Origin of the sequence: Roseburia sp. AF15-21 (genome assembly GCF_003479505.1) — a bacterium.
GTDB lineage: Bacteria > Bacillota > Clostridia > Lachnospirales > Lachnospiraceae > Roseburia_C > Roseburia_C amylophila.
The window spans coordinates 57,672-115,342 of record NZ_QUHG01000008.1 but is presented as its reverse complement, the minus strand read 5'-3'; the positions used below and the strand labels follow the sequence as shown (position 1 = coordinate 115,342).

Annotated in this window: 44 protein-coding genes and 1 other RNA gene (2 of these 45 cut by a window edge); 2 read left to right on the top strand and 43 right to left on the bottom strand. The window is 42.5% G+C overall.

Translation table 11 applies throughout. From position 1 onward, the window contains the following. From DWW33_RS11645 to DWW33_RS11460, 37 genes are all read right to left on the bottom strand, one after another. Window positions 1-634, bottom strand: partial view of a YfhO family protein gene (locus tag DWW33_RS11645; protein ID WP_117947412.1) — the start only. 1,850 nt of this gene lie to the left of the window's left edge; 634 of the gene's 2,484 nt are visible here — the first part of the coding sequence; it begins with the start codon at window positions 632-634; the stop codon falls past the left edge of the window. A gap of 2 nt (window positions 635-636) precedes the next feature. Next, window positions 637-2,535, bottom strand: a complete 1,899-nt coding sequence (locus tag DWW33_RS11640; RefSeq protein WP_243006669.1) for an LTA synthase family protein — start codon at window positions 2,533-2,535, stop codon at window positions 637-639. An 83-nt stretch (window positions 2,536-2,618) separates the two neighbouring features. Next, window positions 2,619-3,176 carry an elongation factor P gene (efp, locus tag DWW33_RS11635; protein WP_022244047.1) on the bottom strand — a complete coding sequence of 186 codons (558 nt, stop codon included), beginning with the start codon at window positions 3,174-3,176 and terminating at the stop codon, window positions 2,619-2,621. A 158-nt stretch (window positions 3,177-3,334) separates the two neighbouring features. Further along, entirely contained in the window at window positions 3,335-3,775 is a 441-nt protein-coding gene (gene rpiB, locus DWW33_RS11630; protein ID WP_022244046.1) for a ribose 5-phosphate isomerase B, read from the bottom strand. Further along, window positions 3,772-4,284: a YqeG family HAD IIIA-type phosphatase gene (locus tag DWW33_RS11625; protein WP_117947413.1), complete on the bottom strand. Its 513-nt coding sequence runs from the start codon at window positions 4,282-4,284 to the stop codon at window positions 3,772-3,774. Before DWW33_RS11625 ends, rpiB begins: the two co-directional genes overlap by 4 nt. Before the next feature lie 12 nt (window positions 4,285-4,296). Continuing rightward, entirely contained in the window at window positions 4,297-4,836 is a 540-nt protein-coding gene (locus DWW33_RS11620; RefSeq protein WP_022244044.1) for a hydrolase, read from the bottom strand. A gap of 90 nt (window positions 4,837-4,926) precedes the next feature. Beyond that, window positions 4,927-5,589, bottom strand: coding sequence for a J domain-containing protein (locus DWW33_RS11615; RefSeq protein ID WP_022244043.1), 663 nt, complete (start codon window positions 5,587-5,589; stop codon window positions 4,927-4,929). A 28-nt stretch (window positions 5,590-5,617) separates the two neighbouring features. Continuing rightward, a complete protein-coding gene (locus tag DWW33_RS11610) occupies window positions 5,618-6,517 on the bottom strand; it encodes a DUF5685 family protein (protein WP_117841981.1) in 900 nt (299 codons plus the stop codon). Between the two features lie 25 nt (window positions 6,518-6,542). Continuing rightward, complete coding sequence (locus tag DWW33_RS11605; protein WP_022244041.1) at window positions 6,543-6,938, bottom strand: hypothetical protein; 396 nt, start codon at window positions 6,936-6,938, stop codon at window positions 6,543-6,545. Between the two features lie 199 nt (window positions 6,939-7,137). Beyond that, an RNA gene (rnpB, locus tag DWW33_RS11600) (RNase P RNA component class A) lies at window positions 7,138-7,481 on the bottom strand. A gap of 126 nt (window positions 7,482-7,607) precedes the next feature. Next, window positions 7,608-12,353: a DUF5057 domain-containing protein gene (locus DWW33_RS11595; RefSeq protein ID WP_118639579.1), complete on the bottom strand. Its 4,746-nt coding sequence runs from the start codon at window positions 12,351-12,353 to the stop codon at window positions 7,608-7,610. Window positions 12,354-12,383: 30 nt separating this feature from the next. After that, a complete protein-coding gene (locus DWW33_RS11590; protein ID WP_117698084.1) occupies window positions 12,384-14,540 on the bottom strand; it encodes a type II secretion system protein in 2,157 nt (718 codons plus the stop codon). Between the two features lie 27 nt (window positions 14,541-14,567). Continuing rightward, a complete protein-coding gene (locus tag DWW33_RS11585) occupies window positions 14,568-15,158 on the bottom strand; it encodes a pilus assembly FimT family protein (protein ID WP_117947415.1) in 591 nt (196 codons plus the stop codon). A gap of 7 nt (window positions 15,159-15,165) precedes the next feature. Then, complete coding sequence (locus tag DWW33_RS11580) at window positions 15,166-17,382, bottom strand: hypothetical protein (RefSeq protein WP_117947416.1); 2,217 nt, start codon at window positions 17,380-17,382, stop codon at window positions 15,166-15,168. Window positions 17,383-17,394: 12 nt separating this feature from the next. Beyond that, complete coding sequence (locus DWW33_RS11575) at window positions 17,395-18,498, bottom strand: type II secretion system protein (RefSeq protein WP_118639578.1); 1,104 nt, start codon at window positions 18,496-18,498, stop codon at window positions 17,395-17,397. Between the two features lie 55 nt (window positions 18,499-18,553). Continuing rightward, window positions 18,554-19,321 (bottom strand): hypothetical protein, encoded by a 768-nt coding sequence (locus DWW33_RS11570; protein ID WP_118639577.1) that lies wholly within the window; start codon window positions 19,319-19,321, stop codon window positions 18,554-18,556. After that, a complete protein-coding gene (locus tag DWW33_RS11565) occupies window positions 19,314-21,017 on the bottom strand; it encodes a pilus assembly protein PilM (RefSeq protein WP_117841987.1) in 1,704 nt (567 codons plus the stop codon). Before DWW33_RS11565 ends, DWW33_RS11570 begins: the two co-directional genes overlap by 8 nt. 77 nt (window positions 21,018-21,094) lie before the next feature. Further along, the gene (locus DWW33_RS11560; RefSeq protein ID WP_330408291.1) at window positions 21,095-21,853 is read right to left on the bottom strand and encodes a prepilin peptidase; all 759 of its coding nucleotides are present in this window, start codon (window positions 21,851-21,853) and stop codon (window positions 21,095-21,097) included. A gap of 31 nt (window positions 21,854-21,884) precedes the next feature. Then, window positions 21,885-22,355 (bottom strand): type II secretion system protein, encoded by a 471-nt coding sequence (locus DWW33_RS11555; protein WP_118639576.1) that lies wholly within the window; start codon window positions 22,353-22,355, stop codon window positions 21,885-21,887. 77 nt (window positions 22,356-22,432) lie between these two features. Then, complete coding sequence (locus DWW33_RS11550) at window positions 22,433-23,647, bottom strand: type II secretion system F family protein (RefSeq protein ID WP_118639575.1); 1,215 nt, start codon at window positions 23,645-23,647, stop codon at window positions 22,433-22,435. A gap of 118 nt (window positions 23,648-23,765) precedes the next feature. Further along, the gene (locus tag DWW33_RS11545) at window positions 23,766-24,824 is read right to left on the bottom strand and encodes a type IV pilus twitching motility protein PilT (protein WP_117841989.1); all 1,059 of its coding nucleotides are present in this window, start codon (window positions 24,822-24,824) and stop codon (window positions 23,766-23,768) included. A gap of 20 nt (window positions 24,825-24,844) precedes the next feature. Beyond that, entirely contained in the window at window positions 24,845-26,539 is a 1,695-nt protein-coding gene (locus DWW33_RS11540) for a GspE/PulE family protein (protein ID WP_117841990.1), read from the bottom strand. 223 nt (window positions 26,540-26,762) lie between these two features. After that, window positions 26,763-28,457 (bottom strand): nucleoside kinase, encoded by a 1,695-nt coding sequence (locus tag DWW33_RS11535; protein ID WP_118639574.1) that lies wholly within the window; start codon window positions 28,455-28,457, stop codon window positions 26,763-26,765. A gap of 28 nt (window positions 28,458-28,485) precedes the next feature. Next, window positions 28,486-29,271 carry a Nif3-like dinuclear metal center hexameric protein gene (locus DWW33_RS11530; protein WP_118639573.1) on the bottom strand — a complete coding sequence of 262 codons (786 nt, stop codon included), beginning with the start codon at window positions 29,269-29,271 and terminating at the stop codon, window positions 28,486-28,488. Further along, window positions 29,268-30,062, bottom strand: coding sequence for a tRNA (adenine(22)-N(1))-methyltransferase (locus DWW33_RS11525; RefSeq protein ID WP_118639572.1), 795 nt, complete (start codon window positions 30,060-30,062; stop codon window positions 29,268-29,270). The genes DWW33_RS11530 and DWW33_RS11525 overlap by 4 nt, the downstream gene beginning before the upstream one ends. A gap of 3 nt (window positions 30,063-30,065) precedes the next feature. Then, a complete protein-coding gene (gene rpoD / locus DWW33_RS11520) occupies window positions 30,066-31,178 on the bottom strand; it encodes an RNA polymerase sigma factor RpoD (protein WP_117698098.1) in 1,113 nt (370 codons plus the stop codon). A gap of 136 nt (window positions 31,179-31,314) precedes the next feature. Continuing rightward, window positions 31,315-33,096 carry a DNA primase gene (gene dnaG, locus DWW33_RS11515; RefSeq protein WP_118639571.1) on the bottom strand — a complete coding sequence of 594 codons (1,782 nt, stop codon included), beginning with the start codon at window positions 33,094-33,096 and terminating at the stop codon, window positions 31,315-31,317. Window positions 33,097-33,099: 3 nt separating this feature from the next. Continuing rightward, the gene (locus DWW33_RS11510; RefSeq protein ID WP_022244023.1) at window positions 33,100-34,107 is read right to left on the bottom strand and encodes a deoxyguanosinetriphosphate triphosphohydrolase; all 1,008 of its coding nucleotides are present in this window, start codon (window positions 34,105-34,107) and stop codon (window positions 33,100-33,102) included. 159 nt (window positions 34,108-34,266) lie between these two features. Continuing rightward, complete coding sequence (locus tag DWW33_RS11505; RefSeq protein ID WP_118639570.1) at window positions 34,267-35,445, bottom strand: aldo/keto reductase; 1,179 nt, start codon at window positions 35,443-35,445, stop codon at window positions 34,267-34,269. Window positions 35,446-35,902: 457 nt separating this feature from the next. Further along, window positions 35,903-38,041 (bottom strand): beta-propeller domain-containing protein, encoded by a 2,139-nt coding sequence (locus DWW33_RS11495; protein ID WP_118639568.1) that lies wholly within the window; start codon window positions 38,039-38,041, stop codon window positions 35,903-35,905. Between the two features lie 65 nt (window positions 38,042-38,106). Then, window positions 38,107-38,616, bottom strand: a complete 510-nt coding sequence (locus DWW33_RS11490) for an RNA polymerase sigma factor (protein WP_117947426.1) — start codon at window positions 38,614-38,616, stop codon at window positions 38,107-38,109. A 352-nt stretch (window positions 38,617-38,968) separates the two neighbouring features. Further along, window positions 38,969-40,564: a potassium/proton antiporter gene (locus tag DWW33_RS11485; protein ID WP_117947427.1), complete on the bottom strand. Its 1,596-nt coding sequence runs from the start codon at window positions 40,562-40,564 to the stop codon at window positions 38,969-38,971. Window positions 40,565-40,642: 78 nt separating this feature from the next. After that, the gene (locus tag DWW33_RS11480; protein ID WP_117842000.1) at window positions 40,643-41,386 is read right to left on the bottom strand and encodes a DUF6062 family protein; all 744 of its coding nucleotides are present in this window, start codon (window positions 41,384-41,386) and stop codon (window positions 40,643-40,645) included. Between the two features lie 91 nt (window positions 41,387-41,477). Further along, window positions 41,478-42,812, bottom strand: coding sequence for a methyl-accepting chemotaxis protein (locus tag DWW33_RS11475; RefSeq protein WP_118639567.1), 1,335 nt, complete (start codon window positions 42,810-42,812; stop codon window positions 41,478-41,480). Between the two features lie 64 nt (window positions 42,813-42,876). After that, complete coding sequence (locus tag DWW33_RS11470; protein WP_117698062.1) at window positions 42,877-44,184, bottom strand: alpha-amylase family glycosyl hydrolase; 1,308 nt, start codon at window positions 44,182-44,184, stop codon at window positions 42,877-42,879. Between the two features lie 347 nt (window positions 44,185-44,531). Beyond that, on the bottom strand, window positions 44,532-47,165 hold the full coding sequence (locus DWW33_RS11465; protein ID WP_118639566.1) for a heavy metal translocating P-type ATPase: 2,634 nt from the start codon (window positions 47,163-47,165) through the stop codon (window positions 44,532-44,534). A 14-nt stretch (window positions 47,166-47,179) separates the two neighbouring features. Beyond that, on the bottom strand, window positions 47,180-47,494 hold the full coding sequence (locus DWW33_RS11460; protein WP_118173245.1) for a metal-sensing transcriptional repressor: 315 nt from the start codon (window positions 47,492-47,494) through the stop codon (window positions 47,180-47,182). A gap of 457 nt (window positions 47,495-47,951) precedes the next feature. On the opposite strand from DWW33_RS11460, the gene DWW33_RS11455 reads away from it, so the two are divergent. Continuing rightward, window positions 47,952-49,295 carry an MATE family efflux transporter gene (locus DWW33_RS11455; protein ID WP_118639565.1) on the top strand — a complete coding sequence of 448 codons (1,344 nt, stop codon included), beginning with the start codon at window positions 47,952-47,954 and terminating at the stop codon, window positions 49,293-49,295. Between the two features lie 58 nt (window positions 49,296-49,353). Here DWW33_RS11455 and DWW33_RS11450 read toward each other — a convergent pair whose 3' ends face one another. The 3 genes from DWW33_RS11450 to DWW33_RS11440 form a co-directional block, all read right to left on the bottom strand. Then, window positions 49,354-50,049 carry a LiaF transmembrane domain-containing protein gene (locus DWW33_RS11450; RefSeq protein WP_117842005.1) on the bottom strand — a complete coding sequence of 232 codons (696 nt, stop codon included), beginning with the start codon at window positions 50,047-50,049 and terminating at the stop codon, window positions 49,354-49,356. After that, the gene (locus tag DWW33_RS11445) at window positions 50,046-50,507 is read right to left on the bottom strand and encodes a LytTR family DNA-binding domain-containing protein (RefSeq protein WP_117698057.1); all 462 of its coding nucleotides are present in this window, start codon (window positions 50,505-50,507) and stop codon (window positions 50,046-50,048) included. The genes DWW33_RS11450 and DWW33_RS11445 overlap by 4 nt, the downstream gene beginning before the upstream one ends. A 93-nt stretch (window positions 50,508-50,600) precedes the next feature. After that, window positions 50,601-52,157, bottom strand: coding sequence for a phosphate--AMP phosphotransferase (locus DWW33_RS11440; RefSeq protein WP_117947432.1), 1,557 nt, complete (start codon window positions 52,155-52,157; stop codon window positions 50,601-50,603). Window positions 52,158-52,402: 245 nt separating this feature from the next. Between DWW33_RS11440 and DWW33_RS11435 the strand changes: the two genes are divergently transcribed. Continuing rightward, entirely contained in the window at window positions 52,403-53,158 is a 756-nt protein-coding gene (locus tag DWW33_RS11435) for an exodeoxyribonuclease III (RefSeq protein WP_117947433.1), read from the top strand. A gap of 54 nt (window positions 53,159-53,212) precedes the next feature. On the opposite strand, the gene DWW33_RS11430 is transcribed toward DWW33_RS11435, so the two are convergent. From DWW33_RS11430 to DWW33_RS11420, 3 genes are all read right to left on the bottom strand, one after another. Continuing rightward, entirely contained in the window at window positions 53,213-55,873 is a 2,661-nt protein-coding gene (locus tag DWW33_RS11430; RefSeq protein ID WP_117698053.1) for a sensor domain-containing phosphodiesterase, read from the bottom strand. A gap of 5 nt (window positions 55,874-55,878) precedes the next feature. Beyond that, window positions 55,879-57,357 (bottom strand): methyltransferase, encoded by a 1,479-nt coding sequence (locus tag DWW33_RS11425; RefSeq protein WP_118057209.1) that lies wholly within the window; start codon window positions 57,355-57,357, stop codon window positions 55,879-55,881. An 86-nt stretch (window positions 57,358-57,443) separates the two neighbouring features. Continuing rightward, window positions 57,444-57,671 carry the 3' portion of a peptidoglycan recognition protein family protein gene (locus DWW33_RS11420; RefSeq protein WP_117947436.1) on the bottom strand. It continues 561 nt past the right edge of the window, so only the last 228 of its 789 coding nucleotides appear in the window; its start codon lies beyond the right edge, outside the window — the gene reads right to left on this strand; it ends in the stop codon at window positions 57,444-57,446.

Genomic DNA, 57,671 nt, shown 5'->3' with positions numbered 1-57,671 from the left:
GCACCAGATAGATGCAGACCATAATGGAAATATAGTAGTTTGAAAGAATCGAAACCGCCAGTGTTACCACATAAAGCGTCATCTTCTTTCCTTCTACCAGTCTTTCCAGACCCAGCAAAATAAGCGGCAATAACACCACCGTATCCAGCCACATAATATCCCAGTTATAAGCACACATAAACCCGGACAACGCATAGAATACCGCAAATAAAGCAATGCGATATCCATTATCTTTATAATGCCGGTTTAAGTAAAATGCAAAAGTAAGTCCGCTAAGTCCAGTCTTAATTAGAATCAATACCGTCATAAATTCGATTACCAGATTAGACGGACATAATAATAACAGCCAGTTAAAAGGACTGGATAGATAATATGCCATCAGGGATACAAAATCTGTACCAAGCCCCAGATTCCATGTATATAATAACCCGCTTCCGCTCTTTAACTTATTCATGAATTCCGTAAAAAACGGTGCATACTGGTGATACATATCAATATGCAGAAAACACTGATTGCCAAAAGGATAAATCTCATGGCCGATGCAGACTCCCAGTGCAAGAAAAAACGGAATGCAAAAAGCCAGTATTAACGGCATCTTCTTATTGTTTTTGATTCGAAGTAATCTTTCCTTCATTTCTATTTTTCTCCATCCCAGTCAAATAAAAGATAATACTGCAGCGTCTGATAATTAAGCCATGCATCACTGCCTTCTGCTTCCGTATGCTGCGTGGAAATCAATGGCATCTCCTTCTTCTGTTCCAGTAAATAATTCTGATAATCCGACAACGGAACTCCTGCTGCTTCCATCATCTGTGCCCCCAGATAGTTGGCACTGCTCTCCTGATTTACCGCCTCATCAATATCATAATTTGCCCAGATAACATAAGGCACCTTATAACGAAGCTGATTTTCTTTTTCTGTTAAATCAGAGGATGATTTGCCTTCTAAATTCCAGATTGGCTCCACCACCGCATCTGTCGGCTGGTGGTCACCAAAGAATACGATAACCGTAGGTTCGTCCTGTGTCTCAAAATAATCAATCAGCTTTTCCAATGCTGCATCCGATAATTTTACCAGGGTCAGATATTCCGATAACTGGGCAGATACCGTTCCATCTACTGTAATATTTCCCTGAAGATTCTGATAGCCATCGGTATATGGGCTGTGATTCTGCATGGTTACATTAAAGATAAATGCCGGCGTTCTTGCATCTTTTTTTTCATATGTCTCAATAATCTTATCCACACAGGATGAATCATCGATATAGCCCCTCACATAAGTGGAACCATAGAAATCTGCAGAAGAATAAAAGCTGTCAAATCCCAGCAGCGGATATATCTTATCCCGGTTCCAGCCGGACGCATAATATGGATGCATGGCATAGGTCTCATAACCCAAGCTCTTTAGATAAGATGCCATGCTTGGTGTGTCCTTTGTAATATACTGCTGATACGGAATACTACCAGCCGGAAGAAATGCCATGGTATCTCCCGTTAAAAATTCAAATTCCGTATTTGCTGTATTTCCACCCTTCACCGATACATTCAAATATCCGGTCTGGGTATTTTCTGCCCCCTGTTGCAGGCTGTGAATAAACGGCATATAGTCTTCATTTACCGGAAGTGCCTCATCGGACAGAACCCCCAAATCGGAAAAGGCTTCATCCATGATGACAATAACATTCGGAAGCTGGTCTGTTGTTTCTTTCTGATTCGCGAATTCCTTTCCAACATTATTTCTCTGGTCGGATGCCGTCCAGTCAAGACCATCCTCATTTTCTAATAATTCCTTTGCCTTTTCAACAGAATATCCTTCCGGCTTCTCCACCTTAAGATACTGCATATCCATAAGAAACGTCACTGCAAAGCCATTTCGTTCATACATGACTGTAGGCGTAAAAAGGAACGGATAAAGCTGTAATTCACTTACCATTGCATCATCCTGTACCATCCAGCCAATTCCTGCCATACAGGCAACAGAAATCACAGCACTACCTGCGCGGAGCAATATCTTTTTCCGTGAAATATGAATTTTTGCATAACGCTCCGTAAATGCCAGAAAGAACATCAGAAGAATCAACGCAATCTGACGGGACGGCAAAGTATAATCATAGCCTCCGGCAACACTGGCTGCCGTTCCAAGAGACAGCAAATCCCATGGCACCACCGGAGAACCACGGAAGGAAATGACATAATAATTCGCAATGCTCAATGCAATTCCAAGAATTGTTTCCGTACGAAGTGCAATCACTGCACTTCCGGTAATTGCCAGTAGCAGCCACACAAAAGCCTCAAATAAAATGAGATTTAGAATTTGTGCTCTCCATCTGGTTCTTACAAAAGGATTATATGTCATAAATGCAGTAATATAAAAAAGCAGAACCGGATATCCGAATAATATCGCATATTTCAGCCATTTTGGTGCTTCTGCATAATAAATCCTTTTTATGAAATTTTTCTCTTTTCTGCTTTCTTCCTGCATAGCCTGTTTCCTCAACTTTCCATTCTCATTGCCATAACCTGCTGGTACTGCCACTGACAGTTCTTTCCTAATACCCGGCAACAGAAAAAGGAGTTTCAAAACAACTGTTTTGAAACTCCCACATATTTCGCATGAAATTATACTCTGGATAAATACTCACCAGTTCTTGTATCGATTTTAATGACATCATCCTGCTCTACGAATAATGGAACCATTACAGTTGCACCAGTCTCAACAGTTGCAGGTTTTGTTGCACCTGTTGCAGTATCACCCTTGAATCCAGGTTCTGTCTCTGTAATCTGAAGTTCAACAAACAATGGTGGTTCAACAGCAAATACGTTGCCATTGTGAGAACAGATTTTACACATTTCGTTCTCTTTTACAAATTTTAAGGTATCACCGATGGTTGTCTTATCTAAAGCAATCTGCTCATAGTTTTCAACATCCATGAAGTAATACAAATCTCCGTCAGAATATAAATACTGCATATCTTTACGGTCGATACGTGCCTGTGGGCATTTCTCTGTTGGACGGAAAGTTTTCTCAACTACACCGCCACTCTTGATATTCTTTAATTTGGTTCTGACAAATGCAGCACCCTTTCCAGGTTTAACGTGCTGGAATTCAATAATCTGATAAATATTTCCTTCTAATTCGATTGTAATTCCGTTTCTGAAATCTCCTGCTGAAATCATCGATATTCCTCCTAATTTTCGTTGCTAAGCACCATAAGACGCTGCCATCGGCAGGTTCTTACGGGTATTGGAAAAAATTCTCATTCCAAACTTGTCACTCACTCGTTCTATTCTATAATAAAACAAGCCATTTTTCAACCTTTTTTTGTGACTTTACCCTATCTTGATTCAATTTCGTGAATCATGGCAATACGTTTTTCATGTCTGCCACCCTGAAATTCTGCATTCAGGTATGCTTTTACAATATCTTTTGCCTTCTCGATTCCAACAATTCTTGCTCCAAATGCGATGATATTGGCATTGTTATGTTCTTTTACCAGATGCGCAGTTGTTACATCAGAACATACTGCTGCACGGACACCTTTTACCTTATTAGCAGCCAAAGAGATTCCAACCCCGGTACCACAGATTAATACGCCACAGTCTACTTCCCCGGCTGCAACTGCACGTCCTACTTTTTCACCATACTCCGGATAGTCACAGCTCTCGGTAGAATCTGTTCCGTAATTTACAACTTCATGTCCCATTTCCTCTAAATACTTTTTAATTGCGAATTTCATTTCGACTGCACTGTGGTCATTTCCAATTCCGATTTTCATAATTTTTCTTCCTTCTTTCTCTTCCTTGTATAAAAAAATAATACAATTTTCTCCAGATATCGTTTTAAAACAATCTGTATTTCCTCTTTCGGATGTATCGGTTTTACCAGAATCGTACGGATTCCTGCGCGGTTTGCCCCATACACATCAGTAAATATCTGGTCTCCCACAAATAACGTATTCTCCGTGGTGGTTCCCATCTCTTCCATTGCCTTAAGATAATTTTTCGTTGACGGTTTTCCTGCCTTGTAAATATAGGAAACATTTACCGCATCATTGAACATCTTCACCCGTGGTTCCTTGTTATTCGATAACAGCATACAATGATAACCCAGCTCTTTTAAATGAGCAAACAGCTTTTTTGCCCGCTCATCCGCCGGTGCTCCGTGTGGAACAAGTGTATTATCAATATCAAAAATAATGCCCCGGTATCCCTCTTCATAAAGCTTATCAAAGTCAATGACATAGGTAGAATCCAGATATTCATCGGGATAAAATCTTTGCAGCATATCCTGTCTCCTTTATTTAATCAGTGCAGAAATCTGTTTAAATACCGGTCCGCCTGCCTTACGTGTCAATTCAAATAAAATAGCTTCCTTAGATGTAATCAGAATACCTTCCTGTTCTGCTCTCTTTAAACCAAGTTCCTTATCCAGTTCTTTTCTTGAAGATACACAGTCTGCTACGATAACCGGCTGATATCCTGCTGCCTTTAAATCAATGGCTGTCTGAAGTACACAGATATGTGCTTCAATTCCACAAATCAGGACATTTTTACGCTCTTTATCCATTGCTTCATATACCGCTTCTGTTTCATATGCAGAAAATGTGGTCTTGTCATATGCCACATCACTTCCAATTGCTTCACAAATCTCCGGAATATTATTTCCTAATCCCTTGGCATACTGTGTGGTCAATACCATCGGTATTTCCAATAAATTAAGTCCCTTTAATAATGCAGCAGAATTTGCCACAAGTTCCTCTCTTCCTGACATTGCCGGCAAAATCTTCTCCTGATAGTCAATTACAATACATGATGTATTTTCAGCTAAAATTCTCATTTCTAATCTCCATTTCTGTTTTTTTCATCCTACAGTATAGCAGAAGTTTTCATTCTTGCAAATAAAAAAGAACTTCTAAAATATGGTTTTCTAATATGGTCTGAAACAACAACAGTTACATAAAAGATTCAATAACAGCATACTCATGCACCAGCCGCTGCTGCCGGAATATGGCCGTTCATATTCGCCACCTCTGCTCTGATACCATGTTCCACCAAACTCTAACTGCTGCTGCAACTGACGATATTCCATATTACTCGGTTCCATATTGACAGCCTGACTGGCATGCTCCTTTGCCGTTACATTATTACCGCTTCCGGCATTGGCAATTGCACTGTAATAATACCAGCGTGCCGTTCTGTCCGAAATGCCATCTAACACATGCAACGCTTCTTTAAAACAACGATTCCGGATGTAATTTGCAGCCGCCTGCATCTCTACCGATTCACCGGAAGCACTGCTGCCATAACCGCTGTTTCCATATGCACCATTGGTTCTGCCATAGCCAAAACCACCATAACCGTAGGCGCCACCGCCGCCGTAACCGCTTCCATAGCTGTAACCCTGCTGTTTCTGTTTCATAATCTGGTCATAAGCCATCTGTACTTCTTTAAATTTTTCTTCTGCCTGTGCACGGTCAGGATTATTTACATTGGCATCCGGATGATATTTGCGGCTCAGATTCCGGTATGCCCGTTTGATTTCTTCATCTGTTGCTCCCGGAGCTATGCCCAGCACCTTGTATGGGTCCATACTACTTACTCCTTCTTAATTCTTAACTTCACTTTGTTGCACTTTTCCTGTCTGCCTTCTGTTTTTCGGCTTTCTGTTTTTCAAGAAGCCTCTGCTGCTTCCGCTCACGTTTCAGTCTGTTGTACTCATATTTCGTCCAGACTCCGGAATATAATACATTCCGCAGAATGTCTGCATGCATAAGAATTGGCAGACGTTCAAAGGACTTGGCACACTCTGACATCATACTGGTCAGCAACAGCTTCACAAAGGTATCCAGATTCTGCATATCCTCTTTCCGCTGTACCCTGAAAACATTGTATGCATTTTTACGCTTATCTGTTTCAAAATCCTCATAGGCATCCATCAGATAAACAAACTTTCCTAAATAAAATCCAAAATATCTGAGTTCTTCTGCCCATATATCTTCCCGCCATGCAAAAATTTCGCCCAGCATGGTTCCTGTCAGTCCTGATATTTTATCAATATTGGATTCCTGTGCATCCTCTGCCTTACCCAGTTCTTCGATATAGGTTTCTACTGCCTTTACCTGTCTTGGGTATTTTGCCATGATGCGATTATAATCTTTTCCCAGCATTCTGGCAAATGCTTTTTTCGAATAAGAACGATTGTCTCTCCAGTCATCTTCAAAATTCTGGTAGGAAAGAATAATATTCATATCAGCAGCATATTCTGTTGCCTCATTGATTCTGGCTGTCCGTTTTTTCGTCGGATGCAGCGCACATACAAAATCTGTGCTTTTATCCTCCAGCTCATAAAGTCCGGTCAGAAGCACTACCAGAAATGTCATGTCATAGTTTAAAAGCATCTGGCCTTTACGGCCGGAAACCTCCTTTAGTTTCTGACAAAGTCCGCAGTAATAACCCTGGTAAATCTTTTTATTTTCATCTGATAATTCATTACGATTGATATTTACATATCCAAACATACTGCTTCCTCCAAATAGCTACAGCTTAACTTTTCTTTATGAATTCCATTCTGCATTTTGGACAGGTAATGCAGATTTTACCTTTTCCTTTTGGAACACGAACCTTCTGTTTACATCCCGGACAACGATAAAACCGGTAAATCTTACGCTGCTGCCACTGTTTCTTCCATGCATCCTTTTTTACCACCGCACGATATTTTGCATTCAAATACTTCTGATTCTGTGCATACATCTTGGAAATGTTCTTCGAAAACATACGATAATAAGTATACACCAGAAGAACAATTCCAGCTATATAAAATATACCAAGGTGACTAAAAATTGAAACTACCAGTAATATCAGTGCAATTCCAAGATATAATCTTGATAACTGATCTACTCCATATCTTCCTGACATAAATCTCGCTAACTTCTCTTTCAAATATAAGACCTCTCTTCTTTTTATATCTACGCACCTGCCACCGGCAGTTCCTTACGGATGCTTACGCAAAAATATGGTGATATGTATGTTCACATATCACCATACCCTGATATTCATCTTAAGTCCCCTGCTTTTCTGTGTCAACAGAGTTATTGTCTTTTAAGAAACATTTTAGAATTACATTAGATTTGATAGTAAGAAACCAAGCAGGGCTGTAAGCCGGGTTATGTTGAAAATGGTCATCTATCTAGGACGGCTGTTGCCAACCGCCTCAAGCAACCTACCTTAAGCTGGCGGGCCACGTCAATGCTTAAATCTGGTCTTGCTTCGAATGGGGTTTACAGAGCCATCTCTGTTACCAGAGATGCGGTAGTCTCTTACACTGCCTTTCCACCCTTACCAGTTACCTGGCGGTACATTTCTGTTGCACTTTCCTTGGAGTTGCCTCCACCGGACGTTATCCGGCATCCTGCCCTGCGAAGCCCGGACTTTCCTCGTCTGTATGTCTTTCGACAATGCAGCCGCGACCATTCACCCTACTTGGTTCTTCATGGTTTTATTATATGGTAACGTTACCAGTTTTTCAACCTTTTTTTGATTTTACGAATTGCTTTTCCGGTCTTATACGATTTCGTTTCCATTTTTCCAATAAAATTTTTTTCTTTTGTTCTAATCCAAATCAAACAGCGTTGTTCCTAATATTTTCATAGATGCACTGCTCTGTGGAATGCCCTGGGCATTTTCACCCAGACCATAGCTGTCTCCATAATAGTCAAAGGTACTGACTGCATGAACTGCAATCCGCATATTACCATTGGTAATTGCCTCCTGTACTTTTGTATCCGTCAGATTATGAACTGTGACTTTATACACTTCCCCGCTCTTTAAGCCTCTCAGTCTTCCGGCAGAATCTGTCGTAACCGTATCTCCGTTTACTGCTTCTGTTGTGATATACACCTGATTTTCTGCTGCCTGTACCGGAATTGCAATACTGCTGCCATTCTTATCTACCATGGAATAATCCACACTGATTTCCTTATCCGATGTGACGAGATTCGAATCTGTTACGGTGTAATAAAAACTTACTTCATTTTCCAGTGCCTTATTTCCGATGGCATTATCAGTATGTACATAAACAGCTTCCTTTTCTGCTGAAGTACGGCTTCCATTCTCTAAAAGCTTTACTACCGGATCTTTGATTCTTGTCTTGTACGCTGCAACAATGGTATTAAAGAATAACTGCTTCTCATTCACGTTACTTATTGTACTGTGTCCCACACCGGAATAGGTAATATTTCCAATGTTGTAAATATAATAATTGTTCCGCACATCATTCGGGGAACTGGTATAAATCGCCGAACCATCACCGGATGCACCCAGACAGTACCACACTACAATATCACTGTTTTCATCTCCATCCATATCCTCATCCATATTCAGCTGATAATACTGGTAATGGGTATTAGCTATCGTAATCTGACTGCCAATCTCATATGGATAATGGGTAATCTGTCCATCATTTACCTGGGTTGCATACATGCTGGCATTGTTTTTCAGGTTTCCAAGAGAAACATCATTTCTTTGTGTTGGTAACGGAAGTGTACGCCACATCATGTACTGGTTATAAGCATACTTTGCTTCCGTTGTACACTGCCACGGAGCATTATAATAATAATGGAAATTGATTGCTCCATAAGTATAACCCTGTGTCTGTCCATAGGACTGCTTCTGATTCGTTCCCGGTACATACGCAATATCTTTATCACTTCCTAATACTGCAGAAGTCAGTGCCCCGCTGCCATCCGGATTCTCCCGTGTCGTTACACCACCATGTGCCGTATCAATGGTTCCGGTTGTTATCTCATTGCCAGAGGCATCTGTAGTAGTACTGATGTCTAAAAGCTGTCCTTCCTTTAATAGAAGGGAACGAAGCTGTGCCGCCTGCGGGTCTTTGGAAGTCCGCTCATTATAAGTAATTCCATAACGGTCCATTCCAAGAACACCACGGAATTTCTGGTTTACCATATAGCCCCAGTGACGTTCCACCTGGTTAAAATCTCCTGCATTACCCTGGTTGCTAAGCCAGCCCGGGTTCCAGCCATTATCGCCATCCGGATTATCCTGACAGTACATCTGCTCGGTTGCCACATTGACAAAGGAAGAGGTATCATGGGTAAACAATACACTTCGTCCGCTGACAATATAATCATCTACTGCTGTCAGTGTGTCAGCATTGGTCATATCCGAATAACTGTCCTGGAAACCAAAGATTAACATCTGATAATCCTTCAGCTGTTCAAAGGATGTATATTTGCCATCGAAATCGCGCATTGGAATGGCTGTAATTTCAAACCGGACTCCCTCTGTATTTTCAAAATTGCTGATAAAATTCCGCACGTCACCATCTGTAGAAAGATTAAAGTAACCGCCCCATTCATTATTATTTCCCATAATCTGAAGCACCTTAACAACCTGTACACTATCATCACCAGCTGGTCTTGATACAATCGTATAACCTGTCTTTGCTGTACGGATATAGGCATTGGTGGTCTGAGTCAGTTCCAGTTTCCAGGTCAGCATACCACGATAGTCACCTGGAATGTCTTTCTCAAGATAGTACTCCTGTCCGCTGCTCAACTGATATTCTCCAGCTGCATCCCGGTTGACTTCATTGCCGGAAGCATCAAAAATGATGCAGTCCTTCTGCCGTTCGGAATATGTATCATTTTCGATAAATTTACCATCGGCATTCATATCAAAATAAAGTCCTGCATGATATACCGTAGCCACGCTGGCATCTACGGTACTATCAATCCGGAAGCGGTAACGCAGCGTATAGACTCCGGAATCCTTCTTATCGGTACGGATTTCTACAATTTTATTGCCATAATTGTTATCCGTAGTACGTGCTGTTCCTGTACTTAATGCCATATCACTCTCTTCTGCTCCGGTAGACGGATTGAGCATGGCAAGCTTAACCTTAGGCATATTAATATAGTACCGGAAGCTGCTCTCATCATTTGGCCTGCCTTCGGTATCCAGATAAAAGACATTATCCTGTGCAAGATTTTCCTTTGCGAACTGATATAGAACAGAAGAATTATCTACCACCTTTGCATTGATTTCACCTTCTGTGGTCACAAAATTCTGTGCAAAAAGAACCGGATATTTCGCCCCGAGGAATTCTTCCAGATCACGTTTCTTGCTCTCTGTTATATCATTTCCGCTGGCACGGTATACTCCTACATTTCCTACTGTAACGGTAATTTCCTGACGGTCATTTCTATTCTTTGGATTATCATACTGGAAACCACTGATGGTCTTTGTTGCGGTAACGAGCTTACCTAATCCGCTGTCCCACTCATCCCGGTCACCATATGGGTCTCTTGAGCTGTCCGGATTGCCTCCATAGAGATAATTCGATGTATTATTATCTACATAATCAGTATCTAAAAGTCCACCAAGAATAGCTTTTCTTAAGAATGCATCCCCGGTATGTGCATAGACCAGCCCATTCATCAGTGAATCATTATAAACCGTATTTCCCTCTGCATCACGGTTCATATAATCCCCCTGAAGCTTTACATCAGAATTTCCATTCTCTCCGGCATAACCAAGTCCAAAGTAAACCAGATCGTATTCCATGTTCATGTCTTCGATTTTACCAATAAACTCCGCTGAAGTCATCCGGGTAATACTGATATTGTCAATGGCAACACCTGTCCAGTCTGCCAGCTTCTTTTTGGTAAGAATCCTGTCATCAGCTGCATTTTCATCAAGATACAGTGCACCCATTGCCGGTTCGATATCCAGCACCCGCAGCTCCTCTTTATCACTAAAGGTTCTCTCATACGGATAATTTAAAATATACTGTAAGACCATGTTTTTTGAAAGCGTGGTATCAATCGCATCCGCTGATGTACGGAGGGTATTCTCCTGTTCAATCAATGCCCGCACCGGTGCAAATCCCTCCGCCTCCTGCAGCTCCTGTGGAAAAGCTTCCAGCAGACCGGTAAATACATGCTGACGTACCCCGTCTGCATCTGTCATTTTCATGCAGTAAACATTATTTTCCGCATAATTAGTATCATTGCCGGTGTAATTGCTGTTTAAAGAAGCGGTATCACATAATTCTGCCGCATCCACAGACTGCGGGTCATCCTTTAACTCCTTCTGGATGCTCCACACCACAAGCTTTGCAATATCAGAAGTATTATAATCAGTAAGTGCACTTTCTAAGACAATGGAATCAATAAGAACCGGCGCTTTTCCTAAAATTTTCTTATATATTTTATCCACCTGTGCAAGAAGCTCCGGAGAAGAAAGCTGATATTTCATTCCGGTATCATAACCCTGTCCGCCGATATAAATAAAATCCATACTGGATACATCTACAGAAGCAAGTCCAGACTCTGTCACTGCCGTTACTTCCACCTTTAAATCATCCTTGGACAATGCTCCTAATACATAGTCCCGGAACAGGTTATTATTATAAAGTCCACCGGTATACCAGACAGAACCCATCTCCACCTGACAGGACTGATTTGCACTGTCCTCTTCCGCTGTTCCCGGTACAAATGCAAATGCACCATCCCCTGATGCAGTATATGAATATGGTTTTACAGCATCTAACTGTGCCAGATAATGCCCATGTTCTGAATCTGCTCCAACGTAGTAAAAATCTGAAATATAGTAATAATTACCACCTGTCATAGGATTTTCAACTGCTTCATAATAACCATCTGTTCCATTATCCCGGTACTCATATGGCTGGTTATATGGTGCTTCATCCCTAAGTGGTGTTCTCCGTTCAAATTCTACTGCATAATCCCCAGTTGCATTATAAGAGAAGGAAACTACATTGGGATTATAGTTTCCGTCATAATCCTGCCGGTAAGCATAATGTCCCTCAGCAGTAATTGTCTCATACTGTTCTTCCGGAAATACCAGCTTCTTGTAGTCCTTCTGCTGCTCCTCTGTCGGGAAAAAAGTCTCCTCATAAGCTTCTGCATAAAGTGGTGTCTTAGATGTATCACCGGAAGCTATCTTCCCGTCCTCCAAACGCTGCTTTAAGCTGTTGATATAATTCATTCTCTCCTGCTGCGTATTTTCGATACCATTCTCTGCAAAGTAAGCCAGCATTCCATCTGCTGCTAGGGCTACCGGCTCACTGCCCGCTGCAAGATAGCCCATTTCACTTTCTGCTCCATCCGGCATAATCTCTAAAATCCGATAGGTCTTATCTTCTGTTGCCATCTTCTGTGCAACGATACTTTCCACCCCCGGCAGTACTCCGTTTGCTGAAGTCTCTACCGGCCGGAATGCAGCAACCGCAACTGTTATACCTGCTACTGCTGCTACCGTTGCCTGAATGATTCTCTTTCTGGAATTTTTCAAAGAATTCTTCCGTTTCATATATCCTGTCCTCTTTTACTTCTCAACAAGCTAGTTTGCCTTCAATGTATTAACCAGATCCATTACACTGCTTTTTTCCATAAAGGAGAACTCCCTGTCTCCCCGACTATTTACATGCAAATTTTTTGCTATTACAACACCCCGGCAATAACCCGCCTGACCTTCAAAATAAACATCTCCTTCCGGTGCATAAATCAGCCCGTCAAAAGTAGTAATTCCTTTGAATTTCAAGCTATGTTCTCCCTTTATATAAATCACCGTATCACTATTACAACAAATAAAAGGTGCATCAAGTTCAACATCTTTATCAATAATAATAATTCCCTCTAAATTAAGTATCTTAGAACTTTCATACCTTCCCGGTCCGTCCTGTGTAAATTCATTTACGCCAGACAGCGTACGCTCATTCTCACCTGTATGCTGCTCCGATGGTGTAAGTTTATGCGGCTCGCCGGTATTTGCTATCAACCCATTGATTCCGGAAGTAAGATTCGTAAATTGTAATGTTGAATCTGCTATCATTACCGGTCCCCTGCAATGTACACTTGACCAGAACCAGTTCTCCTGATCTGGAAAATATGTTGTTTCCACAATATATGGGAAATCCAATTCCTCCGCCACATGAATTGTAACAGAATCATAGCCTGTATGCCATTGATTTCCAGCTTTGACTGTAACATAAATTTCACCATCCTCAGCTGTTTCATCAATACTTATTTTTATCTTTTCATCATCTGTTCCAGAGGTCTCAAAAGTATAGGAATCCTTATTTATATTCCCGCCTTCTTTAAATTCATAACTACGTTTTGTTCCAATATCGAACCTCTTTAATGCTGTAGACAAATTCACGGTGTCTCCAGGATGTACCCAATAATCCAAACCATTTGATTTATCAAAATATACAACATCACCTGCTCCAGCTATTTCAGGCGAATCCACCACCTCTATATAAACCATATCTTCATACGGCTGACCATCTACTATACCGCTAATCTTCACTGTATATTCTCCTAAAGGTGTCCCCGGATACTCTGTTTTCACACATCTCGCATTCATCAAATCCAATGATGGATATCCTCCTGCAACTGTTACAGAATCTGCGGGATTCACCGAAAGTAAATCCAATGGATTACTTTCCCAGGTAATAGAACCACTTAATGTTCCATTCACCCTTGCATAGATATACATTGATTTTCCTCTTTGCAGCCAGTATTTCCGAATCTGGCCTAAAGACAGCTTCTTGCCATGTACTACTGTTACTTCCGCCGTTCCTGACTTGGTGGTATCCTGTACCGATGTTGCTGTTACCGTTAAGGTCTTTGCCTTCTCATCCATGCTGATCCACAGCAGTCCATCCGCTGAAATAGTGGTAAGGGAAGACGTATTTCCGGAAAGACTCCAGGTTACCTCCTGGGATGGTGAATTATTACCATAAACAATTGCCTGAAATGCCTTTCTTCCGCCAGGCCGCATCATAACCGTCTGTGGCAGAACCTTAACGCTGAGTACGGATGAAATGACCGGTGCTGCATCCGGTGTATAAGGTTCCCCATTTACTACAATCTGGTTACGCAGATACACTGTAGTATCCGCTCCATAACTTTTCTCTCCACTGGCAAGAGCAACAGACACTGTTACCTGACGCAGTGAAGTTACTTTCGTCAGATCAATGGAAAAATCTGTTACATGCGTTGCCAGATCCTGTTCTTCTATATTTTCAGTTACCGTTCCTGCCGCATCAATAGTCTCCTGCTTATATGTCAGCTTCTCTGTGGATTTTGTCCACAAAACGGTCTCTTTTGTATATCCGGTATCGGTGGTCTTATAAATCTCCAGCCATTTTCTGGTCAGTCCTGCTGCTCCACCCGGATAAAGGCTGTCCTTTAAAATTTCCGTGCCGCTTCCACTCTCTGATACATCTGCATAATAACGAAGTGCACTGTCTGTATCGATAATATAACTATCCATCTGGGATAGGAGAATCTGTGCATCCTCCTGTAAGTCTGCTTCATCGGTTACTTTTCCATATGTTCTTGTGGAGAAAATCAAAAATGTGCCGATTAATCCACCGACAATTGCCACAATCGCAATTCCCACCAGCAGTTCAACCAGCGTAAATCCTTTATTATCATATATCCCGCATTTTCTGATTTCACAATACTTCTTTGAAGCTTTCCTGTGGTCCACTTTGTTTTCCTCCTCCCTGCTTTTTGCTTACTGTATCTCATGTCTGCCGGTGGCAGCACTTATTTTTATCTGCATATCACGGTCTGACAACTTCAAATATATACCAGTATAATAGCTTTCCACACTGTTTACCTTTACGGTCTTAACCGCCCCCGTACTTCTGTCATAGAGAAATTCTGCCGCACTGCTTAAATTACTCTCACTGCCCTGATTGGATAATGTAACATCTGATACTGCTGTCCCGTCTTTTCCTTTATAACTTAGCGTAATCGTCAACGGTTCTTTTCCAAGTGAATACTTTTCCAGCACCTTGTCCTCAGTTACACGGTAAATATTTCCGTCCCGGCAGGATTCCTTTATTATTGCCGCATAATATTCTCCATTCAATTCATAGACAATAAGACCTGCAGTATCACTCTTACTCATAGACTGAACCATAGCTTTATCCAGTGCTGAATCCAGTCTTTCCGCAGCATGACGCAGTTTCCATCCATTCTGTGAGCCGGTAAGCAGAAACGCTCCCACAGAAATAATTGCAAGAATCGCCACGGTAACAATCAGCTCTACCAACGAAAATCCACTATTCTTTTTTCCGCTTATACGATTCCCTTTCTGCATCTTATCTTTACTCCTTTGACCAGTTCTGATAGGTTACAAGCTTCGTTACATCCACGGCATCCTCTCCGGTATATGCCTTTCCAATACTGCCTACATAGTACTGGCTGTTCTTCAATACCTGTGACAGAATATAGGTATCTGACCCCTTCTTATATTCGGCATTCTGGATGACTCTGGCAGCATCCTGCATATCAGATGACACTGTTGAACTGCTGCTTCCCGGCATGCCAAAGGTCACCTGGCCACCACTTAAAATTGTACCGGAGTAATCTGCTGTAACCTTCACATCTCCGGTTGCAATGATAAGCGGTACATTCTTTCCACCCAGAAACGAAGCATCCACCTCCAATGCTGATGCACCTTCATTATCTGTTACGTATGCCACCTGCCGGACTCCATCCCCATCGGTAAATTCAAATTCAACTGCTCCGGATGTGCCAGTAATTTTTTTCAGCCCGTCTACATCCACCAGATTTTCAAACACAGTGGCTGCCTTCTGCTCCGCTGTAAGCCTCTCATAATCCTTTGTCAGTGAAATATTATAAGAAGCATACATATCCTGCCAGCCACTCTGCAGTCCGGCATAATAACCATCCTCGTAAATATCGTCTAATCCATTACTTATGGTTGTCGGCTCAATGGTACGGATTCCTTTTGTATCCCAGACAAGAATACTTCCGTTGGTAATCTTCTCCACAGAGCTGCTCTCCCGGATAGATAATTCTGCGTCATCCACATAAAGAGACAGATACTGCTGCCTTGTGGCTGCATGGTCTGCATCATTGTAGTATGCAAGGTCAAATGCCGCAGCTTCCTTTGCATTCTCGAATTTTAAGAAATAATAAACCAGACCATCTTTATATAATGGTGTGATATCCAAAGCATGATAATTTTTTAACACTTCATAATTAATATATTTTTCCGGAGCTGCTGCAAAATCACTCTTTGCCATAAAATCTTCCGCTACCGTTGTGGGATTGGTAGTATTTATAAGAAAACAGTCTGCCGGTGCAAGATATGCCGTCTGGCTGCTCTTTACAGCCAGGGATTCTCCCATCATGGCATTGCCGCTTCCGATATAGGCATTTCCTGCTAACATCAATGTCTTTAATCCATTCATGCGGATACTAGCCTTGCCACTGTCTGCAATTCCATTGATAATCATGGCACTGCTGTATGCCGCCTTATTGGCATTGACTTCTTCTGTAACTACAGATGCCGCTGCCTTGGCAGTCTCCGGATTACCGTAGCCATAATACTCTCCACGCAAGGTAACATCACCGCTTCCGGTAATCGTCAAATCATCCGATACATATGTACTGCCAGATAAGGACAGGGCTGCGTTGCTGTAAACATTGAGATTATCTGCCCATATCGTAGCTTTGGTATCCGTTGTAAAAGAACCTTGGTTTTCTACCGTAAGTCCGCCTCTGGTAATCAGCGTCTTGCGCAGTCCAAGCATTACACTTCCACTGTTGTCAATGTGGAATCCATTCCGGTCACTGCTGCTCCCGGTATAATAATTGCCTGCGTATACATTGCCATTCATGGTAAGTGTACGGTTTCCATTGTTTACCCAGACACCTTCATCTGCTACCACACAGTAATTCAGCAAATCCGGTACTGATGTTGACTGGATAAAGTTTACCTGTGGATAGCTTAATACAAGATCTGTATCTACAACTGACTCATAAGCATCTGCATCCTTATAAGAAAGCTCCAGATTCATAATCACAAGACCGGACTGTGTTACCACAAAATCTGCATCTTTGCCATCCTGTGTTGTAAGTCTGGCTCCGGTACCGGTTGCTGCTTCATAACGGTGGGACGCACCGATATAATTCTCAAGATAGCCGATATCATAATGGGTATCATCCATGGTCTGCCCGATTTTCTTCTTTAACTCCTTCCGGTACAATTCCCGGAAGGTGCTCTGACGCACAGCATCCTGATAACTGCTGGCAGAATATTGTGACATAACAGAAAGATATGCCGTGGTTGCTGCATCTGCCACATCCTGCTGCAGACCGGTACGTATCTCATCCATTGCCGCTTCTGCATCATAGAAATTATCCGCAGACTTCTTATATACTGACTTCATCTGTATATTCATCAGAGAAAGAGACAGTACTATAACCACCAGTATGCTTACCAGTGCCACTGTTCCAATGACCATGACCAGTGACATTCCTCGATTGTCCCGTGATTTCTTCCATCTGTTCATTGTTTTCCCGCCTTACTTCATTGCCGTTCCTGTTAAGGTAATTGATTTTTCCGAATCTACCGGTTTAACGGTTACTTCTACTGTATAAAGTCTGGCTGCATCTGCCTTTGCAGCCTCGCCCATCTTCTGAAAACCAAAGGCGCTTTTAGCTGTAGCTGCTGTAATACTGCTTCCATTTCGTTCTATACTGCCGATGTCTGTCTTATCATCTACAGAAAGATTTGTATGAATCTGTGTTGCTGCCACTGTTGATGGAGCACTTTCTATAATACTGACTGCAAGTGGTGTATCCTGCGAGCCCTGACGGATAAGATATACATCAACCGGAATATCCTGTCTGTTTTCGATTACCACCTTCTCCTGCGTTCTGTACATATCACCGGCTGTTCGAAGTGCCGGAATATAGCACACATAAAGACTTCTGAGATCTGCTCCGGTCAGCACCGAATCAAATATGGTCAGGGTCTGGGGTGTTCCGATTGTATTTCCGGAAGCATCACTGTATGTTACCGTCTGGGTAACGGTATATCTGCCGTGATTTTCCTTTACTGCAAAGCGGTATTCCGTTCTGCATGCATTCAGCAGTTCTTCCGCCTTCATGCCCAGCGAATCCGCATTTTCATCTATTATGTCAAATCTTGCATTCTTGTCCTCTACATAAACAGCATCCCGGCTGTCATCCATAACAGAAATCTCCGGGATACCCTGTGCATTATATGCTTTTTCATCCGTACCATCCAGATAGGTCTCCTGCGATGGTGTCATTACTGCCTTAACATCATATGCCCTGCCATCAAAGCTGTAATTGCTATACTCAGCCTCATAAACCGGAAGATCCACACCATCTATCGTAACCGTGTCTCCCGATTTCACACCATAGCCTTCAACACCTGCTGCTTTTATTTCTTCCATAATATTTTCAGCCAGCGTAGTCGCATTTAAATTCTGTCTTGCCCTGGCATTGGTCTGGGCAGATGTTACAAATGCTTTCAGTAAAGGAACTGCACACAGTACGAGAATCGCTACTGCAATCAGAATTTCCACCAGTGAAAATCCCCGGTTATTTAAACTACAATTTAATTTATGATTTAATTTTCTGCCATTATAACCGCTCATACCATCTCTGCTCCTTTCTGCTTTTCACATTTTCTTCTATACTGTCCGGCTTTTCTTACCGCCTGGTATCCGTTCCTGTGGTACCTGTTGTTCCTGTGGTACCTGTTGTTCCTGTGGTATCTTCCGTACCTGTGGCATCCGATGGAGCTGCCGGAGTAATCGTTCCCGTTCCAAAGATATTATCTGTTCCTAAGGATACCCCATCAATGGTTAATGGTTCATATGGTTTATCACTTCCGTAGAGATAATACATATTTACCGTCATATTTCCTTTCAGCTTCCCGGTTTCTTCATCCGGCTCGAAGCTTGCTGTATCCACAGACATCTTGAAATTATTCTTCTTTAATCCACGCAGACAGTTCTTAAGCTGTGTATAATCACATTCACAGTCAAGACTTACCACGGTACGATATAACAATTTGCCATCATCTGCCGGATTGCTTCCATCTTCATTCATTTCATAAACCATTTCGTCCGTCTGGAGACCTACGCCGGTAACATGAAAGCCATACTCTTTTTCAAGACTTCTGGCAAACATAATCTTATCCTCCGAACGGATCTCTGATGGAATTGCATCCATTACCTCCTGCATTTCCTGTGTCATGGAATCTGTATATGCCTTATAAGTCTCTTCGTTCTGCTTCATGGTCTGCATAACCTTTACTTCTCCACGCACCTCATCTACCTGGCTCTTTAAATTTTTATTTGCCTTCTGGACATTCAGATATCCAAACTGGTAGATTAAGAAAAATAATACTATGCCGCCTAATACAAATATCAGTTTTAATTCCCTGTCGTTTACTTTCTTATTTTCCTTATTCATTGTCTGCCTCCCCACTTTCGGTACTGCCTTCCATATCCGGATAAATATACTGGTCACCATTCATATAGGTCTCGACATCTTCTTCCGGTGTGGTCTCGGTATCAATGGAATCATCTGCTGTACCATTTACATAGGTACACATCACTGAAAATGTTACCGTAATTTTACCGTTCTCATCTGTGGATTCTGTAATTCCGTTGGTCGTTACACTGCGGAAAGCATCGAAGGTTGCAAGATTCTGCAAAATCTTTGCTGCTTCTTCCTTTGTAGATACTTCAATGTCCATGGAAATTCCCTCTCCATTACTGGTAAGGCTTGTTACCTTTACACCGGATGGGAATTTTTCTTCCATTTCTTCAATGGCATCTGCCAGTGCATCACTGACTGTCTCTGTCTTGCCATTCATTTTTGTCACATCATCATACTGGCTCTTGGTATCCACATATGCATTATAAATATCCTGTATATATTCCAGTTCATCCTTCTGCTTATTCAGAGTATTCAGTTCGTGGGATAATGCAATCCTCTGTACTCCGGATAATGCCAGCAATATCACAGCACATGCCACGCAAAGCAGACCAATCAGCTTTGCCGCAAGCAATTCGCGTTTTTTCTTCTCTTCTATAATCTTTGCAGTCTGTGCCGAACCAAACACAAAGTCTAATGGCTGTATTGCTGCTCCATAGCAGGCTTCATACATGGCATCAAATCTGCCTCCGGATGTACGGAAACCGTTTAAAACATCTTTTTCCTGTAAATGTACCGGAAGATTCAATTCCATGGACATCAGCCTGTCCAGTCCCTTGATATAAGCTCCGTTACCAATCAGGAAACACTCTTTTACTTCTGCCCCATTATTTCTGGACTGATAATAATCTAATACACGCCGGATATTGCCAATCATCGGACGCAGTGCTTCTACCGCTTCTGCCCGCATGGCATTCATGGCATCTTCCGGTGCCGCCTGGTTTGTATCCAGACAGTCTGTCTGCTGTAATATATCCATCGCTGCCGGATACTGTTCCTTCGGGAAAAGACCGGAATCCACTACAACCTTCTCTACTTCTTCAAAGCCATAAAATACTGTTCTTTGTAATACAACCATTCCCTGATTGATAATCGTAATCATGGTTGCATTATTGTCTAATTTTACAGAACAGCAGATATTATTTCCTACCGCTTTATGTATCATCTGGAAAATACTGTTTCCCACATAATCAAGTGCTGTAAGTTCCAGGGAGCAGAAATCTGCCAGCTCTTCATAAGACTGTACCAGATCTCCCGGCACAGCAAATACATATAATTTTCTCTTCTTTACCGTGTCCTGCTGTACCACACCTTCATTCCGGTATACCAGCTGGTACCGGGATAAATCTACCGGGAAGAAATCTGCTGAATTTGTATTCAGGAAATCCTTGATACGGTTTTCTTTTATCATCGGAATCAGCACTTCACGGCTTGCTATCTTACCGGAATTAACTACGAATAAAGTTTTCCGTGTCTTAATCTTATTTGCATCCAGAAGCTTATGTAAGGCTGTGCGGAATTCCTCACTCTTACGCACACCGGCTTCTCCAATTACACCTACCGGAGTCTGAAAGCTAAAGCTTCGATATACTTTCGGATTCTTCACCCGGTAATCCATCTCCAATACATGGGTTACATCAACACCTATTTCTATACTTAATATCTTCATCCTTCACTCACCTTTCGTGATTATAACTGGAAAGCATACCTATGCTTCATACACTTTCCACTTATAATCACTCTTTTCTACATAAAAAGTCCCAGATACCAGTCTATCATCCCATTCCCCCACAGGGCGGCAATAAATATCCCGACCGATAAATATGGACCCAGCGCCAGCATTCTGCCGGCACCACAGACCTTCATCCGGAACAGATGCACCACAGAACCCGCAATACATCCCATCACAAATGCAAGAATAATCAACTTCCATCCGAGAAGCAGCCCGGCAGCCGCCATCAGCTTGATGTCTCCACCACCGATTGCTGCTCCTCTGGTAAGAAGTGATAATAACAGCAAGAACAAGCTTACTGCAAAGAAACCAATCATCAAGGTTCCTCTGTCCCCTTTTCCAAATACGCACCGGATAACCCCCAGTACAAACAGGAACACATTGATTCCAAAAGGAATCTCATAGGTGCGGTAATCTATCACACTAAGTACGATTAACGCAGAAGTCATAAGGCAGTATAAAATACTGTCCCAGCTAAAATCTGTTGCATAAAATACAACTACATAAAGGATTCCATTGAGTGCTTCGACGATAGGGTACTGCTTTGACAGCTTCGAACCACAGTAACGGCATTTTCCTTTTAAGAAAAGATAACTGAACAGCGGCACTAAATCATACCATTTCAACCGGTGCCCGCAGCTCATACAGTGGGAACTCTCCCGGACGATATCTTCTTTCTGCGGTATCCGGTAGATACAGACATTTAAGAAGCTTCCGATGACAATTCCATATATGAAAATAAATACTGTGATGAGTGCAGGCATTGGTGTCATGGTATGTAGTGTCCTTTCTTAGCTCAGCGGATTATTTTTTCCACTTAGTTTTATCCGCTCCTTCAATGGATGGAGAAATCTTGGTATCTTTATCAGCTGCATAAGTTTTTCCTGTAGTAGGAAGCGCTTCTTTTGTCAGATATACGGCAACTTCACCCTTATCGCTACAGCTATAAGCAAATTTGTAGCTAGAATCTACTTTACATACAGGTGCTGCTTTTCCCATTTCTAATGCCTCTGCAACATCTGGTGTTACTTCATACATTTTTCCATTATAACTCATACCTGTCGGTGCTGTTCCCTGGGAATCTGCATACTGAGCTGCTACTGCATTGTAGATATTCTCTGCCTGCTGGATATCTCCGGATACTTTGGAGCTGCTGATGTACTTAACAAACTGAGGAATTAAGATTCCTGCTAAGATTGCCATGATGGCAATAACGATGATTAACTCAACTAATGAAAAGCCTTTGTTGTTCTTTCTGTTTCTAATCTTGTTCATAATGCTATTCTCCTTCTTGTATAAATATAAATATTTTATCTTAAAATTCCGCCCCTATTACGGAACCTTAATTCGTTTTACATGTTGCCGAGCTGGTTGTACATCGAAAGCATCGGTGCATAAATTGCTGCAATCAGAATGACTACGATAATTGCCATAACTACGATAATCATTGGTTCCATTGCCGCCATAACCGTCTGGGTAGTCATCTCAACCTCTTCATCATAATAATCTGCCAGCTTGTCTAACATGCCCTCAATATCACCGGTTTCCTCACCGATAGAAAGCATGTGGATTACCATAGGCGGGAACAGTCCGCCCTTCCGCAGCGGTTCTGATAACGGAACGCCCTTTGCCACTTCCTCTCTTGCCGACTGCAATTGCAGCTGGAAATGACGATTCTTCATCAGTTTGGTAACTGCATCAATTCCATGAATCAACGGAATTCCTGCATACATTAAAGTACTTAATGTACGGGCAAACTGTGAAGAATATGTCTTTATGTTTAACTTACCAAACATTGGAAGCTTCATGGCTATTTTGCCAAAGAACAGCTTTCCGCTCTCTGTCTTGCGCCATTCCCGGATACCAAGCACAATCAGCAGGATTCCTCCCACGAAAAGATACCAGAATTTTGTAATTACATGGCTCATGCTCATCATTGCCCGGGTGATGCCCGGCAGCTGCATGCCTGCCTGCTCAAAGGTTGCTGCATATCCCGGTATTACCTTTACTACCATCAGAATGACGATTAATACTGCCACAATCAGCAGTACCACCGGATAAGCCAGTGATTTTTTCATTAAGCCGGACAGTTTTGCCGTCTTATCAAACTGCACTGCCATACGGCTGAAGGAAAGCTCGATATTACCGGAGGTCTCTCCTGCCGCCACCATATTCACTAGCATTTCCGGGAAAATCTCTCCCTGATGTCCCATAGCTTCGGATAGTGTCTGTCCTTTTTCCACTTCGGTACGTACTTCATGAAGTGCAGCGGAAAGCCTCTTATTTTCCGTCTGTTCCTCTAACATTCCAAGGGCATCAATTACCGTAACCCCGGCTTCTATCATACTGACAAACTGCCGGCAGAACACGCTTAAATCCCTTGGTTTTACTTTCCGCCCAAAGCTTAATTTAATATCCTTTTCCAACATTCCGACTTCCTTTATGGATATTAAAGTAAGTCCGTTTTTCTTAAGCCGGGCTGCTGCCTTGTCCTGATTTTCTGCATCAATGGTTGCCTTCTTCTCTTTTCCCATGGCATCCACTGCTATATATGAATAACTGGGCACCTTCTCATCCCCCTTACAGTATATTTATCGGTTAAATTTCAAATTTGTTAACCATTTTTCTCATTCTACGGTATCCACGGAAGCTGCTGTTAACAGTTCCCTGCAGATGCTCCGCAGTTTAGAATAGCGTTACCTTCTGCTGCATAACTGCCGGCTCCTGTGCGAAGCTTACGGCATCTTCTGCGGATATCTTATTCTGCATATAAAGGTCATAAATGGCATCATCCATTGCCTGCATGCCAAGCTTCTTGCTGGTCTGTATCATAGACTGTATCTGGAAGCTCTTTCCTTCACGTATCAGGTTACGGATTGCCGGAGTGGCAAGCATGACCTCGTAAGCCGCCACACGTCCGCCGCCTTCCTTTGGAAGAAGCTGCTGGGCGATAATTCCTTCAATAACACCTGACAGCTGTATCCTGGTCTGCTGCTGCTGATGCGGTGGAAACACGTCAATGACACGGTCAATGGTTGCTGCTGCACTGTTGGTATGCAGGGTTGAAAATACCAGATGTCCGGTTTCTGCCGCCGTAATCGCAATACTGATTGTTTCCAGGTCACGCATCTCCCCCACCAGAATTACATCCGGGTCTTCACGCAATGCGGCGCGAAGTGCTGACGCATAACTCTTACTGTCATAACCGATTTCCCTCTGCAATACAATTGACTTGCTGTGAGGATGCAAATACTCAATCGGGTCTTCCAGTGTAATAATTGTCTTAGCATATGTTTCAGAAATAATATGTATCAAAGACGCCAGTGTGGTAGATTTACCACTTCCGGTCGGTCCTGTTACCAATACCAGCCCACGCTTGCGGTTGGTCAGGTCAACCACAGATGGTGGAATACCAAGCCGCTTTGCTTCCGGTATCTCAAACGAGAGTATACGGAGTGCTACCGCATAAGTACCTCTCTGACGGAACACATTAAAACGCACCCTGTGAAAGCCTGCGATAGAATACGCAAAATCCAGTTCTCCATTTTCCTTCAGCTCTGCCTTCTGCTCTTCCGTCAACAGCGGTTCTATCATTTCTTCTATTTCAAATGGTTTTATCTTCTCATCTGATGCGGGAACCAGTTCTCCATCAATCCGGAACATCACCGGGCTTCCCGGTGCAAGATGGATATCGGATGCCCCTTTTTCATTTCCTTCCCGCAAAAACATTTCTATTCTGTTCATTGTAAAATCCCCAGTTCTCCTTAATCCTCAGCAGATACTCCCACCAGCTCTGACACAGAAGTAATTCCTTCTAAAACTTTACGTCTGGCTCCCGCTGCAAGAGTTTCCATTCCATTTTCTACTGCCAGATGTTTGATTTCGGCAGTGGAAGCATCTTTTGCTATAGCGTCTTTCATTTCCGTGCTGATTTCCATCATCTCATAGACACCGATTCTGCCCTTATATCCTGTATTGGCACACATCGGGCAGCCCTTTGCTTCAAAAATCATCGTCTCATCCAAATCATCCAGATTCAGAAGCTTGCGTTCGTATTCTGTCGGCTTATGCGGCTGTTTACAGTTCGGACAGAGTCTCCGCACCAGACGCTGGGCAATTACACCAATTACGGAATCCGCAAGGAGGTATCCCTCTACGCCCATATTTAACATTCGGGTAATGGTTCCTGCCGCACTGTTGGTATGCAGGGTACTTACTACCAGATGTCCAGTAATAGAAGCCTGTACCGCAATCTCTGCAGTTTCTTCGTCTCGGATCTCTCCAATCATGATAATATCCGGATCCTGTCGCAGGATTGAACGCAGTGCAGATGCAAAGGTCATATCCGCTTTGGCATTTACCTGTACCTGATTGACGCCGTCCAGATTCGCCTCTACCGGGTCTTCTACTGTGATAATATTAATATCCTCTGTATTCAGTTCAGAAAGTGCTGTGTAAAGCGTCGTTGATTTACCACTTCCGGTTGGTCCTGTTACCAAAAGGATTCCATTCGGATGCTTTAACATACGATCAAAGCTTTCCAGCTCCCCCGGGGTAAATCCAAGTTCCCTCTTATCCTTGGTCAGTGCTTTCTTCTGTGCAAGACGAAGTACACACTTCTCTCCATAAACCGTTGGCAGGATTGATACACGGATATCATATTCCACACGATCTACCACAAGGGTAATTCGTCCATCCTGTGGTTTTCTTTTTTCTGATATATCCATGCCGCCAATAATCTTGATACGTGCTGTAATTGCATTCAGAAGCCGGATGTCGTAGCTCGCCTTCTCATATAACACACCATCAATCCTGTAGCGGATTCTTACACGGCTTTCCAATGCTTCTATATGTATATCACTGGCACGCTGTCTTGCTGCCTGCTCAATCATGGCATTTACCAGAAGGACAATCGGGGAATTTGCAATATCTTCATCATTCTCCTTCTCCTGTTCCCTCTGCTCTTCCTGCCGGCGCTCCAGTGCATATGCCTCAGCCACCTTCCTTGCTTCACTGCTTCCATAGAAACGGTCAAGGGTAAGCATAATATCATGGGTTGTGGCAATTACCGGTGCGACCTGCAGATTAGTAATAATAGAAAAATCATCAATTCCACGCATATCCATCGGGTCGGCCATTGCCACACGGACTTCATTCATATTATTCGGTGAAAAGCCAATTGGTACCATGACATATTTTCTCAGAACTGCCACGTCCACCAGCTTTAGCACATTTTCTTCTATCTGTATTCCACTAAGCGAGACTATTTCCAGTCCAAGCTGGCTTGACAGTGCCTTGGCAATATCCGTCTCATTGGTATAACCCAGCTCTACCAGAACCTCACCCAGCCGCTTTGTAGTCCCCTTTTTCTTCTCTAATGCATCTGAGAGCTGCTCATCTGTAATAATCTGTTCCTCAATCAGCATATCCCCCAGACGTTTCTTCTGTCTGCTTTCCATTCTCTGCCACTCTCCAAATCATTCTTCACATATCATGATGTGACAAAAATCATCATTATTTTATTATAGCCATTCTTTATATGCTTTTCAACAAAATTTCTATTTTTATTCGCTTTTTTTCGTAATTTTTGTCTATTTTTTTGTGTTTTTAAGTAAAATTCAGGGATAGACAAATGTCTCTTTTGTACAAGAAACACGGTCTATCCCTCATATAGCTTCTATATCAGACATTAAAACAGCTTCCACCGATAAACTCACGGATAATCGAATTGTTATTGATATTATCTGCCGGTACCGGAAGGAAATAATCTAAGAACTTCAGCAGCCGCTTCGCTTCAAGATATTCCGGGCAGTCCCGTTCAATTGCAAACAACAATGGCTCTGCATACTGTTTCAGCACAGCAAGCTCATAAATTAAAGCTGAATTAAACATTACATCGGCACCTTCCTGAAATGGGAAGATATTCTTTTCTTCTCCCCGCCTTACCGAATCCCACATGGCAATGGTCTCCCTCGCTGATGTAGCCCTGGTTCTTGCATCCCTTACAATTCTCCGGATCAGTCTGCCATCTGTCGTCGGCAGGCAGTTATGTTCATCAATATCCAGCTGGGTCAGCGCACTGATATAAATACGGAATTTGCTTTCCTGCGGCAGAGAGTAGGAAAGCCTGTCATTCAGTCCATGGATGCCTTCAATAACAAGTACATCTTCCTCTCCAAGCTGCATCATTCTGCCTTTTGCTTCCCGTTTTCCGGTTTTAAAATTAAATACCGGCAGTTCCGTTGCATCTCCATTTAAAAGACTTGTCATATCATTATTAAAACGGTCAATATCCAATGCCTCCAGGCATTCGAAATCCAGTTTTCCATCTGCATCTTTCGGTGTCTTATCCCGGTCTACATAAAAATCATCCAGCGGAACCGGATGCGGTTTCATGCCATGGGCGGCAAGCTGTATGGACAGCCTGTGGGAAAACGTTGTCTTCCCGGAAGAGGACGGACCTGCTATCATAATGAATTTCTTATGATGTCCCTCTTTAATCTGCTCTGCCAGCTGTCCTATTTTCTGTTCCATCAGGGCTTCCTGTATCAGAATTATTTCCTGTATTCTGCCGGCAGAAACTGCATCATTCAAAGCTCCTATGGTTCCTACTCCCATGGTATGTCCCCACTCTGACGCTTCTTCCAGTGTCAGGTACAGTTTATCCGATGGGACAAAAACATCCACCGTCCTGGTATCTTTTCCCGGAAAGAGCAGCATAAAACCTTCTTTATATAATGTCAGGTCAAAATATTTCAGATAACCGGTAGACGGTACCATATATCCATAGAAATAATCTTTGTAATGATCCAGCTCATAAATATTGACTCTTGAGCTTCTCCGGTAGCGGAACAGTCTTTCTTTATCGGTCATTCCCAGTCTCCGGAAGAGTTCTACTGCATCTGCCGTCGGCAGACTGTGCTTTTCAATCGGAAAATCGGCTACTACCAGACGCTGCATCTCCTGCTTTAAATCCCTTAACATCTGTTCATCGACAGCTACCCATTCTGCCTGCTCTGATGTTCCGTTCTTTTCCTCATTCCGCTTCAGTTCGCAATAATATCCCTGGGCAATGGAATGCATGATGCGGACCGTAATCTTTTCTTCCCCATAAAGATTATGCACTGCCTTCTGCATCAGTAGCGCCGTACTTCTCCGGTATGCTTTCCTGCCATCCTTGTCTGCTGTTGTAATAAAGGTAAGATTTCCCGATTCTACCTTCTCACGCAGCTCCCGCAGGCGGTTGTTCACCAGCACCAGGACAATATCATCAGGAAACTGTTTCTGATATTCCTTGGCAAGCTGCTTGTATGTGGTTTCCGGCACATACTCCCTTACATTTCCATGAATATTAATTCTACATTTAATTTCTCCCATAGTAGTCCCCCATTTCTTTGATTACTATTTATACAATATAGGAAAACGGAGATTGTAACTTCTGGCTGTATATATTCAGTTCCGGTAATTTTTCCTTGAAATATTCTGCCATATAGGTTACAAAAATATGCTCCAATCCATAATGTCCTGCATCTAAGATACTTAAGCCTCGGGCTGCTGCGTCGATTCCCGTATGGTGGTCAATATCTCCCGTTATCAACACCTGGGCACCCTTTGCAATCGCTTCATCCACTTCACTCTTTCCGGAGCCGGGGCAAATTGCTGCACGCTGTACCATGCGGCTGGTATCACCAAATACTTTTACCGCTTCTGTCTGAAACCGGCTTCTTACAATCCTGCCGCAATCCTCAAGGCTTATCTGCTGCGGCAGCATTCCTACTTTACCGATACCACAGGATTTTCCCTGCCACTCCCCGGTTACTTCCAATGGTTCTGTCTCCATTAGTTCCATGTAATCTGCTGCAAGGTCCGCCATGACGCAGATATCAAAATTCGTATGCATCGCACAGTAAACCATATCCTGCTGTGCCAGTCCATAAATTCTTCTGCCGATAAAATCACTGGTAAGAACATTTTTGATTCCACCAAAGATTAACGGATGATGCGTCAGTATCATATCAGCCTTAAGTTCTTTTGCTTCCGCAATTACTTCATCGGTTGCATCCACCGCCAGATAGATACTGTTTATCTCTTTCTCCCATCTGCAGACCTGAAATCCCGGATTATCCCATTCACAGGCCATTGCTACAGGAGCAAGTGTCTCTAATATTTCCCGTATCTGTTCACACTTCATATATTTTCTCCCATGATACGCTCTGCTTCTTCTATCATTGCAAGTTTCTCTTCCAGTTCTTTCTGCCGTTCAAAGCGTCTTGTACTGCCATCTTCTTTCTGCTGCAATTCATCCTGTTGCGTTGCAGATTGTTGCAGCAATTCTGGTTTCTGCAATACAGTCTGCTCCGGCATAAGCTTCTGGATTTCAAGTTTCTTTAAGATTTCCGAGAACTGCTGTCTTTGTTTTATTAAATATTGTTTTAATATTTCATTTTTTGTCTGTAATAAATATCCACCATAACGAAAAGCAACATCCGTCAACGGTGCTGCTTTTCCCGGTACACATCTTAACATCACGTAATATTTGCCTTCTTCTTCCACCATATCTTCTTCTTCAATGTGAAAGCCTTCCGCATAAATATAACGGCGTACCTCTTCTATTTCAGACTGTGGCTGTAACACAAGATTATTCATCTTCTTCCAGACTTCCGGATGCTCTGCAAGAATCCGTTTCGTCAACGCTCCACCCATTCCAGCGATTACCACGCCATCGGCTTCGGATGGAGCCAGTGCCGTAAGTCCATCGGACAATCTGGTTTCTATGTAATCTTCTAAATGAACTTCCCGGATATGCTCCTCTGCCCGAAGAAGCGGACCCCGGTTCACATCCATTGCAATGGCATGCCCAATACATTCTGACTGAATCAGATAAATCGGAACATAACCATGGTCACATCCTACATCTGCAAGGCAGGTGGTATTCTGAACCAATGCTGCAACTGCCTGCATTCTTTTTGAAAGTTTATTCATATATTACTCCAGATAGTCCTTTAATTTGCGGCTTCTGCTTGGATGACGCAGTTTACGGAGTGCCTTTGCTTCAATCTGACGGATACGCTCCCTGGTTACATTGAATTCTTTTCCAACTTCTTCCAGTGTACGGGCACGTCCATCTTCCAGACCAAAACGAAGGGTTAATACCTTCTGCTCCCGCTCGGTCAGTGTTCCAAGCACTTCCTCCAACTGCTCTTTTAACAGGGTAAATGCTGCTGCATCAGCAGGTACCGGTACATTATCATCCTGAATGAAGTCTCCTAAATGGGAATCTTCCTCTTCACCAATCGGGGTCTCTAAAGAAACCGGCTCCTGGGAAATCTTTAAGATTTCACGTACACGGTCTACCGGCATATTCATTTCTGCTGCAATCTCTTCCGGGGTCGGTTCACGTCCCAACTCCTGCAGTAACTGTCTGGAAACGCGGATCAGTTTGTTGATTGTCTCAACCATATGAACCGGGATACGGATGGTTCTTGCCTGGTCTGCAATGGCTCTTGTGATTGCCTGACGAATCCACCATGTTGCATAGGTAGAGAACTTATAGCCTTTCCGGTAATCGAATTTCTCAACGGCTTTAATCAGACCTAAGTTACCTTCCTGAATCAGGTCTAAGAATAACATACCACGTCCTACATAACGTTTTGCAATACTTACCACCAGACGAAGGTTGGCTTCTGCCAGACGTTTCTTTGCTTCCTGGTCTCCTAATTCCATTCTCTTTGCCAGCTCGATTTCTTCTTCTGCACTTAAAAGAGGTACTTTACCGATTTCCTTTAAATACATACGGACCGGATCCTCAATGGATACGCCGTCCGGTACCGATAAATCAATCTTTTCTACCTCTACCTCGTCTTCGTCATCTAAGATGATATCGTCATCGATATCGTCATCATCCATGATTCGAAGCACATCAATGTTATTGGTCTCAAGGAAGTCTAAGATTTTCTCAAACTCATCTGCATCCAGTTCCATGTCCTTGAAGAACTCGCTGATTTCCTGATACTCAAGGCTGTTCTTTTTCTTCTTTGCCAGTGCAAGGAGTTCCTGGAGTTTTTCCTGCAATTTTGCTTTTTTCTCCTCAATGCTCATCTTTTCGTCTTTTGCTGCCGGAGCACTTTTTGCAGCTTTTGTTGTCTTTTTTGTAGTCTTTTCCATCTTTTCATCCATTTTCTTGTTCATCCTCTCATGATTCGTCATATAAACGGGACTAAATAGTATTTTGTCCTCAATCTATAGAAATATGCATTTTCTCCATATTCTGCAAGGTTCTCTTATCTGCCACAAGCTGTTGCAAGCCCTGCATATCCGTAGGTTCTAAGTGCGCCGAACGATAGGAGATGCTGTTATCCTTCACCCGCAGAATCGTCTCTTTTAACGCCTTATCCCGCTCTGCAGCAGAATCCACTTCATGGATTCTCGCATGGAAGAGCTCTGCAACTTCCCGCTGTTCCTCTTCTTCTGCAAATAAACTGATAATCTGTGCCGGATTGACAGTTCCCGACTTCTTCTGCTCGTAGAGAAACTCTGCCACCTTACGGAAAATGTCTTCCGTAAAATCTTCCGGTGTAATGATATCTTTGATTTTATCGTACAGATTATCATATTCTATGAGCCAGGTCAAAAGCAATTTCTGGGACTGCTTCATGCCGTCCTCTTTCTTATGCTTCTTCTCATTCAGCCCACTCTTAAGCGGTGTCCGCTCTTTTACAAGTCCTCCCTGGGTGCCCAGCTGGTTTACCAGATTCCGGAGTGCTTCAAAGCTCATATGATATTTATCAGCCACAGCTTCCATATAATTGTTCCGTTCCAGTTCCGTGGTAAAATCAAGCAGTTTCTTTGCCACTTCAGTCTGGAATGCGGTCTTTCCTTCCGGGTCCTTCATATCATATTTCTGCTCTAAAATCCTGATTTCAAACATAAAGCTGTTTTCTGCCGCATCAATCCGCTTCTGATATTCTTCCGCTCCAAGTGCCTTGATGAATTCATCCGGGTCTTTGTACGGCTTCATGTTGATGACTTTGGCTGTCAGCCCTACTTCTTTTAAAATCGGGATTGCACGGAGTGCTGCCTTAATTCCGGCACCGTCGCTGTCGAAGGTAAGATAAACCTCCTTCGTATATCGTTTCAGCAGACTGGCATGTCCACTTGTAAACGCGGTTCCTAAGGATGCCACTGCATTGTCAAAGCCTGCCTGATGCAATGCAATTACATCCATATAGCCTTCACATAAGAGCATCTGCGGTTTCTTGGTCTGCCTTGCAAAGTTCAATGCATACAGATTCCGGCTCTTATCAAAAACTTTGGTTTCCGGCGAGTTTAAGTATTTCGGTTCACCATCCCCCATGACTCGTCCACCAAATCCGATTACTTTATTATGCACATCCATAATCGGAAACATGGCACGATTCCAGAATTTATCATGTCCACCCCGGACTTCGTCAATGGACACAAGACCGGATTCCTTTAAGATTGCATCATCATATCCAAGCTTTCTTAAATAGCGGTACAAATCATCACTGTATTTATCCGAATAGCCAAGCCCAAACTTCTGCATGGTGGCATCCGATAATTCTCTCTTTTTAAAATATTCATACGCCTGTTTTCCGTGTCCACTCCTCAGCAGCATATAATAATATTTGCCAGCTGCCTTGTTAATCTCTAACAGAATCTGGCGTTTGTCTGCTTCTTTCTTTGCCTGGGCACTCATTTCCTGCTTCGGCAGTTCGATTCCGGCACGCTCTGCCAATGCCTCCATCGCTTCCGGGAATGAAAAGTTCTCATACTGCATCAGAAAGGTAAATACATTTCCGCCTGCTCCGCATCCAAAGCAGTAATACATCTGCTTATTCGGTGATACGGAAAAAGAACCGGTCTTTTCATTATGGAAGGGGCACAGTCCAAAATACGTGCTGCCTTTTTTTGTCAACCGTACATATCCGGAAATCACATCTACAATATCATTTCTGGAACGTACTTCTTCTATTAATTCATCTGAATAATATGCCATTCCTTAATTCACCTGCCAAGCTTTCGGTACAAAATATTCTGAGAATTTGGCAATTGCATACTGATCGGTCATTCCTGCGATATAATCACATACTACCCGTTCTTCCTCTTCGCCTTCCGCGATCATATCGGTATACTGTGCCGGCATCGTCATCGGATGTTCCATATAATATGTAAACAGTTTGCTGAGTAATCCTTCTGCCTTTGTCTCTTCTCCTTTGGCAATGGAATTGGTATATACGCTTACAAACATGAACTTCCGTAAATCCTGCATTGCCTGGAAAATTTCATCGGACATAATGATATCCGGCTTATCCATGCTGTTGGTAATAATATCATGAATCAGTGTATCCAGCCGGTCTGCCGAATTCTTTCCCAATACCTTCCGTATCTCAATTGGAATATCTTCTTCCACCATTATCTTTCCACGCACCGCATCATCGATATCATGATGAATATAGGCGATTTTATCGGAGAAACGGACGATTTTGCCTTCCAGTGTATGCGGCATCGTACTGGTCTGATGATTTAAAATGCCATCCCGCACTTCCCAGGTCAGATTCAGTCCCTGTCCGCCTTTTTCCAATTTTTCTACGATACGTACGCTCTGTTTATTATGTTTAAAACCACCGGAGCAAAGTTCATTTAACACCCGCTCTCCGGCATGACCAAATGGCGTATGTCCCAAATCATGCCCTAATGCAATGGCTTCCACCAGATCTTCATTCAGCCGCAGTGCCTTTGCAATGGTTCTGGCATTCTGTGATACCTCTAAGGTATGCGACATACGGGTACGATAATGGTCACCCTTCGGTGTTAAGAACACCTGCGTCTTATTCTTCAGACGGCGGAATGCCTTACAGTGGAGAATACGGTCTCTGTCTCTCTGGTATACGGGACGTATATCACAAGGTGCCTCCGGATAATCCCGTCCTTTGGAATTCTCGCTTAATGCTGCATAAGGGCTTAACATCTCATGCTCCATGCGCTCCATCCGTTCCCGAATTGTCATATCCTTATCTTCTCCCTTCCTGTCACATCACCATTTCATGATGTAAATGCACTGCCATCATCTTTACCATTATGAGGACGTCATTCGACCTCTGCTATTATAATTCTGTGTCCACCTTCAAATTTCCTTTATTTTTTACAAAATTTCATAATATTTTTTCTAATACTTTCCAATGCGCTTCGAAATCGCCCTTGCTACCTTATAAACCGGATTCTCCATCTTCTTTGCCACCTGTTTTAATTCCTGCCGGATGGCAATGGACTGCGGGCAGTGTTTCTCACATTTTCCGCACTGACGGCATTTTGAAGCATTGGTCGGATTTGTCTTTAAAGTGGTACACATAATATATGCCTTCATACCGGAATAAAAGCTGTCGGTATAGCGTGTATTATATGCTGCAAAACAGGTCGGAATATCTACTCCATGAGGGCATGGCATACAGTAGCCGCAGCCGGTACATGGCACTTTCATATGCTGATTAATTGACTTCTTCACTTTTTCAAAAATTTCCAGTTCTTCTTCTGTCAGTGCATTTGCTGTGGCATCTGATGCTATCCGCACATTTTCTTCTACCTGTGCAATATCATTCATTCCGGAAAGTACCACAGTTACTTCCGGATGATTCCATATCCAGCGGAGTCCCCATTCTGCCGGGGAACGATGTGGTTCTGCGGATGCAAATATACCTCTGGCATCCTTTGGCAGTGCGTTGACCAGTCTGCCTCCCCGCAGCGGTTCCATGATAATCACCGGAATTCCCTTTGCTGCTGCATATTTTAAGCCTTCTGTTCCTGCCTGGGTATGCTCATCCATATAGTTATACTGTATCTGGCAGAAATCCCAGTCATAAGCATCTATAATCTTCTTAAACTGATTTGCTCCTCCATGGAAAGAAAAACCGATATTTCCAATCTGTCCTGATTGTTTCTTCTCTGCAATCCAGTCCTGTATACCAAGTTCTGTAAGACGCTCCCATGCTGCAATATCATTCAGCATATGCATCAGATAATATTCCACATGATCCGTCTGAAGGCGTTCTAACTGCTCCTTAAAATACCGTTCCATATCCCCTTCTGCTTTTATGTAATAATGCGGCAGTTTGGTCGCAATCTTCACTTTATCCCGATAGCCTTTTGCCAAAAATTTTCCCAGACAGGCTTCACTTCCACCGTAAGTATATGCGGTATCAAAATAATTGACCCCGGCTTCCACTGCTGCTGCCATCTCCCGCTCTGCCTTTTCCTGGTCGATTGCGGTTCCCTTCTTTGAATAACGCAGGCAGCCGTAGCCTAAGATGGACAGCTGGTCTTTGTTTCCCGGATTTTCTCTATATTGCATGTTTATTCTCCCTTGCACTTGTTGTTATGGCTGCTGCGAAATGTTTAATGATAATAAGTCTGTCTTCACAATGTTTGACAAGATACTGCCTTCTGTTCGCCTGTAGGCGAATACATTTGTGCAGACTGTTAGGGGCTCTTAGAATTTTGGCAAAACCCGGCAACGCTGGTACAAGGATGTACCAGCGAGGTGCAGAGGAACATGGATGTGACTTTGCACCGTTTGCCATATATAAAATAGCTTTTTCAAAATTCTTAGAGCCCCTTGCAGCTGGAGCAGTATTCGCTACAGGCGTACAAAAGGCGTATCCAGTCAAAGCAGCGGTAAGACATCCTTATTATCATTTCTCCAGTTCGCAGTCACCGATTCTGCATAAGTTGCCGGGTGATGATATTTTCATACCACCACCCGGCACATATATTGTCATTATAAAGCTATCGGGAAAGTTTTGCAAGAATCACTCCCGCTCCTTTATCTTTTTAAATCCATCGGCCATGTCATAGGATGTAATGTTATCATTAATCCAGAGGTAAAATACATTGCCACTATACATTCCACGGACATTTTCGTAATTGACTCCGTTAATGCCCGGAATTTCTGCCTGTTTCTTAAAGATTCCATTTTCATAGGAATATATCTGATAGGTCTGTTTTATTCCGCTGCCGCTATAATCCTCACAAACCAGACCGATTAAATTCTTATCTTTTGAAATGATGACACTCTTATAATCATATAATGCTTCGCTATAATCTACATCCTTTAATACAAGCTTTGCCTCTTCGGTTACTTCTCCCGGATTTTCTATATTAAACATGGAAAGCTTAATGTTTTCTATATTTCCGGTCTTCTCATCAGATTCATAACCGATGCCCAGCAAATGTGTATCATCCCAGAAATGCAGATATTCGGAGAAGCCGGTCACCTTGAGTTCGCCGATAATTTCCGGTTTTGCCGGGTCTGATAAATCCACGGTAAACAGCGGGTCGGTATTCCGGTAGGTTACAAAATAACCAGTGTTTCCCATAAAACGGGCAGCATAGATTTCTTCTCCCGGTGCAATGCCCGTCAACTGTCCGGTTAATTTCAAGTTCTCATCCAGAATATAAAGTGCATTCACCTCATCCTCTGTACTATAATCGGTGGTCAATACCCTGAGATATCCATCACTGGCATTGATTGCAAAGGTATCTCTGACATAACCCCTTACTGCCGTTGCCGCCACACCACTGATTCTGCCCTCATCCAGTGCAAATTTTGCAATATTGGTAATCATTGCTCCATCATAATCTTCCTCATATAAATACAGGGCATCTTTGCTGATATAAGTCTGGGCATATCCAGAGATTACAAGCTTACTGTCCAGCACTTTATCCGGCTTATTTACATCCAGTGAAGAAACCAGTATACCACTTTCTCCTGATGACTCCGGCAGATAAATTTCACCGGCGGCAACCTTTTCTCCATTTACCTTCGGAATCACTGAGGTATATTCCTTTTCTACATATCCCACCACATCGGATGTCATATGATACTGTGTAAAAAGATAGACTACATCTCCGATTTTCCGGGAAGTATTATAATAACCATCCTGGATTAATCTTCCTTCAAATTCCGGATTCCTGCGGTCTACGATACTGTATACCTGAATCTGTGTGGTGCTTTTTCCATTCATTTTATAGCAGAATGCACTGTCTTCAGAAGCATCTGATACAGCAATTTCTTCATCTGAGCTTTCTTTATCTGAGTTTTCCTTATCAGAGCCAGCTTTGCTGCTTTCGCCCAAGGATGTCTCATAGCCCTGCACAACCAGAATCAGCTGGTCTCCATCCACATAAATTTCCATCACCCGGTCTGCTGCGCCACAGTCTTTCGGGAGAAATCGTGTTACTTCTTCTAATTTTCCATCCCGGATATCCGTTATAACAATGTATTTATCCTCTACCGTATAAATGTAACTGCCATCAATTTTAGCAATATCACTCTCGTCTACACCTTCCATCTGCAGATTTGTCGTAGAATAATCTTTTCCGCCTTCCTTGCTGCTCTCCAGCAAATCGGCATCGGCACTTCCGTACTTAGCTTCATCACTGTAGTAATATTCGTCACTGCCGGAATTCATTGCTCCCGATGCAGCTTCGCTTGTCTCCGCACTTGTTTCCAGATCTTCTATCCAATTCTGCTGATACCCCTTAAGAAGGGTCTGATATACCTCCTTATAATCCGATGCAGGATGATACATTGTTCCAAGAGCTGCCACATCCACATACCCTGTTTCATCTGCTTCTCCCACAGTCTGCTGCGTATCTGTCATTGCTACGGAATCCGTCTGCCCTGTACCGGAATTCTTATCGAAACGGGTCACTGTTATATAAATTCCGCTGCATACTACCAGTGCCAGCACTGCCACCATACTTCCAAGTCTGCGCCATGGAATTATTTTCTTCGATTTTTTCGGTTCCAAGTGCTGATTTTCCTGCTGCTGTTTTGCTTTCTGTTCCTGTAATTGTTTTTCTATCTGTTCCGGTTTCAGAGTCTCTGGTATCTCTATCTCTTCCGCCGCTTTTCTTAACTGGGTTAAAATCTCCTGTTCATTCATACCGGCACCTCCATCTCATCTGAATTTTCTGTTGTTTTTCAGACTTTTTGCATATCTTCCGTTTCTCACTTCCAATATTTCTCCACCATTTTCTTTATTCCCCGGCTCTCTTTTGAGCGGACGGTATTTTCGTTAAGGGCTAACAGTTTTCCGATTTCCTTGCTGCTATACCCACAGAATAAATGCATGGCGATAATCATTCGTTCCTCGGAAGGCAGCTCAAAGAACAGGCTCCGGACTGCTGCATGCTCATCCATTCCGGATTTTCCCAGATGCTCTAAAAGCTCCGGTGTCAGCTCTTCCGGACGGGTCGCATACTCTTTTAATTTACGTTTGCACTTATTACTTAAAATACGGAATATCCACGCCCGGAACGCTTCTGTCTTTCGAAGCTCCCCGATTTGTGCAAATGCATCTGTCACGGTATCGCTGACCACATCCTGTGCATCCTGCGGATGCTTCAGCACATATAACGCAAAGCGATACAAGTCCTGATAAACGCCTTCATATAATTGTGCAAATGCACCGGTATCCCCACTTTGTGCCCTGCGCACCAGCTGCAGTTCCTGCTCCATATGCTCACCCTATACCTTCCTATGTCCTTTCCTTTGACCGGTCTCATATATATAGTGTCGCTGAATTCCATTCTGTTGCATATATTTTTAAATTTTTAAAAATAGCAGTACTCTTCACCGAATACAGATGCTGTCTAAGTGCTGTAAAGGGCACTAAGAATTTCGAAAAATCATTTTTATATCCGGCAACCGGTGCAAAGTCACATCCATGTTCCTATGCACCTTGCCGGCACATCCTTGTGCCGGCATTGCCTAATATCTAACGAAATTCCAAGTGCCCTTAACAGCCCTTAAAATGCATCTGCACTTCGGCGAACACTCCTGCTATTCTTCAAAATTCAAAAAAACATATTTATAACTGGCTGATTACCAGCACATCATTTTCACGAATCACAGTATTTCCGTTCGGTATCACAACCTTCTCATTCCGCTTTAGAACAAGAACCAGCTTCTCTTCTCCCAGTTTTATTCTGGATAATGGCTTTCCAATCCACTTGCTGTCTTTTTCGATTGGGATTTCTGTCAGACAGATGCCAAGATTTTCTTCCGGAGATAAAGCACTTAAGACAATCTTGTCTCCGGCAAGCACTACCGTGTTGCCATTTGGAATGATACGCTCCTCGCCTCTTAGAATCAGCACCAGTAATAAATCCGGCAGGGAAGCAAGGTCTTTTATCTTGCGGTTCTCCCATGGATGTCCCGCCTTGATGCTGATTTTAACAAACTCCACCGGCATTTCATCGGAGTAGTCACTGAAGGTCTTCATGACGTTGCCATTTTCGTCTATCATGTCAAGCTTCTTCGCCACCAGTCCAAGCAGTGTACCCTGAATACTGATAGAGAACAGGACAATGAAAATAACTATGTGGAACAAATCATTTTTCGTATATGCCGGGCTTACTGTTGCCATAATTGCAAATACTATGGATGCCGCTCCACGAAGCCCCGCCCAGGACACCAGAAGCTGCTGCTTTACCGGGCAGCGGAATGGCATCAAGATAGCAAATACAGAAACCGGCCTTGCCACAAATGTTAAAAATACCGCAATTGCCAGTGCAATCGGCAGTATCTTCGGCAGCTGGGATGGATATGCCAGCAGACCAAGCAGGAAGAAAATCAGCATCTGCATCAATCCGGTGATTCCGTCAAAGAAATGCACCAGTGATTTTTTGTGATGAAGGGGAGTGTTGCCAAGGATAATTCCGGCAATATATGCTGCCAGATAACCATTTCCATTTATCATGGATGCTCCGGCGTAGGATACCAGTGCCATACTGAATACAAATATCGTATCAAATCCATCCGTTGCAAAATTCACTTTTTTTAAAATGAATGCTGCTGCCAGTGCCACAACTACCCCCACTAATATGCCAAAAATAATCTGTGAGAATATCATGACAACCAGCGAAGAACCACTTAATTTTCCGCTCATTATCGTTAATATAATTACGGTCAGCATATAAGAACATGGGTCATTACTACCACTTTCCACCTCCAGCATGGATGCAGTATTGTTCTTAAGATTCAGCCGTCTGGAACGAAGGATTGAAAAGACCGATGCCGCATCCGTAGAACTGATTACAGAGCCAATCAGCATACTTTCCCAGAAATCCATTTTCAATATAAAATGACAGAATGCTCCGGTTGTTACTGCGGTCAATATAACACCCACTGTTGATAATAATACTGCTTTACCAGCCACCGGCTTTGCCTGTTTCCAGTTGGTTCCAAATCCACCGTAAAACATGATAAAGATTAAGGACACCGTACAAATCTGTTCGGCAATCGTAAAATTATCAAAAGGAATCTTTAAAATTCCATCTGTTCCAAACATCATGCCAAGAAGAATATATGCCAACAGCATTGGAATTCCCAGTTTGTTGGACATTTTATTCAATGACAGGCACAATAAAATCACTGCTGCTACCAGTAAAATATAGCTTGTCATAAATACCTCTCTTTCCTGTTTTTATTTACCTGTTGCTCTTACGTCTTCTTCTATCCCCTTTTCTTTTATTACCTCTACCTATTCCTTCTTTTCTTCTGCCTCCATGATACTTCCTGCCTTTACCAGTCCTCTCTGCAGTGCATCCCTTGCATTCTTCCAAGGCTGCTCCTTATAACGGTAATCATTCTTACAGATGAACCATTCTAAATCATCCCGCACCCTCTCATATCCGTTAATAAAAGTCTCATTTAAAGTCATCAGAAATTCATTCAGGTATTTCTTACCCATATATTCCGGGGCACCGGAAAACAGAACTTTATAATGATTTACACAAAAGCCTTTGGATGCTGCAAACTGTTTGCGGAAGTCCTCTTCTTTTTCATATAAATAGTAAATGGTATTGATATAATTTGTAAAGCTGTGATTAATGTAATCACACACAAAGCACTTTTTCTCTTTTTCTTCCACAAAGGTAATCACCGGATGGACCGTCTGGCTCTTTTTCCTGAAAAGTACAGCTGCCTGAGGCAGTGGTGCTTTCATTGCTTTTTTTAACTCCTTAGCTGTCTTATCCATATGGGTCTTTAACATCATGGCAAGTCCTAATTTATTCGGATATTCATATAACATTTCCAAATGCTTCTGACAGAAGCCCTGTTCATCGCTCTGCTCCCGGATATCTCCCTCCATATAACTTGCGCCCGGTCCAATGGTATAATTGATAGCATTTTCTTCTAATTTCTGATACATTCTGCAGACCGGACATTCGCTTTCCTCTGCAAATGCATCCTGTATTGGTATCGTATAAATCTCTGTTTTCATTTTAATCTCCTTAAAGATACACAAAAGGGTATTCCATATGCACTCCTTCGGCCTGTGGAATACCCTTCTCTTTGCAATTGTATACCGTTTATTACATCATGTTTTTCTCTACTTCTTCTTTCATGGAAGAAACATTAAACTTACGGATATTTTCATCCAGTTCTGCTACTACAGAAGTAATTCTGGCAGTTGCATTCTTACATTCTTCTACCAAAGCTTCAAACTCATTCATTGCCTCAGATGTATCTCTGGCACTTGTTGTATTTGTCTCTGCTGCTGCAGCAAGCGAATCCATTTTCTCTTCAATGGCACTCTTATGTTCATTCAAGCCACCGACTTCTGAATTGATTCCCTGAATAGAAGTGCTGACACTTTCAATTTCATGATTCAAGGCAGTAAAGATTGTCTCTGTCTCGCGAATCTTTGCATTCTGCTGTTCAAATGCTTCTGATACTTTTCCGGTAATGTCTACACTGACATTAGAATTATCAATCAGTTCATTAACAATTTTATTAATCTGCTCTGAAGACTCTCTGGACTGGTCTGCCAAGGTACGGATTTCTTCTGCAACTACGGCAAATCCTTTTCCCTGTTCTCCTGCCCGTGCAGCTTCAATACTTGCATTTAAAGCAAGCAGATTTGTCTGGCTTGCAATTCCTGCAATAATCTCTGTTGCAGTACGAATCTGTAAGGCAGACTGATTGGTTCTGTCTGTCTGGCTCTGCACTTCATCAATAGACTGCCTGTTCTGTCTGCTGATTTCCACCAGCTGCTGCATAATCACCTCTGCTGATTCATTGCAGTCTTTCATTTTTAATGCACTGTCCGAAAGAAGTGTAATATTGCTGGCAATCACTTCAATGGCATTACCGATTTCTGCTACTTTCTGCTGTACATGCTGTGTTTTCTCTGCCTGTGAAACGGTATTATCTGTAATGGAAGCAACTTCACCGCTCACCTGATCCAACGCTTCATTCATAGTGTCAAAGGACTGGCTGAATGTCGTAGACAGTTCGCTTAATTCCCTGCTGGCTCTACGGATTCCGGTTACAATCTGTGCAAAGCTTCTTACCAAATCATTGGCAGAGCCTAACAATTTGCTGATTTCATCATTTTTTTCATTATGTTTTGGTTCTTCTAACTGAAGGCTTCCATCCGCAATCTTATCCATACTTCCAATTACAGCTTTCAGTTTTCCGGCAATTGCTACTGCAAGCCACAGGGAACCTGCCACAAATACCGCTAAAACCACAATTAAAATAATCGTTCCCACACCTGCATTTAATGCTGTATTCTGTACCAGATGCATTATGATAATTCCGGCAAGTCCAACCAGAAAAATCGGGAGTGAAATTACTGCAATTAATCCAAGTGCCAGTTTCTTTCCTATATTACTTTTTTCTGAAGATTTACGTTTTTCTGCCATTACTGCACTTCCTCCTTATAGCTCTTATCTCTTATTCTTATTCTTATTCTTATGTATTATCTTTTTATCCGGTTATCTTTAAATAAGCTGCGGAAAATGCCGGCATATCGAGACCACCCTGAAATACCGCTTTTTCTCCGGTCAGCAGGTCAACTGCTTCTGCTGCTCCTGCATCAAAGGATGCATGGAAGGGATTCTCTTCCAGATTGATTGCTACAAGAATCCGCTCACCTTCAAAGCTTCTCTCAAATACAATCTGCCGGTTTGTTAAGAATACCTTTCGGTAGCTACCATAGCAAAGTGCTTTTTCCGATTTATGAACCTTCGCCAGTCTGGAAATATAATCGGTAAGTTCATTCCATTCCGGTGCTTCAAAGGAAGGACGGAGTGCTTCATCCCCGCCATTTTCCTTCTTTCCCTCTGCTGCCCATTCACCGCCATAATAGACACATGGAATGCCAGGAATTGCAAACAGCATTGCATATACCAGTGGAAGATGTTCTTTTTCCTTTAAAGTGCTTGCCAGACGGTTCACATCATGGTTATCCAGAAAATTTAATAAATGTTTGCCCTGATACATTCCACAGAAATGCTGCTCCAGGGTATAATTGATTTCAAAGAGGTTGCGGTCATTAAAGCTGGACCACATTCCCTTATATGCCTGATAATTTGTTACACTATGCAACATATTCTGTTCATCCAGAAGACGGTTATAATCACCATGAATCATCTCGCCCAGGAGATAAAAATCATCCTTTTTCGAATCTACGAACTGACGTAATCTTCTTACAAAATCCATATCCAGACTGTATGCAACATCCAGACGCAGTCCGTCAATATCAAATTCTTTTATCCATCCTTCTACTGCTGAAAAGATATGCCGGATTACTTCTTCATTCCGCAAATTCAGTTTTACCAGCTCATTATGTCCTTCCCAGCCTTCATAGGAAAGTCCGTCGTTATAATTATTATTCCAGCCAAAATTCACATTTGTGAACCAGTCCTTATATGGAGAATTCTCTCTGTTTTTCAGTAAATCCTGAAATGCAAAGAAGCCTCTTCCCACATGGTTAAACACTCCGTCCAACACTACTTTGATATTGTTGTCATGTAATTTTCCACATACTTCTTTAAAGTCCTCATTGGTTCCAAGTCTTACATCTAACTTTGTATAATCCCTGGTATCATAACCGTGACGGTCTGATTCAAAAACCGGACAGAAATATATTGCATCCACTCCAAGCTTTACCATATGCGGAATCCAATCTTCCACTTTCTTTATCCGATGAGCCAGAACACCATCATTTTCTGTTGGTGCCCCGCAAAATCCCAATGTTGAAATCTGATAAAATACACTGTCATATGACCACATAAAAACTGTTCCTCCTGTCTGTCCATCATGTGCTGTGGTTTTTCCCGCTACCTGCGGAATAAAGAATGTGCCTTGGCACATTCCCGCGCCTGCGGCGGTCGCTTGCGGCATCTGCCTTATACGCCGCAGTGTGCATCCTCGCGGAGCGTTTTTTCCTTTACAGGAAAGCAATTTCCTGTAAAGGAAAAGAGGACGGTTCCTTTTGCGGGAACCGTCCTCCTAACTTCTTCCCTCTGCCTTCGCCCATGTTGTTTCAATTACATTTATTATAACATAACTTTATAGCATAAGGGAATTTTTTTCTTGCATTTTTCCTAATTTTTTTTGATTTTCATAACGTTATTTTGTTATTTTTCAACACCGGTAAGCTGATATCCTGCTTTTTCAATCACTTCTGCAAATGCTGCATCCGGAATCTCTTTGTCCATGGTTACTTCAGCACTCTTTGTCTCAAGGCTGACAGCTGCCTGTACTCCTTCCATGGCATTTAATGCTTCTTCCACATGTTTCTTGCAATGTTCACACATCATTCCTTCAATTTTAAGTGTTTCTTTCATTTTATTATCCTCCTTATAATTTTCATTATTATCTGTCACTTTTTCTGTTGTCTGTTCTGTCTGACTTCCTGTTGCTTTTTCCGCTATCTGTTCTGCCACATTTCCTGCCGTCTGCTCTAATCGCTGCGGCTTAAAAAGCTTTAACCGGAGAGCATTGCAAACAACACAGACGCTGCTTAAACTCATGGCGGCTGCACCGAACATCGGATTTAATTTAATATGAAATGCCGGGTATAAAACGCCTGCTGCCAGTGGAATTCCAATGCTGTTATAGAAGAATGCCCAGAACAGGTTCTCCTTGATATTGCGGATAACCGCTTTGCTTAACCGGATGGCTGTTACGGCATCCATCAGATCATTCCGCATCAGTACCGCATCTGCACTTTCGATTGCCACATCTGTTCCTGCTCCAATGGCAATTCCTACATCAGCTCTTGCCAGTGCCGGTGCATCATTGATTCCGTCTCCAATCATGGCAACCTTATGTCCCTGCTGCTGCAGTTTGGCAATATGCCGTTCCTTATCCTCCGGCAATACTTCTGCAATTACTTTTGGAATTCCAAGCTTCTTACGAATAGCTTCGGCGGTACGTTTATGGTCTCCGGTCAGCATTACTACCTCAATGTGCATCTTACGGAATGCTTCAATAGCATAGCGGCTGGTTTTCTTTTCCACATCTGCTGCTGCAATGATACCCAGAAGGCTGTTGTTTTTCGCAAAGATTAATGGAGTCTTTCCTTCTTCTGCCAGCTTGTCCAGAGTATCTCCAAGGTCATCCAATGACACTCCCTTTTCTTTCATAAAGGCTTCGTTTCCCGCATAATAAGATGCATTTTCGTCTTCTGCCTCAATTCCTCTGCCCAGAATTGTCTTAAAATTCTTCATGGCAAGGGGCATAATCTCCTGCTCCTTCGCATACTGCAGAATTGCCTGTGCCAGCGGATGCCCGCTTCCCTGCTCAACGCCTGCTGCAATTGCCACAAATTCTTTTTCGTTTAATTCTGTGGTTCCAACACTCACATCTGTAACTCTTGGCTTACCTTCTGTTATGGTTCCGGTCTTATCCATAACTACGGTATCGATACTGTGCGCCGTTTCCAGTGCTTCGCCGGACTTAATCAGGATTCCGTTTTCTGCACCTTTTCCGGTTCCTACCATAATAGCTACCGGTGTCGCAAGTCCAAGGGCACACGGACAGGAAATAACCAGCACCGCGATTCCAATAGAAAGTGCAAATTCAAAGGTTGCCCCACTGATGAGCCAGATGATTGCAGCAATTAGGGCAATTGTAATAACCACCGGCACAAATACTCCTGCAATCTTATCTGCCATCTTGGCAATCGGTGCTTTACTGGATCCAGCTTCTTCCACCAGATGAATAATCTGGCTGATGGTGGTATCTTCCCCGACCTTGGATGCACGGATTTTCAAGAAACCATTCTGGTTAATAGTTGCGGAAATTGCAGTATCTCCCACTTCCTTATATACCGGAATGCTCTCCCCTGTAATGGCAGATTCATCGAGGCTTGACTGTCCCTCTTCAATCACTCCGTCCACCGGAACGGTTTCACCGGGACGAACCAGCACCAAATCACCTTTTACCAGTTCCTCTGCCGGAACCGTAACTTCTTTGCCATCTCTTAAGACCTTTGCCTGCTTCGGAGCCAAGTCCATCAGCTTCTCAATAGCTTCACTGGTCTTTCCTTTGGAACGGCTCTCTAAATATTTTCCAACAGTAATCAAAGTCAGAATCATTCCTGCAGACTCAAAATAAATATCCATGCTGTACCGGCTTACCAGTGCTATATCCTGATGTCCCAGGCCATAACCAATCCGGAAAATGGCAAATACACCATAGATAACGGAAGCCGATGCCCCAAGTGCAATCAGCGAATCCATATTCGGGCTTCTGTGCACAAAAAGATTCTTAAATCCTACAATAAAATATTTCCGGTTCAGATACATAATCGGAAGCAGCAATAAAAACTGGGAAAAGGAAAATGCCAGTGCATTCTCATCTCCGTGAAATGCAGCCTTGATAAATCCCGGTACCGGAATTCCAAACCATTCATAAAACATATGGTGCATGGAAATATACATCATCGGAATCAGAAAAATAACAGACCAGATCAGACGGATTTTCATCTCATGAATTTCCTGCTCTGCCTTATTTATCTTTTTCCCTTTGCCGGTACGTTTCTCATTTCCGGCATTTGCCGGTGCAGCACCATAACCTGCCTTCTCTACTTCTGATACAATGATATCTTCATTGACCTTATTCTCGTCATAGGACACCTGCATACTGTTGGTCAGCAGATTTACGGATACATTTTCCACTCCGTCAATCTTTGACACACACTTTTCCACACGGGAAGAGCATGCAGAACACGTCATACCTGTGACTTCATAACGTTCCTGTTTCACACTTTTGTCCTCCTCTATTTCATCAGTTTCTGAAGGGTCGCACAAAGCTCATCCACCGCTTCTTCCTTTCCGGCACGGATGTCATCCACCACACAGGATTTGATATGCTCCGCTAACAACACTTTATTAAATGAGTTCAGTGCAGAATTAATTGCAGACACCTGCGTTAAAATATCCACACAGTAGCGGTCTTCTTCCAACATTTTCTTTACACCCCGCACCTGTCCTTCAATCCGGTTCAAGCGTTTTAATAAATCCTGATATTCTGCTTCCTGTCTGTGCTTCTTCCGTCCACAGCAGGATGGGCACATCTCTTTTTCTTCTGCCATAGTCAGGCTCCCTTCTATCTTCACATTCCAATACACATTTCCCGATAGCCACATACCCCCTACCGGTATGCTCATATTATACCCCCTCAGGGTATTTGTCAATCATTTTTCCATTGAATGTTCCAATTCATATTCAAGCCATCCTCTTCCGCTCTATGATATTATCTTGACTTTTCCTATGATTTATGCTATTTTCATAACGCTAAAACTGGTGTGGATTTTTCTAGTCTGACTACTTTTCGCCACACAATTATCCTTGTGATAATTGTGTGGCGTTTTTTACTTTACAGGAAATTGCTTTCCTGTAAAGTAAAAAACGCTCCGCGAGGATGCACACTGCGGCGTATAATGTAGATGTCGCAAGCGACCGCCGCAGGTGCGAGAATGTGCCAAGGCACATTCTTTGTTCTTTCTCACACTTTGGATTAGTGAGAAAAAGAAAAAAGGAGCAATTATTATGAATGAATATTTTATGAAAGAAAAACCGATTTTACCACTGCTGACTACCATGGCACTTCCTATGGTTATCTCCATGCTGGTAAATTCTCTTTATAATATTATAGACAGTCTGTTTGTGGCTAAAATCAGTGAAGATGCCATGACTGCCCTTTCCCTGGTCTATCCAGTGCAGAATTTTATCAATGCTGTGGCAATTGGATTTGGTGTCGGAATTAATGCTTTAATTTCTTTTCACCTTGGTGCAAAAGAAGGGGAAAAAGCCAATATTGCTGCAACCCATGGGTTCTTCTTTTCTATTTTGCATGGTGTCATTTTAACGATTGGAAGCATTGCCCTGATTCCTACGTTTTTAAGCCGCTTTACCACCGACAGTAATGTTCTTAAGTTAGGTGTAGAATATGCAAATATTGTATTTGTATTCAGTATCATTATTATGATGAATTTAACCTTTGAAAAAGTCTTTCAGTCTGTCGGCAGAATGAATGTCTCCATGATTGGACTGATGCTAGGCTGTATTGCCAATATCATTTTAGACCCGCTTTTGATTTTCGGAATTGGCTTTTTCCCGAAAATGGGAATGCGCGGAGCTGCCCTTGCCACCGGTATCGGACAACTGCTGACTCTTATTTTTTATCTCTTTGCCTATTTTCTGCGCCCAATCAGTGTACGGATTAGCAGAAAATATCTTATCCTGGATAAACATCTTGATTTGAAATTATATGGTATCGGCATCCCTGCCATCTTAAATCTGGCTCTGCCGTCCTTACTGATCTCATTTTTAAACGGACTCCTTGCCGCATATGACCAGTGTTATGTGGTAGTCGTCGGAATCTATTACAAGCTGCAGACCTTCCTCTACCTTCCTGCCAATGGAATTATCCAGGGGATGCGTCCGCTGGTGGGCTTCAATTACGGTGCCGGTGAAATAAAGCGCGTAAAGAAAATCTATCATCTTACCCTCTGTATGAACGGTGTCATTATGCTTCTTGGTATGATTATCTGCTTTACTGCATCACCTTACCTTATCGGAATGTTTACAGACAATGCCACCACAATTTCCGCGGGAAGCAATGCCCTTCGGATTATCTGCTGTGGTTTCCTGATTTCCACCGTATCCATTACTGCCTCCGGTGCTTTGGAAGGGCTTTCAAAGGGCGGACAGTCCTTAATTATTTCACTGCTCCGTTATATCCTTTTTATCATTCCGCTTGCTTTTGTTCTCTGCAAAGCCTTTGGTCCACAGTGCGTATTCCATGCCTTCTGGATTACGGAAATTCTCACTGCCGCAATTGCAGCCCTGCTGATGAAATCAAGCCTCCGGCTTCCGGGCACACAGGCATAAAATACATTAGAGAAAGCTGCCAGCAAAATTTTGCTGACAGCTTTCTCTATGCTATTTCTTATACATATATAATTGTTACGCCGGAAAAATTACATTCTCCGGTAAGTATCACACTGTGCACACCATCCGGTACATTCCGATTTTTCTCTTCCACTGCACCAAATGCTGCATGGACTTTATTTATCATTGCCCAGCTCTTTGGAATATAAAGCTCTACTCCGGAAAAGGATGCATCCAGATAAATCGTTGCCTGTGGCTGCTGCATCATTGCATTATCAAAATACACTTTCATGCTGCCAAAGCTGCAGTCCAAGGAAGCAGACTGGAAATCATCCGTATTCACATATTTGATGGATGCGCCAAAGGAGGTATCGAAAGAAATCCGGTTACCATCCTCTTCATCTATAATGGTCTCATAGTCCGTATCTTTTTTCTTTTTCCAACATTTTGTGGTATTCTTCTTAAAAATGATACCGAAGCCGATGGATAAAAGCAGTGCCGCTCCAAGTATCGGCCATGGTGTAATCGCCTGTATGCCAAGCTGTTCATCATAAATAATTCCTAGAAATGCCAGTGAAAAAAAGATTCCGGTAAATCGAAGCTTTATCAGGCTGCTTAATAAAATACAACCGAAAAATATTGTTCCGATTACCGTCCAGAAGCCAATGCCTTCCACCAGTCCCAGTTTGCTTACAATCAGGAATACCGCTCCAAAAATCAGAAACAGTCCCCAAAAGATTCTCTCTTTTTTCATTTTCTTATCCTCTTTTCTTCCAGTTTACATTTTAATGGTTTGTAGTAATATCTTGATACATATACCTGTTTATGGCTTCCCATAAATTCCACCACACTTGATGCCGTAAGATTTCTTGTAATGGAGTAAATCCGGTTGGTATTTAAAATCGTGGATTTGGAAACCCTCATAAAATGTCCCGGCAACAGTTCTTCCAGCTCATACAGTTTATATCTGGTCTGATACATCTTATCTGTTGTATGCACCCATACCTCTTTGGTCTCTGTCTCAAAAAACAGGATTTCATCCAAAGACAGATAGTATTCCGTATCTTCCTTATAACAGATTAACTGCTGTTTTCCGGTAAGCACCTGTGACACGGCTTCCTGTATTTTCCTTACATTTTCATCTAAGGATCTGCAGCGAATCAGCACTTCATCCTCTATTAAGTTTTCGTCTAATTCAATCCGTATCTTCATTGTCGTTCCTTCCTATGTCACTCATTATACACAAACACATTTTTCTGTAAATGCCTTTGGAATAAGTGGTAAGAAATACGAACCAAGTGGTAATTATTTCCGTTCTTTTTCTTCTTTCAGACGCTTCTCAATTGCTTCTACCACCGTACGAAGCACTTTAATTCTGGCATAATACTTGCAGTCTGCCTCTACTAAAATCCATGGTGCATAAGTGGTAGAGGTACGAATCAGCATTTCATCCACTGCCTTTTCATAAGCATCCCATTTCTCACGGTTGCGCCAGTCCTCATCGGTAATCTTCCACTGCTTTGCCGGGTTTTCCATACGCTCCTTAAAACGACGCTCCTGCTCATCCTTATCAATGTGCATCCAGAATTTTAAAACAATGGTTCCATGATGCGCCAGCTGCTCTTCCATTTCGTTCATCTCATGGTAAGCACGCTTCCATTCTTCTTCCTGACAGAAGCCTTCGATTCTCTCAACCATAACGCGGCCATACCAAGAACGGTCAAATATTGCCACATGACCATCCTTTGGAAACTGTTTCCAGAAACGCCACAGATAATGATGTGTTTTCTCCGCATCATTGGGTGCTGCCACCGGATTTACCTGATAGCCCCTTGGATCCAATGCCTGGGTCAGCCGTTTAATGGCTCCGCCTTTTCCACCGGCATCCCAGCCTTCAAATGCCAGCACCACCGGAATCCGGTATTTATAAAGTTCATTATGAAGCTCGGAAAGTCTTGCCTGAAGACGTGCAAGTTCTTTTTTGTACTCCTCTTTTTCCATCTTCTTTGAAAGGTCAACTCCAGCCAATACGGAGCTCTCAAGTACCTGCTCCTTTTGTGATGCGGCTCCTGCTTCCTGCAAAGTATCCTTTTCCTGTTTTATTTCCTGCGCCTTTGTTTTCTCCTGCTCCCTCTTCTCCTGTTCGGCTTTCTTATCTGCGATTGCCTGCTCCAACACAGAAACTACGATTTCCGTCATCTTTGCTGCTGCATATTCCCGGTCGGTGCACTCTAAAATATGCCACGGTGCATATTCAGAATCCGTCTTTTCCAGCATTTCTTCATTCATGGCAAGATATTCTTCATAATGCTTATTCCTCGCCAAATCGTCCTTTGTTACCCGCCATGCAGTCTTCTTATCTTCCAGAAGCTTATCAAAACGCTTCTTCTGCTCCTTCTTTGACACATCTGCAAACAATTTGATAATTACCATGCCATCATCCGTTAATTGTTTTTCAAAGGAACAGATTTCTCCAAACGCATAATCAAGCTGCTCCTTTGTGGTCACACCGTCAAAGCGGTCCACCAACACTCTCCGGTACCAGCTTCTGTCAAAAATTGCAATTCTTCCCTGGGATGGAATCTTCGTCCAGAAACGCCACAGGAACGGATGCATTTTTTCTTCCTTGGTCTCCACTGCGGTAGCATAAACGGAAAATCCCCTCGGGTCTAAAGGCTCAATGATTTTATTAATCAATGTTCCTTTTCCTGCTGCACCAAATCCCTCAAATACAATCATAACCGGAATCTTCTGTTCCTTACAGGCTCTCTGCAGATAGGATAACTTTGGCTGCAAATCGTCCATCCACTCCTTATATTCCTTTTTCCCCATCTTCCGGTTTAAATCTACCTTCTCTAACATCGCATATCCTCCTTCACTTATAACTCCACAATACGTTGCATTTTTATATATAGAAATAGTATAATATTTTTCTTGAAGAATATCCAGTCTAATGGGTATAATGAAACAAATATGTGATTGCGAAAAGAAATTATTATTTCAAAAGGCTGTATTCGAAGCACAGTGGCTTTGAATACAGATCTTTTTCAAATAAAACACCGCTTTTTCGCAATCACCGATATGTATCAATAAAAAGGAGACTCACTATGAAATTTATTTCTTGGAATGTAAATGGCTTACGTGCCTGTGTCAATAAAGGATTTTTAGATTTCTTCCATGAAATCAATGCAGATGCATTCTGTATTCAGGAGACTAAACTGCAGGAAGGACAGATTGACCTTTCCCTTCCGGGCTATTACCAGTACTGGAATTATGCGAAGAAAAAAGGCTATTCCGGCACTGCCATCTTTACCAAAAAGGAACCTCTTTCTGTAAGCTATGGCATTGGCATCCCGGAGCATGATGAAGAAGGACGTGTTATCACATTAGAATATGAAAACTACTATCTCATCACCTGCTACACACCAAACTCCCAGAGCGAACTGGCAAGGCTTTCCTACCGTATGGAATGGGAAGATGCTTTTTTACAGTATTTAAAGGGATTAGAAGAAAAGAAACCGGTTATTTTCTGCGGTGACCTGAATGTTGCCCACAAAGAAATTGATTTGAAGAATCCGAAAACCAACCGTAAAAATGCCGGATTTACAGATGAAGAACGGGAAAAATTCTCTGTTCTTTTAGAGAATGGTTTTATCGACACCTTCCGTTATTTCTACCCGGAACAGGAAGGCATCTACTCCTGGTGGTCCTACCGTTTCCACGCAAGGGAAAAGAATGCCGGATGGCGTATTGATTATTTCCTGGTTTCCCAGCCCTTAAAAGAGAAGTTAAAGGGAGCTGCCATTCATACGGAAGTCCCTGGTTCCGACCATTGTCCGGTAGAACTGGAGATAGACTGCTAAATTTAAAATGGGTAAAAAGCTTTCCTTCCATCAGCTTTTACCCATTCTTTTTTTCTACAGATACTTCTTTTCAAAGTCCTCAGCACGCATTGGCTTGCCATAATAATAGCCCTGAATATACTGCACCTTCATGCTGCGGAGCTTCTCCACCTGTTCCGTTTCCTCTACCCCCTCTACACAAATCCGTACTCCGATGGTCTCTGCCAGTTCTGATACCATCTTTACAAAGGCCTCTGCATACTCATCTTTTCCAATGTCAATGATAAAGCAGCGGTCTATCTTGATAATGTCAATCGGCAGCTCACGGATATGGTTCAAGGAAGAATAACCTGTTCCAAAATCGTCCAGTGCAACCTTTACTCCAAGGCTCTTGATATCCGAAAGAATCCTCTTCATACGCTTCATATCGTTAATTGCAAGGCTCTCTGTTACTTCAAGGGTAAGGTTTGCCGGATCCATCTTTGTCTCTTCCAACACTTCCCTGACTTTTTCTTTCATATCATTCTGCAATAGCTGTACCACCGAAAGATTTACATTGACATGATACTCCGGATGTCCCATGTCATTCCAGTATTTACAACGGTGGCAGGCTTCTTTCAATGCAAAGCTTCCGATTGGATTGATAAGTCCTAAATATTCTGCCAGTGGAATAAATTCAGACGGGGAAATCATCCCCATTGCCTCGGAATTCCAGCGGATAAGTGCCTCTGCTCCACTACATGGATCTCCCGGTCTGGAAATATCCACAATCGGCTGATAATACACCTCAAATTCCTGGCAGGAATTTGTAGTGGCATAACGCATATTCTTCTCTAAATCAAGCCGCTTAAAGGATGTTGCTTCTACATTCTCATCGTAGAATTCTATACGGTTTTTACCGCCTTTTTTTGCTTCGTATAAAGCAATATCTGCTTTTTTGATTAATTCCTGTACATTGTCTCCGTCATCCGGGAAACATACCACCCCCATACTCATGGTACAGTAGTAATCTCCACCTTTTAAGAACCACGGCTTGGAGAAAATATTCCTAATCTCTGTTAAAATCTCATCCAGACGCTGATATTCTTCCTGATTAACAATGATGATAAACTCATCACCACCCATGCGGTAGCAGGTAGAATCCAGTCCGGTCACTCCCTGCAGGCTTCTTGAAATCGTCTGCAGCAGAATATCCCCATACTGATGTCCCAGACCATCATTAATATGCTTAAAGTCATCCAGGTCAATATAGCAGAGCGCTCCCTTGCCACCCTGTTCCCTGGCTCTCTGGATATAGATTTCCACATCATGCTCACAACGCATTCTGTTATAAAGTCCCGTCAGGAAATCATTATTCGCCTGGCGTTCAATCTTCTGCTGATAAAGCTTTTTATCCGTCACATCATAAACCGTCAGCAGCATAACCCTTCTGCCATCCACCCAGTTAATCTGGGTATGATAAATGTCAAAATACCGGTTATCCTCTTTGGAATAATATTCTACAAAATTACCATTTCCATAACGCTTATTACCGGAACGGAAAATCTCATCCTGCTGCTTTTCAAACCGGCCATCTGCAAATAACCTGTGAAACTGCTGGTTCGTATAAAGAATCTTCTCCGAAAGCATATCCCTTACACAGATTCCACAGCCTACATTTTCAAGGATTGCCTCTAAGGATGCATAAGAACTTGCCAGCGAATTCTTTGTAATCCGCTTAATCAAAATACTCTGCACAATCTGTTTTACTTCATTTAAAAATTTAATATCGGAAACATCCCAGATACGGCGTTTCCGCAGTTCAAAGAAGCATAAATACATGGCAGCTTCCCCGTTAATCTCTACCGGCAGGCTGATTGCCGCCTGAATATTCCATTTTTCAAAAAACTGTGCAAATGCGGGCGGCAGTATGGAATCTGCTGAAATCATATAAGGCTTGCCATTGGTAAAAGGAAATTCTGATGTGGAAATGCCCTGGCATTTTGCAATCAATGCATCCTCTTCCTCCAGACAGCATTCACTTATCATATCCGCAGTCTCGCCATCCCGGTTAATACGGAGCAATGCTGCATTACTGATTTTCAGATAATTGCATACATCTGTCAGAATTTCGTCTGCAATTTTGGAAAAGCCATTTTCACTCTCCAGCATTTTCACGATAGAAGTCATGACCTCTGTACGCTGTAATTCTGTCTTAATCTGCTCCTGGCTTTCCCTGTTTTTGGCAAATGCTTCCTGTGCCAGAAGCTCATCCAACTTTGTAGCAAAATACTGTTTGGATATATAGGTTAAAAAATCAAGTGAATTGTAATACTGCTTTGTCGTAGTCTTCTGGATATTCTCCGGAATCTCCTGTTCTGGTGCGGCTATATCAGAAAGCACACCAATGACAATCCAGATTGCTGCAATCTTACCGCCTACACGGATTGCAACACCGTTCATTTTCAAATAATCCTCTTCCAATGGTTCTTCCACTACATCTTCCATCTCAGAGGTAATCAGTCTGTTCAGCAGCACAATATGGCGTGCCATACCGACTTTTTCATGAATATAATTCAGTTCTTCCTTGGAACCATATGCCTTGGTCACAACCCCCTGCATCTGACTTAAGCATACACAATATAAATTATTACAGGCACAGAAACGGTCCTGTAATCCCTGAAGCACTCTTCCGTCGAGTAATTCCGCTCCAAACATTAACTCATTACTCCCCTGCATATCCAACTTCTGCTTCATTTTTGTTACCCCTTTTTACCGACTATAAATAAATAAAAACCTTCTTTTTCCCGTATACAGAACTCGTCTAATAGACGATATTCCATATGTCTCCGCAGCTGTTTCTTTACAAAGCCGCCCTCATTGGAATATAAAATCATATGACCACCATTTTTCAGGAATTTTCCTGCACAATCAAAGAACTGACTGTAAAAGGCATCCTGTTCTTCTCTTGTTTTCTTCCCTCTCAATGGCATATTGGAAATGATTTCATCAAAAAGGTATTTATGTGTAAAATCAAAAAAATCACGATTAATATAATTAATCTGCCTTCCTGCCGCTTTGGCATTCTCTCTTGCCTTTATCACAGCCTCTCCAAAAATATCCAGTCCGTACATATCTCCCGCCGGCACCAGAAGGTCACGTTCTATTAACATGGTACCAACTCCGCAGCACGGATCCAATACCTGTGCACCCTTTTTCAGATAAGGTTCTGCCAGCTTCATAAATAATGCTGCATTTGCCGGATGAATGGATGCTGCAACTGCTTCCTTCCGGTAAGAAAATCTCCGCATTGGAATCGTAAATAATTTACAGGATGGATATAATGTGCCATCCGTATTCTTCGTAAGCCGCAATTCTATTTCATAGCCATCTACCGTATTTAACAGCTGATGTCCGGTTAAATCTTCTAATGTTGCTGCCGCTTTCCGGATAAAGCTGCCTTTTTCTTCCGGTGCAATGCCCCTTACTTCCATGCGGAAGCGAAATGGTGGATTGCCCTCATGCAGCCTGTTTAATAACTCCATAAGATTTGATTTTGCATATGCCTCTGCTACCACTTCCGGTTCTGCAGCAATCCGGTGTCCCCCGGACAACAGCAACAGCATCTCCCGGAAAGTACGAATCTTTATCACATCCCTAAGATGTGTTGTCTTTACTTTTACACCTGCCGGAACCAGCACCGGACGATCTTTTTTTATCTGTTCTGCCGTAATCTCACGATATGCAGGATTGGTTGTCAGAAGCACTTCTACCTCTTCTTCATATCCAGTAAAACGATGCTTCTTATTCTGGTTCAGCCCACCTAACAATTTATCCAGAGCATGCAGTTCTTCCGTTCTGTGCTTCTTTTCGCTTTCTGCCGGAACTTCTGCTAACAATTCCTTGTAACGCTTCCCGAATGCGTCCTGATAAATCTCTATATCAAGTCCATTCATTGCAGTAAGATAAGAACTTTTCACAAAGCGTGTATTCTCCCTCTGGTATGCCTCAAACAGTGCTTTTGCCGCCCCTGATTCATTTGTCTCACCCAGAATAAGTGCTGCATTTTTCCGGATTTTAGCATCTTCGGAACTCAAAAAAGCATACAAAACCGGATGCGTTGCATGGTATTCTTTCCATTCCTTCAATGCATCCTGATTTTTTATGCTTTTCTTTAATTCTATCAGATTTTCACGTATATTCGTCTCTTCGGTCAGTGCCTTACAAATCTCTTCTAACATGTTTTTCCTTCTTACAACCAGTGGACTTTTCGTCTCTCCACTATCAATGATTTAATATTACTTGAAATCAGAAGATTTGGCAAGACTTACTCCTTGTCATTTTTTAGATTTTCCGGGGCAACTCCATTCTTTTCTATATAATCTGCCACATCTACCTTAAACTGCTTCCAGGCATCCTCGTGTTCCACATAATATTTCGGACAGTTTTTTCCGGTTACGTCATAATGACGGATGACATCATCCATGGTCAGATCATATCTGCCACAAAGCCATGCCACCAGATGCACTAATGTCTGGTAGGTGGCATCGTTGAA

Bases quoted from the DNA above. Each gene is read 5' to 3' on its own strand.
- DWW33_RS11510 (WP_022244023.1), bottom strand. From the start codon at position 34,107: ATGACAATTCGGGAACGGATGGAGCGCATGGAGCATGAGATGTTAAGC.
- DWW33_RS11505 (WP_118639570.1), bottom strand. From the start codon at position 35,445: ATGCAATATAGAGAAAATCCGGGAAACAAAGACCAGCTGTCCATCTTA.
- efp (WP_022244047.1), bottom strand. From the start codon at position 3,176: ATGATTTCAGCAGGAGATTTCAGAAACGGAATTACAATCGAATTAGAA.
- DWW33_RS11435 (WP_117947433.1), top strand. From the start codon at position 52,403: ATGAAATTTATTTCTTGGAATGTAAATGGCTTACGTGCCTGTGTCAAT.
- DWW33_RS11545 (WP_117841989.1), bottom strand. From the start codon at position 24,824: ATGAACAGAATAGAAATGTTTTTGCGGGAAGGAAATGAAAAAGGGGCA.
- DWW33_RS11470 (WP_117698062.1), bottom strand. From the start codon at position 44,184: ATGTGGTCATATGACAGTGTATTTTATCAGATTTCAACATTGGGATTT.
- DWW33_RS11460 (WP_118173245.1), bottom strand. From the start codon at position 47,494: ATGGCAGAAGAAAAAGAGATGTGCCCATCCTGCTGTGGACGGAAGAAG.
- DWW33_RS11530 (WP_118639573.1), bottom strand. From the start codon at position 29,271: ATGAAGTGTGAACAGATACGGGAAATATTAGAGACACTTGCTCCTGTA.
- DWW33_RS11565 (WP_117841987.1), bottom strand. From the start codon at position 21,017: ATGAAGATATTAAGTATAGAAATAGGTGTTGATGTAACCCATGTATTG.
- rpiB (WP_022244046.1), bottom strand. From the start codon at position 3,775: ATGAAAATCGGAATTGGAAATGACCACAGTGCAGTCGAAATGAAATTC.
- DWW33_RS11535 (WP_118639574.1), bottom strand. From the start codon at position 28,457: ATGGGAGAAATTAAATGTAGAATTAATATTCATGGAAATGTAAGGGAG.
- DWW33_RS11475 (WP_118639567.1), bottom strand. From the start codon at position 42,812: ATGGCAGAAAAACGTAAATCTTCAGAAAAAAGTAATATAGGAAAGAAA.
- DWW33_RS11495 (WP_118639568.1), bottom strand. From the start codon at position 38,041: ATGAATGAACAGGAGATTTTAACCCAGTTAAGAAAAGCGGCGGAAGAG.
- DWW33_RS11570 (WP_118639577.1), bottom strand. From the start codon at position 19,321: ATGAATAAGGAAAATAAGAAAGTAAACGACAGGGAATTAAAACTGATA.
- DWW33_RS11580 (WP_117947416.1), bottom strand. From the start codon at position 17,382: ATGAACAGATGGAAGAAATCACGGGACAATCGAGGAATGTCACTGGTC.
- DWW33_RS11595 (WP_118639579.1), bottom strand. From the start codon at position 12,353: ATGAAACGGAAGAATTCTTTGAAAAATTCCAGAAAGAGAATCATTCAG.
- DWW33_RS11560 (WP_330408291.1), bottom strand. From the start codon at position 21,853: ATGACACCAATGCCTGCACTCATCACAGTATTTATTTTCATATATGGA.
- DWW33_RS11585 (WP_117947415.1), bottom strand. From the start codon at position 15,158: ATGCAGAAAGGGAATCGTATAAGCGGAAAAAAGAATAGTGGATTTTCG.
- DWW33_RS11430 (WP_117698053.1), bottom strand. From the start codon at position 55,873: ATGAAGCAGAAGTTGGATATGCAGGGGAGTAATGAGTTAATGTTTGGA.
- DWW33_RS11445 (WP_117698057.1), bottom strand. From the start codon at position 50,507: ATGAAGATACGGATTGAATTAGACGAAAACTTAATAGAGGATGAAGTG.
- DWW33_RS11575 (WP_118639578.1), bottom strand. From the start codon at position 18,498: ATGAGCGGTTATAATGGCAGAAAATTAAATCATAAATTAAATTGTAGT.
- DWW33_RS11620 (WP_022244044.1), bottom strand. From the start codon at position 4,836: ATGAGAATTTTAGCTGAAAATACATCATGTATTGTAATTGACTATCAG.
- DWW33_RS11485 (WP_117947427.1), bottom strand. From the start codon at position 40,564: ATGACAAGCTATATTTTACTGGTAGCAGCAGTGATTTTATTGTGCCTG.
- DWW33_RS11525 (WP_118639572.1), bottom strand. From the start codon at position 30,062: ATGAATAAACTTTCAAAAAGAATGCAGGCAGTTGCAGCATTGGTTCAG.
- DWW33_RS11480 (WP_117842000.1), bottom strand. From the start codon at position 41,386: ATGAAAACAGAGATTTATACGATACCAATACAGGATGCATTTGCAGAG.
- DWW33_RS11455 (WP_118639565.1), top strand. From the start codon at position 47,952: ATGAATGAATATTTTATGAAAGAAAAACCGATTTTACCACTGCTGACT.
- dnaG (WP_118639571.1), bottom strand. From the start codon at position 33,096: ATGGCATATTATTCAGATGAATTAATAGAAGAAGTACGTTCCAGAAAT.
- DWW33_RS11440 (WP_117947432.1), bottom strand. From the start codon at position 52,157: ATGTTAGAGAAGGTAGATTTAAACCGGAAGATGGGGAAAAAGGAATAT.
- DWW33_RS11625 (WP_117947413.1), bottom strand. From the start codon at position 4,284: ATGCTGCAAAGATTTTATCCCGATGAATATCTGGATTCTACCTATGTC.
- rpoD (WP_117698098.1), bottom strand. From the start codon at position 31,178: ATGAGCATTGAGGAGAAAAAAGCAAAATTGCAGGAAAAACTCCAGGAA.
- DWW33_RS11540 (WP_117841990.1), bottom strand. From the start codon at position 26,539: ATGGAAAGCAGACAGAAGAAACGTCTGGGGGATATGCTGATTGAGGAA.
- DWW33_RS11425 (WP_118057209.1), bottom strand. From the start codon at position 57,357: ATGTTAGAAGAGATTTGTAAGGCACTGACCGAAGAGACGAATATACGT.
- DWW33_RS11490 (WP_117947426.1), bottom strand. From the start codon at position 38,616: ATGGAGCAGGAACTGCAGCTGGTGCGCAGGGCACAAAGTGGGGATACC.
- DWW33_RS11555 (WP_118639576.1), bottom strand. From the start codon at position 22,355: ATGAACAAGATTAGAAACAGAAAGAACAACAAAGGCTTTTCATTAGTT.
- DWW33_RS11450 (WP_117842005.1), bottom strand. From the start codon at position 50,049: ATGAAAAAAGAGAGAATCTTTTGGGGACTGTTTCTGATTTTTGGAGCG.
- DWW33_RS11615 (WP_022244043.1), bottom strand. From the start codon at position 5,589: ATGGACCCATACAAGGTGCTGGGCATAGCTCCGGGAGCAACAGATGAA.
- DWW33_RS11610 (WP_117841981.1), bottom strand. From the start codon at position 6,517: ATGTTTGGATATGTAAATATCAATCGTAATGAATTATCAGATGAAAAT.